Origin of the sequence: Nocardia sp. 852002-20019_SCH5090214 (assembly GCF_001665865.1) — a bacterium.
Classification (GTDB): domain Bacteria; phylum Actinomycetota; class Actinomycetes; order Mycobacteriales; family Mycobacteriaceae; genus Nocardia; species Nocardia nova.
Genome location: NZ_LZMK01000186.1, coordinates 1 through 56590, shown reverse-complemented (window position 1 = coordinate 56590; position 56590 = coordinate 1). Strand labels below are relative to the sequence as shown.

At 69.2% G+C, this 56590-nt stretch carries 57 protein-coding genes (1 of these 57 cut by a window edge); 39 read left to right on the top strand and 18 right to left on the bottom strand.

Annotated elements, in window-relative coordinates:
- From A5780_RS14990 to A5780_RS14980, 3 genes are all read left to right on the top strand, one after another.
- On the top strand, positions 1 to 441 hold the final stretch of the coding sequence (locus tag A5780_RS14990) for an aldehyde dehydrogenase family protein (protein WP_064908733.1). The gene continues 1071 nt to the left of window position 1, outside the view; only the last 441 of its 1512 coding nucleotides appear in the window; the start codon falls outside the window, past its left edge; the stop codon is at positions 439 to 441.
- Between the two features lie 21 nt (positions 442 to 462).
- Entirely contained in the window at positions 463 to 1578 is a 1116-nt protein-coding gene (locus tag A5780_RS14985; protein ID WP_064908732.1) for an NDMA-dependent alcohol dehydrogenase, read from the top strand.
- A gap of 109 nt (positions 1579 to 1687) precedes the next feature.
- The gene (locus tag A5780_RS14980) at positions 1688 to 3373 is read left to right on the top strand and encodes a sigma-54-dependent Fis family transcriptional regulator (protein WP_064908731.1); all 1686 of its coding nucleotides are present in this window, start codon (positions 1688 to 1690) and stop codon (positions 3371 to 3373) included.
- Between the two features lie 76 nt (positions 3374 to 3449).
- Here A5780_RS14980 and A5780_RS14975 read toward each other — a convergent pair whose 3' ends face one another.
- Positions 3450 to 4253 carry an SAM-dependent methyltransferase gene (locus tag A5780_RS14975; RefSeq protein ID WP_231982959.1) on the bottom strand — a complete coding sequence of 268 codons (804 nt, stop codon included), beginning with the start codon at positions 4251 to 4253 and terminating at the stop codon, positions 3450 to 3452.
- Between the two features lie 349 nt (positions 4254 to 4602).
- Between A5780_RS14975 and A5780_RS14970 the strand changes: the two genes are divergently transcribed.
- From A5780_RS14970 to A5780_RS14935, 8 genes are all read left to right on the top strand, one after another.
- A complete protein-coding gene (locus A5780_RS14970) occupies positions 4603 to 5733 on the top strand; it encodes a 4Fe-4S dicluster domain-containing protein (RefSeq protein WP_064908754.1) in 1131 nt (376 codons plus the stop codon).
- Positions 5720 to 6229: a Crp/Fnr family transcriptional regulator gene (locus A5780_RS14965; protein WP_064908729.1), complete on the top strand. Its 510-nt coding sequence runs from the start codon at positions 5720 to 5722 to the stop codon at positions 6227 to 6229. Before A5780_RS14970 ends, A5780_RS14965 begins: the two co-directional genes overlap by 14 nt.
- 41 nt (positions 6230 to 6270) lie before the next feature.
- Positions 6271 to 7080 carry an FAD/NAD(P)-binding protein gene (locus A5780_RS14960; RefSeq protein ID WP_064908753.1) on the top strand — a complete coding sequence of 270 codons (810 nt, stop codon included), beginning with the start codon at positions 6271 to 6273 and terminating at the stop codon, positions 7078 to 7080.
- Positions 7080 to 7853, top strand: coding sequence for an oxidoreductase (locus tag A5780_RS14955; protein ID WP_063017225.1), 774 nt, complete (start codon positions 7080 to 7082; stop codon positions 7851 to 7853). Before A5780_RS14960 ends, A5780_RS14955 begins: the two co-directional genes overlap by 1 nt.
- A complete protein-coding gene (locus A5780_RS14950) occupies positions 7837 to 9129 on the top strand; it encodes a Ni/Fe hydrogenase subunit alpha (protein WP_064908728.1) in 1293 nt (430 codons plus the stop codon). Before A5780_RS14955 ends, A5780_RS14950 begins: the two co-directional genes overlap by 17 nt.
- Positions 9126 to 9617, top strand: coding sequence for a hydrogenase maturation protease (locus tag A5780_RS14945; protein ID WP_064908727.1), 492 nt, complete (start codon positions 9126 to 9128; stop codon positions 9615 to 9617). Before A5780_RS14950 ends, A5780_RS14945 begins: the two co-directional genes overlap by 4 nt.
- 90 nt (positions 9618 to 9707) lie before the next feature.
- A complete protein-coding gene (locus A5780_RS14940; protein ID WP_063014171.1) occupies positions 9708 to 10520 on the top strand; it encodes an alpha/beta fold hydrolase in 813 nt (270 codons plus the stop codon).
- 74 nt (positions 10521 to 10594) lie between these two features.
- Positions 10595 to 11761 carry a SpoIIE family protein phosphatase gene (locus tag A5780_RS14935; RefSeq protein WP_064908752.1) on the top strand — a complete coding sequence of 389 codons (1167 nt, stop codon included), beginning with the start codon at positions 10595 to 10597 and terminating at the stop codon, positions 11759 to 11761.
- Here A5780_RS14935 and A5780_RS14930 read toward each other — a convergent pair.
- Positions 11748 to 12605, bottom strand: coding sequence for an aldo/keto reductase (locus A5780_RS14930; RefSeq protein WP_063014170.1), 858 nt, complete (start codon positions 12603 to 12605; stop codon positions 11748 to 11750). The genes A5780_RS14935 and A5780_RS14930 overlap by 14 nt on opposite strands.
- A 262-nt stretch (positions 12606 to 12867) precedes the next feature.
- Here A5780_RS14930 and A5780_RS14925 point away from each other — a divergent pair, with 262 nt between their 5' ends.
- Positions 12868 to 13377 (top strand): DUF2231 domain-containing protein, encoded by a 510-nt coding sequence (locus A5780_RS14925; RefSeq protein ID WP_063014167.1) that lies wholly within the window; start codon positions 12868 to 12870, stop codon positions 13375 to 13377.
- A gap of 87 nt (positions 13378 to 13464) precedes the next feature.
- Positions 13465 to 15666, top strand: coding sequence for an acyl-CoA dehydrogenase (locus A5780_RS14920; protein ID WP_064908726.1), 2202 nt, complete (start codon positions 13465 to 13467; stop codon positions 15664 to 15666).
- Between the two features lie 9 nt (positions 15667 to 15675).
- On the opposite strand, the gene A5780_RS14915 is transcribed toward A5780_RS14920, so the two are convergent.
- Positions 15676 to 17049, bottom strand: a complete 1374-nt coding sequence (locus tag A5780_RS14915; protein ID WP_369829526.1) for a cytochrome P450 — start codon at positions 17047 to 17049, stop codon at positions 15676 to 15678.
- Between the two features lie 69 nt (positions 17050 to 17118).
- Between A5780_RS14915 and A5780_RS14910 the strand changes: the two genes are divergently transcribed.
- On the top strand, positions 17119 to 17730 hold the full coding sequence (locus tag A5780_RS14910; RefSeq protein WP_064908725.1) for a TetR/AcrR family transcriptional regulator: 612 nt from the start codon (positions 17119 to 17121) through the stop codon (positions 17728 to 17730).
- Here A5780_RS14910 and A5780_RS14905 read toward each other — a convergent pair.
- Positions 17721 to 18305 (bottom strand): TetR/AcrR family transcriptional regulator, encoded by a 585-nt coding sequence (locus tag A5780_RS14905; protein ID WP_063014159.1) that lies wholly within the window; start codon positions 18303 to 18305, stop codon positions 17721 to 17723. The genes A5780_RS14910 and A5780_RS14905 overlap by 10 nt on opposite strands.
- 99 nt (positions 18306 to 18404) lie before the next feature.
- Between A5780_RS14905 and A5780_RS14900 the strand changes: the two genes are divergently transcribed.
- Positions 18405 to 19544, top strand: coding sequence for an acyl-CoA dehydrogenase family protein (locus A5780_RS14900; RefSeq protein ID WP_064906862.1), 1140 nt, complete (start codon positions 18405 to 18407; stop codon positions 19542 to 19544).
- Between the two features lie 23 nt (positions 19545 to 19567).
- Here the strand turns inward: A5780_RS14900 and A5780_RS14895 are convergent, their stop codons facing one another.
- The gene (locus A5780_RS14895) at positions 19568 to 20515 is read right to left on the bottom strand and encodes a PHB depolymerase family esterase (protein WP_064906861.1); all 948 of its coding nucleotides are present in this window, start codon (positions 20513 to 20515) and stop codon (positions 19568 to 19570) included.
- A gap of 485 nt (positions 20516 to 21000) precedes the next feature.
- Positions 21001 to 21744: a patatin-like phospholipase family protein gene (locus tag A5780_RS14890; RefSeq protein ID WP_082976479.1), complete on the bottom strand. Its 744-nt coding sequence runs from the start codon at positions 21742 to 21744 to the stop codon at positions 21001 to 21003.
- A gap of 284 nt (positions 21745 to 22028) precedes the next feature.
- Between A5780_RS14890 and A5780_RS14885 the strand changes: the two genes are divergently transcribed.
- From A5780_RS14885 to A5780_RS14810, 16 genes are all read left to right on the top strand, one after another.
- Positions 22029 to 22406: a hydrogenase maturation nickel metallochaperone HypA gene (locus A5780_RS14885; protein WP_063014148.1), complete on the top strand. Its 378-nt coding sequence runs from the start codon at positions 22029 to 22031 to the stop codon at positions 22404 to 22406.
- Complete coding sequence (gene hypB / locus A5780_RS14880) at positions 22361 to 23299, top strand: hydrogenase nickel incorporation protein HypB (protein ID WP_064908724.1); 939 nt, start codon at positions 22361 to 22363, stop codon at positions 23297 to 23299. Before A5780_RS14885 ends, hypB begins: the two co-directional genes overlap by 46 nt.
- Before the next feature lie 82 nt (positions 23300 to 23381).
- Positions 23382 to 24437, top strand: coding sequence for a hydrogenase expression protein HypE (locus A5780_RS14875; protein ID WP_063014144.1), 1056 nt, complete (start codon positions 23382 to 23384; stop codon positions 24435 to 24437).
- Positions 24438 to 24449: 12 nt separating this feature from the next.
- Positions 24450 to 26246, top strand: coding sequence for a nickel-dependent hydrogenase large subunit (locus A5780_RS14870; protein WP_063014142.1), 1797 nt, complete (start codon positions 24450 to 24452; stop codon positions 26244 to 26246).
- A 33-nt stretch (positions 26247 to 26279) separates the two neighbouring features.
- A complete protein-coding gene (locus tag A5780_RS14865; RefSeq protein WP_082857000.1) occupies positions 26280 to 27179 on the top strand; it encodes a NifU family protein in 900 nt (299 codons plus the stop codon).
- The gene (locus tag A5780_RS14860; protein ID WP_063014138.1) at positions 27176 to 27817 is read left to right on the top strand and encodes a DUF5947 family protein; all 642 of its coding nucleotides are present in this window, start codon (positions 27176 to 27178) and stop codon (positions 27815 to 27817) included. The genes A5780_RS14865 and A5780_RS14860 overlap by 4 nt, the downstream gene beginning before the upstream one ends.
- A complete protein-coding gene (locus A5780_RS14855; protein WP_063014136.1) occupies positions 27814 to 28461 on the top strand; it encodes a DUF6084 family protein in 648 nt (215 codons plus the stop codon). Before A5780_RS14860 ends, A5780_RS14855 begins: the two co-directional genes overlap by 4 nt.
- The gene (locus tag A5780_RS14850; RefSeq protein ID WP_064908723.1) at positions 28458 to 29747 is read left to right on the top strand and encodes a hypothetical protein; all 1290 of its coding nucleotides are present in this window, start codon (positions 28458 to 28460) and stop codon (positions 29745 to 29747) included. Before A5780_RS14855 ends, A5780_RS14850 begins: the two co-directional genes overlap by 4 nt.
- Before the next feature lie 142 nt (positions 29748 to 29889).
- The gene (locus A5780_RS14845) at positions 29890 to 30366 is read left to right on the top strand and encodes a hydrogenase maturation protease (protein WP_064908722.1); all 477 of its coding nucleotides are present in this window, start codon (positions 29890 to 29892) and stop codon (positions 30364 to 30366) included.
- A 2-nt stretch (positions 30367 to 30368) separates the two neighbouring features.
- Positions 30369 to 30608 carry a HypC/HybG/HupF family hydrogenase formation chaperone gene (locus A5780_RS14840; protein WP_064908750.1) on the top strand — a complete coding sequence of 80 codons (240 nt, stop codon included), beginning with the start codon at positions 30369 to 30371 and terminating at the stop codon, positions 30606 to 30608.
- Positions 30605 to 32902 carry a carbamoyltransferase HypF gene (hypF, locus tag A5780_RS14835; RefSeq protein WP_064908721.1) on the top strand — a complete coding sequence of 766 codons (2298 nt, stop codon included), beginning with the start codon at positions 30605 to 30607 and terminating at the stop codon, positions 32900 to 32902. Before A5780_RS14840 ends, hypF begins: the two co-directional genes overlap by 4 nt.
- 20 nt (positions 32903 to 32922) lie before the next feature.
- Positions 32923 to 33258, top strand: coding sequence for a HypC/HybG/HupF family hydrogenase formation chaperone (locus A5780_RS14830; RefSeq protein ID WP_063014128.1), 336 nt, complete (start codon positions 32923 to 32925; stop codon positions 33256 to 33258).
- Positions 33255 to 34367: a hydrogenase formation protein HypD gene (hypD, locus tag A5780_RS14825; RefSeq protein ID WP_063014126.1), complete on the top strand. Its 1113-nt coding sequence runs from the start codon at positions 33255 to 33257 to the stop codon at positions 34365 to 34367. Before A5780_RS14830 ends, hypD begins: the two co-directional genes overlap by 4 nt.
- Positions 34360 to 35445, top strand: a complete 1086-nt coding sequence (gene hypE, locus A5780_RS14820) for a hydrogenase expression/formation protein HypE (protein WP_064908720.1) — start codon at positions 34360 to 34362, stop codon at positions 35443 to 35445. Before hypD ends, hypE begins: the two co-directional genes overlap by 8 nt.
- A gap of 31 nt (positions 35446 to 35476) precedes the next feature.
- Positions 35477 to 36568: a HoxN/HupN/NixA family nickel/cobalt transporter gene (locus tag A5780_RS14815; protein WP_197516747.1), complete on the top strand. Its 1092-nt coding sequence runs from the start codon at positions 35477 to 35479 to the stop codon at positions 36566 to 36568.
- Positions 36565 to 37323 carry a DUF6390 family protein gene (locus tag A5780_RS14810; protein WP_064908719.1) on the top strand — a complete coding sequence of 253 codons (759 nt, stop codon included), beginning with the start codon at positions 36565 to 36567 and terminating at the stop codon, positions 37321 to 37323. The genes A5780_RS14815 and A5780_RS14810 overlap by 4 nt, the downstream gene beginning before the upstream one ends.
- Positions 37324 to 37335: 12 nt before the next feature.
- Here A5780_RS14810 and A5780_RS14805 read toward each other — a convergent pair whose 3' ends face one another.
- Entirely contained in the window at positions 37336 to 38226 is an 891-nt protein-coding gene (locus A5780_RS14805; protein WP_063027621.1) for a YihY/virulence factor BrkB family protein, read from the bottom strand.
- A gap of 268 nt (positions 38227 to 38494) precedes the next feature.
- Here A5780_RS14805 and A5780_RS40970 point away from each other — a divergent pair, with 268 nt between their 5' ends.
- A complete protein-coding gene (locus tag A5780_RS40970; protein WP_064908718.1) occupies positions 38495 to 38767 on the top strand; it encodes a hypothetical protein in 273 nt (90 codons plus the stop codon).
- A 12-nt stretch (positions 38768 to 38779) separates the two neighbouring features.
- Here A5780_RS40970 and A5780_RS41870 read toward each other — a convergent pair whose 3' ends face one another.
- Positions 38780 to 39208 (bottom strand): hypothetical protein, encoded by a 429-nt coding sequence (locus tag A5780_RS41870; protein ID WP_231982958.1) that lies wholly within the window; start codon positions 39206 to 39208, stop codon positions 38780 to 38782.
- A gap of 11 nt (positions 39209 to 39219) precedes the next feature.
- Positions 39220 to 40713 (bottom strand): serine/threonine-protein kinase, encoded by a 1494-nt coding sequence (locus tag A5780_RS14790; RefSeq protein WP_064908716.1) that lies wholly within the window; start codon positions 40711 to 40713, stop codon positions 39220 to 39222.
- A 274-nt stretch (positions 40714 to 40987) separates the two neighbouring features.
- Between A5780_RS14790 and A5780_RS14785 the strand changes: the two genes are divergently transcribed.
- Together A5780_RS14785 and A5780_RS14780 are read left to right on the top strand one after the other, a co-directional pair.
- Positions 40988 to 41929 carry a pentapeptide repeat-containing protein gene (locus tag A5780_RS14785; RefSeq protein WP_082856999.1) on the top strand — a complete coding sequence of 314 codons (942 nt, stop codon included), beginning with the start codon at positions 40988 to 40990 and terminating at the stop codon, positions 41927 to 41929.
- A gap of 118 nt (positions 41930 to 42047) precedes the next feature.
- Positions 42048 to 46661, top strand: coding sequence for a cation-translocating P-type ATPase (locus A5780_RS14780; protein ID WP_064908714.1), 4614 nt, complete (start codon positions 42048 to 42050; stop codon positions 46659 to 46661).
- Positions 46662 to 46667: 6 nt separating this feature from the next.
- Here the strand turns inward: A5780_RS14780 and dmpG are convergent, their stop codons facing one another.
- The 3 genes from dmpG to A5780_RS14765 are packed head-to-tail and all read right to left on the bottom strand — an operon-like array spanning position 46668 to position 49488.
- Positions 46668 to 47693, bottom strand: a complete 1026-nt coding sequence (gene dmpG, locus A5780_RS14775; protein ID WP_064908713.1) for a 4-hydroxy-2-oxovalerate aldolase — start codon at positions 47691 to 47693, stop codon at positions 46668 to 46670.
- Entirely contained in the window at positions 47690 to 48670 is a 981-nt protein-coding gene (locus A5780_RS14770) for an acetaldehyde dehydrogenase (acetylating) (protein ID WP_063014112.1), read from the bottom strand. Before A5780_RS14770 ends, dmpG begins: the two co-directional genes overlap by 4 nt.
- Before the next feature lie 5 nt (positions 48671 to 48675).
- Positions 48676 to 49488 carry a 2-keto-4-pentenoate hydratase gene (locus tag A5780_RS14765; RefSeq protein ID WP_063014111.1) on the bottom strand — a complete coding sequence of 271 codons (813 nt, stop codon included), beginning with the start codon at positions 49486 to 49488 and terminating at the stop codon, positions 48676 to 48678.
- A gap of 179 nt (positions 49489 to 49667) precedes the next feature.
- Between A5780_RS14765 and A5780_RS14760 the strand changes: the two genes are divergently transcribed.
- On the top strand, positions 49668 to 50399 hold the full coding sequence (locus tag A5780_RS14760; protein WP_063014191.1) for an IclR family transcriptional regulator: 732 nt from the start codon (positions 49668 to 49670) through the stop codon (positions 50397 to 50399).
- A 35-nt stretch (positions 50400 to 50434) separates the two neighbouring features.
- Here the strand turns inward: A5780_RS14760 and A5780_RS14755 are convergent, their stop codons facing one another.
- The 3 genes from A5780_RS14755 to A5780_RS14745 all read right to left on the bottom strand — a co-directional run bounded on the left by A5780_RS14755 (position 50435) and on the right by A5780_RS14745 (position 51882).
- Complete coding sequence (locus A5780_RS14755) at positions 50435 to 50926, bottom strand: DUF2231 domain-containing protein (protein WP_063014108.1); 492 nt, start codon at positions 50924 to 50926, stop codon at positions 50435 to 50437.
- A 107-nt stretch (positions 50927 to 51033) separates the two neighbouring features.
- The gene (locus A5780_RS14750) at positions 51034 to 51252 is read right to left on the bottom strand and encodes a hypothetical protein (RefSeq protein ID WP_146098738.1); all 219 of its coding nucleotides are present in this window, start codon (positions 51250 to 51252) and stop codon (positions 51034 to 51036) included.
- A gap of 192 nt (positions 51253 to 51444) precedes the next feature.
- A complete protein-coding gene (locus A5780_RS14745) occupies positions 51445 to 51882 on the bottom strand; it encodes an Hsp20/alpha crystallin family protein (protein ID WP_281260901.1) in 438 nt (145 codons plus the stop codon).
- 133 nt (positions 51883 to 52015) lie between these two features.
- On the opposite strand from A5780_RS14745, the gene A5780_RS14740 reads away from it, so the two are divergent.
- Positions 52016 to 52369, top strand: a complete 354-nt coding sequence (locus tag A5780_RS14740; protein ID WP_063014103.1) for a MerR family transcriptional regulator — start codon at positions 52016 to 52018, stop codon at positions 52367 to 52369.
- 23 nt (positions 52370 to 52392) lie between these two features.
- On the opposite strand, the gene A5780_RS14735 is transcribed toward A5780_RS14740, so the two are convergent.
- The 3 genes from A5780_RS14735 to A5780_RS14725 all read right to left on the bottom strand — a co-directional run bounded on the left by A5780_RS14735 (position 52393) and on the right by A5780_RS14725 (position 54292).
- On the bottom strand, positions 52393 to 53013 hold the full coding sequence (locus A5780_RS14735; protein ID WP_063014101.1) for a hypothetical protein: 621 nt from the start codon (positions 53011 to 53013) through the stop codon (positions 52393 to 52395).
- 207 nt (positions 53014 to 53220) lie between these two features.
- On the bottom strand, positions 53221 to 53904 hold the full coding sequence (locus A5780_RS14730; RefSeq protein ID WP_156769506.1) for a hypothetical protein: 684 nt from the start codon (positions 53902 to 53904) through the stop codon (positions 53221 to 53223).
- 172 nt (positions 53905 to 54076) lie between these two features.
- Complete coding sequence (locus A5780_RS14725; RefSeq protein WP_064908711.1) at positions 54077 to 54292, bottom strand: hypothetical protein; 216 nt, start codon at positions 54290 to 54292, stop codon at positions 54077 to 54079.
- Positions 54293 to 54378: 86 nt separating this feature from the next.
- On the opposite strand from A5780_RS14725, the gene A5780_RS14720 reads away from it, so the two are divergent.
- From A5780_RS14720 to A5780_RS14710, 3 genes are all read left to right on the top strand, one after another.
- A complete protein-coding gene (locus A5780_RS14720) occupies positions 54379 to 55395 on the top strand; it encodes an RNA polymerase subunit sigma-70 (RefSeq protein ID WP_064908710.1) in 1017 nt (338 codons plus the stop codon).
- Positions 55395 to 55652, top strand: a complete 258-nt coding sequence (locus A5780_RS14715; protein WP_064908709.1) for a hypothetical protein — start codon at positions 55395 to 55397, stop codon at positions 55650 to 55652. Before A5780_RS14720 ends, A5780_RS14715 begins: the two co-directional genes overlap by 1 nt.
- A gap of 62 nt (positions 55653 to 55714) precedes the next feature.
- Positions 55715 to 56452: an SDR family NAD(P)-dependent oxidoreductase gene (locus A5780_RS14710; protein WP_063014086.1), complete on the top strand. Its 738-nt coding sequence runs from the start codon at positions 55715 to 55717 to the stop codon at positions 56450 to 56452.
- Positions 56453 to 56590 lie beyond the last annotated feature (138 nt).

Here is a 56590-nt window from a genome sequence, read left to right as displayed (position 1 = left end):
GTCACCGCCTATCTGCAGGCCGGCCTCGCCGACGGGGCGAAGGCGCTCACCGGCGGGGGCCGCCACGGCGACACCGGATACTTCGTGCAACCGACCGTATTCATCGACGTGCGGCCCGAATTCAGCATCGTGCGCGAGGAGATCTTCGGCCCGGTCGTGGCGGCGCTTCCGTTCGACGCCGACGAAGGGATCGCGGCCGCCGCGCACCAGGCCAACGATTCGATCTACGGCCTGGCCGCGGGCATCTGGACCCGTGACATCTCCAAGGCCCACCGGGTGGCCCGCGAGCTGAAAGCCGGCTCGGTGTGGATCAACCAGTACAACGGCTTCGACACCGCGATGCCCTTCGGCGGTTACAAGCAGTCCGGCTGGGGCCGTGAACTCGGCCCGGACGGCCTGGACCTGTATTTGCAGACCAAGTCGGTCAACGTCGCCCTCTGATTCCAGCGCAGGAGAACTTTCGTGAAGACAACAGCAGCAGTACTCGTCGAGCCCGGCAAACCGTTCGAACTGATGGAACTCGACCTGGACGGGCCCGGCCCCGGCGAGGTCCTGATCCGCTACACCGCAGCCGGACTGTGTCATTCCGACCTGCATCTCACCGACGGCGATCTGCCGCCGCGCTATCCGATCGTCGGCGGGCACGAGGGCTCGGGAATCATCGAGGAGGTCGGTCCCGGCGTCACCAAGGTCGCTCCCGGCGACCACGTGGTGTGCAGTTTCATTCCCAACTGCGGCACCTGCCGGTACTGTTCGACCGGCCGGCAGAACCTGTGCGATATGGGTGCGACCATCCTGGACGGCTGCATGCCCGACGGGACGTTCCGATTCCATTCCGGCGGAATGGATTTCGGTGCGATGTGCATGCTGGGCACCTTCTCCGAGCGGGCGACGATCTCCCAGCATTCGGTGGTGAAGGTCGACGACTGGCTGCCCCTCGAGACCGCGGTCGTCGTGGGTTGCGGGGTGCCGACGGGGTGGGGCAGCGCGGTCTACTCGGGCAATGTGCGCGCCGGAGACATCACCGTCGTCTACGGCATCGGCGGGCTGGGCATCAATTCGGTGCAGGGCGCCGTCCATGCCGGGGCCAAGTACGTCGTGGTGGTCGACCCGGTCGGCTTCAAACGCGAGACGGCGCTGAAAATGGGTGCCACCCATGCCTTCTCGACGTTCGAGGAGGCGGCCGAGAAGGTCGCCGAACTGTCCTGGGGGCAGGGCGCCGACCAGGCGATCATCACCGTCGGCACGGTGACCGAGGAGGTCGTGTCGGCCGCCTTCGCCGTCATCGGCAAGGGTGGGACGGTCGTCGTCACGGGCCTGGCCGATCCGGCCAAGCTCACCGTTCACGTCTCCGGCGCCGAGCTGACCCTGAACGAGAAGACCATCAAGGGCACGCTGTTCGGATCCGCCAACCCGCAGTACGACATCGTGCGGCTGCTGCGTCTCTACGACAGCGGCCAGTTGAAGCTCGACGAGCTGATCACCACGCGATATTCGCTCGAAGACATCAATCAGGGCTATCAAGACCTGCGCGACGGCAAGAATATCCGTGGTGTGGTGATCCACGCCGGATCGTAGGTCCGCCCCGCGGCCGCCGCCACGGTGGCGGCCGCGGTCCCCGCCCGGGAGCGTGGCAGGCGAACCGCGGCCGACGTGGGTATGCCCGGCAGACAGGAGGTAGCACCGGATGGCGACATCGCAGTGCGGCGAGGCGACGGCGTCGGCGCCGCGCCGGGAGATCGAGCTGTCGTGGCGGCGCTCGAAGCTGTCCGGCGTACCACCCGAATTCGACGGATTCCCCGATCTGCCCACGGTGGAGGTCGATCCGCGCAGCCGGCTGCTCGAGGCCGCGCGGCCGGTTCTCGATCAGATGGCGGTCGCCCTCGCCGACACCGCCTACAGCCTGCTGCTCGCGGATCGCGAGTGCCGGCTGGTCTACCGGTGGTTCGGCGATCCGCGCTTCGAGCAGGCGCTGGACACACTGGGCATCCGGAGCGGAACCAGCCTCGCTGAGGACACCTTCGGCACCAATGCGCTGGGTACCGCGCTCGAAACCCGCCGCGGCATCGCCGTCAACGGCTCCGAGCACTACATCGAGCGCTTCAAGGGATTCACCTGCTACGGTCACCCGATCCTGCATCCGGTCACCCGCCGCCTGGTCGGCGCCTTGGACATCACCAGCACCAACACCCACGCCGATCCGCTGCTCGGCCCGTTTCTGCAGCGGGCGGCACAGGATATCGAACAACGGCTGCTGGATCAGGCCAAGGCGTCCGAACGTGCGCTGCTGGCCGCGTTCCAGACCGTTTCCCGGCAGCGGCGCGCCATCGCCGCGGTCGGTGACGACATCGTGCTGACCAACAAGAGCGCGGTGGATCTGCTCGGCCCGTCCGACTACGCGCTGTTGCGCCTGCTGGCGGAGCGGACCGCCGCACATCCGCGCGTCACCGAGGTTCGGCTCGCGTCCGGTGCGGCGGTGCGCATTCATCTGTCCCAGGCGCCCGGCGCCGGCACCGGCATGCTGTTCCACTTCGAACCCCTCGAAGAGGCCGCGACCGTGACCAGGGTGCCGGCGGGCACCACCGGGCACCGGGCGCTGGAAGGGGCGACGGGACCGGTTCTGATCGTCGGCGAACGAGGCTCCGGCCGCAGCAGCGAGGCTCGGCGGCTGGCGCGCGGCGCAGACGTGGAATTCCATCAATGCGCGGACGTCGCGGCGGACGGCGCCCAGCACTGGATCGACAGGCTGCGGGAGAACTTGTCCGGCCCCGGTGGCGCCGTCTGCGTCGACGGGGTCGATGCCCTGCCGGAGCCGGTGGTCGACCAACTGATCGATGCGATCGACGCCGCGCGCGGGCGCAGAGTGTTGCTCACCTCGCTGCCGCTGCGCACTACCCACGGCGCGCATGCCGCGCTGGCGGCCAGGTGTGTGCAGCGGGTGGACGTGGCGCCGCTGCACGAACGCGTCGCCGAACTGCCCGCGATCACGAAAACCCTGCTGCACGAGCTCGATCCGTCCGCCGATGTGCGGTTGCTGCCGAGCGTGATCGAATTGCTCGCCACCCACCCGTGGCCCGGCAACCTGCACGAACTCAAGGCCGTCCTGGCGCATGTGCTGCGGCATCGCCATCGCGGGGACGTGACGGTAGCCGACCTGCCGGACCGTTACCGCGTGTCCTCGCGGGCCCGCCGCCTTTCCGGTCGCGAGCGCGCCGAGCGCGATGCCATCGTCGAGGCGCTACGCCGCAATCAGGGCAACAAGCTCAAGACGGCCCACGAACTCGGCATCAGCCGCACCACGCTGTATGCCCGGCTCAAGGCGCTGCGCATCACCGACGGCCGATCGTCGCTCGGCCGTCCCGCGTGCCGATAGCGCGGGACGGCGTTCGGGAGCAGCTGCCGCCGAAACGGTTGCGGCACAGCCTGTTCCGGACGATGCGGGGACCGGGCTACTTGCGTGCGACGGCCGCGTAGGCGGACACCTGCACGTCCATCTTCTTCGCGGGTGCGACACCGTCGGGGCGCCAGCGGTGCGGCACCTCGACACCCAGTTCGATCAGCTCCATGCCGTCGAAGAAGCGCGCGAACTCGTCGCGGCTGCGGACCTGGCACGGCAGACCGCTGCGGCGGTAGATCTCGACCACCGTCGCTATCGCCGTCGGATCGAAGTCCGGGGTGACATGCGTCATCACCAGGTACGAGCCGGGCACGAACCGCTTCATCAGCGTCTCGATGATCCCGTAGGCGCCGTGCTCGTCGGGCACGAAATGCATCAGCGCGTTGAGGCTGACCGCGACCGGCTGGGTCAGGTCCAGCGTCTCGTGCAATCCCGGGGCGTCGAGAATCGCTTCGGGGGTGGTGACGTCGGCGGAGATGTAGTTGGTGCGTCCCTCCGGGGAGCTGATCATCAACGCCCGGGCGTGGACGAGCACGATCGGATCGTTGTCGACGTAGACGACCCGCGAGTCGGGGGCGACCTGCTGGGCCACCTGATGCAGATTCGGCTCGGTGGGGATACCCGTTCCGATATCGAGGAATTGACGAATCCCCGCGTTCGCCAGGAACCGTGTCACACGGTGGATGAACGCCCGGTTCTGCTGCGCGGCCACCCGCACTCCGGGCCAGGTCGCCACGACCTTCTCGGCCGCTTCCGCATCCGCGCTGTAGTGGTCCTGGCCGCCGAGGTAGTAGTCGTACATGCGGGCAGTGTGGGGCTGGTTCTGTCGCAGGTCGACAGGGGAGCCGGATTCCACGTCGCAATCCTTTCCGAGACGAAGCGGCAACGGCGATATGCGGAGTGCCGTGTCGAACGTGTTGCGGGCAACGGGAATCGGCGACCGAGGCCGATTCCCGCACGCGGCGAAAGTCTACCCGGCACCCTCGGCGCGAATCCGGTTCTCGGCGATCTCGTGGCCCGGCCGGTCGACGATCCGGCGCCGTGGACCACCGAGGACAACGGCGCCGGTTGCCGTGGATGGATCCGATTCGGGCCTTCCGGCCCCCCGGCCGGGACCTTCGGCGCTCCCGGTCGGGCACCCCCGCGACGAGGCTGGAATGCGAACCGGCGACGAATACCGACTCTGCGGCGAACAGAGGCTCCACATGACCATCGGCGACAACGTGACGATCGACCGGGCGGGCCTGGATCGGCTCGTCACCGTCCTCGTCGAGCACGAATACCGGGTCATCGGCCCGCAGGTCCGCGATGGGGCGATAGTCCTCGACGAGCTCGATTCGGGCGCCCGGCTGCCCGGGGGCTGGGGTGTGCACACCGAGCCGGGGCGATATCGGCTGTTCCGGCGCGACGACGAAGCCGTCTTCTCGCATTCGGCCGGCCCGGGATCGTGGAAACAATTCCTCCAGCCGCCTCATCGCCGGATCGCCCGGTTCGACGCGGATCTGAATTCCGAACCGGTGCAGGATATTCCGACGCCGACCGCATTTCTCGGAGTGCGCGGCTGCGATATGGCCGCGATCGGCGTGCTCGGGCAGGTGCTCGGCGGCGGCGCCCATCCCGACTCGGCGTTCGCGGCGCGGCGCCGGGAGCTGTTCATCATCGGCGTGAACTGCACCGAGCCGGGCGGCGTGTGCTTCTGCGCATCGATGCACACCGGTCCGGACGTGTCCTCCGGCTACGACCTCGCCCTCACCGAACGCATCGACGACACCGGGCACCGGTTCCTCGTCGACGTGGGTACCGAGGCGGGTGCGCGCATCGCCGCCGAACTGGTCGGCGAACCGAGTTCGGAGGCGGAGATATCGGCGGCGCGAGCCGAGGTCGCGGCGGCGGCGGACCGGATGGGACGCAGCATGCCGGATGTCGATGTCCGCGACGTGCTTCGCCGCTCCCGCGAATCGCCACACTGGCAGGACGTCGCGAGCCGCTGCCTCACCTGCGCCAACTGCACCATGGTGTGTCCCACCTGTTTCTGCACCACCACCGAGGACGTCACCGATCTCACCGGCACACATGCCGAGCGCTGGGAGCGGTGGGCCTCGTGCTTCGAACTCGACTTCTCCCATCTGCACGGCGGCAGTGTGCGGCAGTCGGGAGAGAGCCGGTACCGGCAGTGGCTGACCCACAAATTGAGTACCTGGTACGACCAATTCGGCAGTTCCGGTTGCGTGGGGTGCGGACGCTGCATCGCGTGGTGCCCCGCGGGTATCGACCTGACCGTCGAGGTCGCCCGCCTGGCGGAAACGGCCGAAGGAGGCGAGGATGACCACCGCTGAGGAACTGTCAGCCTTCGCGCCGCTCGCCACGCTGGACCGCGGCAAACTCGGCACGCTCGCGCGAGCCGGGCGAAACGTCCGCTATCCCGCCGGGCAGCGGCTGATCACGGAGGGCCGCCGAGCCGACCGATGCTGGCTTCTCCGATCGGGATGTGTAGCCGTGGACGCGACGCTTCCCGGCCGCGAGCCCTTCGTGGTGCAGACCCTCGGACCCGGTGATCTGCTCGGATGGTCATGGCTCGTGCCTCCCTACCGCTGGCATTTCGGCGCCGTCACCACCGAGCCCGTGCAGGCGATCGAATTCGATGCGGCCCGCCTGGCCGACATCGCCGATGCCGACCCGAAATTCGGCTACACGCTTACCTTGCTGCTCTTCGAGGCGCTGGTGGAGCGGCTGCAGGCCACCCGGGCGAGGTTGCTGAACCTCTACCGCAATCCGGGCGAGGCGGCCACGACCGCCCCGCTGCGCCGGGGGGAGAGCGGAGGTGGGCGGTGAGCAGCGCGCCGGCCGCCGCCGTGGTCGCCGACCCGGACACCATGCTCCGTTATCGGGTGGTCGAGCGCATCGCGCAGACCGCCGATACCGCGACCTTGATCCTCGCCCCGATAGCTGATGCGGCACAACGGTTCCGGGCCGGCCAGTTCATGATGCTCTACCGATTCGGGGTGGGCGAGATCGCCATCTCGGTCAGCGGAAATCCCTGTGCCGCAGACAATTTCCTCGAGCACACCATCCGCTCGGTCGGTGCGGTGAGCTCCGCGCTGTACGACTCACCGCCCGGTGCCGTGATCGGGGTGCGCGGGCCGTTCGGCACCGGATGGGATCTCGATTCCGCCGTCGGCCGCGATCTGGTCGTCGTCGGCGGTGGAGTCGGGATGGCGCCGCTGCGTCCGATCGTGCTGGAGGCGCTGGCGCGGCGAGCCGAATACGGCCGGATCGTGCTGATCACCGGCGCGCGAACCCCCGGTGAGACCCTCTTCCGGGACGATCAGCGCGCATGGCAGGCCGACAGCCGGCTCGAGCTGTACCGGACCGTCGATCACCCGGCTCCCGGCTGGACCGGAAGGGTCGGCTTCGTCACCGAACCCCTCCGCGCGCTCGTCGTCGATCCCGCGCGCACCACCGCATTCCTGTGCGGGCCGGAACCGATGATGCGGTTCTGCGCGCAGACGCTGATTCGGCACGGCGTGGCCCGCGGCGACATCCGGCTGTCGATGGAGCGCAATATGCAGTGCGGCGTGGGCCGATGCGGCCACTGCCAGCTCGGGCCGCTACTGATCTGCCGGGACGGTCCCGTCGTCGACTACGCGGTGGCCGGACCGCTGATGACGGTACGGGAGTTGTGATGACCGTCCCGACACTCGCGGTATGGAAGTTCACCTCCTGCGACGGCTGCCAGCTCACCCTGCTGGACTGCGAGGACGAGCTGCTGACGCTCGCGGGCCGGATCCGGATCGCGCATTTCACCGAGGCGTCCAGTGCGGTCGAACCCGGGCCCTACGACGTGTCGCTGGTCGAGGGATCGGTCTCCACGCCCGAAGAGGTCGATCGGATCGCCGAAATCCGTTCGCAGTCACGCATTCTCGTCACGATCGGCGCCTGCGCGAGCCACGGCGGCATCCAGGCACTGCGCAACTTCGCCGATATCGGCGACTTCACCTCGATCGTGTACGCGAGCCCGGAGTACATCTCGACGCTGGACACCGTGACCCCGATCGCCGCGCATGTGCGAGTGGACTACGAACTGCGCGGCTGCCCGATCGACCGCCGCCAGCTCCTCGACACCCTCTGCGCCCTGCTGGCCGGTCGCGCACCCGATCTGCCCGACACCAGTGTGTGCACCGAATGCAAGCGCCGCGGCAATACCTGCGTCATGGTCGCCGACGGCATACCGTGCCTGGGCCCGGTCACCCAGGCCGGCTGCGGCGCCCTGTGCCCGTCGTATCACCGCGGCTGTTTCGGATGCTTCGGGCCGATGGCCCGCCCCAATATCGGTGCGCTGCTTCCGATCCTGCGCGTCAACGGCATGTCCTACGACGATGTCGATCGGGTGTTCGCCACATTCGCCGCGGCCGCACCGCCGTTTGCGGAAAGGGGGCGAGATGAGCCACCGCAGTAGGCGATTGACGGTGAATTCGCTGGCTCGGGTGGAGGGCGAAGGAGCCCTGCGGGTCGTCGTCGAGGGCGACAAGGTCACCCGCGCGGAATTGAACATCTACGAGCCGCCACGGTTCTTCGAGGCGTTCCTGCGGGGCAGGGCCTACACCGAGCCGCCCGATCTCACCGCCCGCATCTGCGGAATCTGCCCGGTGGCCTATCAGACCAGCGCGTGTAACGCACTCGAACAACTCTGCGATATCCGCCTCGACGCGCCGCTGGCGGCGTTGCGGCGGCTGTTGTACTGCGGTGAGTGGATCTCCAGCCACGCCCTGCACATCTACCTGCTGCACCTGCCCGATTTCCTCGGCTATCCCGATGCCGTCGCGCTGGCCGCCGACCACCGGGAACTGGTGGAACACGGTCTGGCGGTGAAGAAGGCGGGCAACAGCCTGCTCGAACTCGTCGGGGGTCGCTCGATCCATCCGATCAACGTCCGGATCGGCGGCTTCTACGCGGTACCGGATCGGGCCCGGTTCGATCCGATCGCCGAACAGCTGCGTCGCGCGCGGGACTACGCCGTCGAGACCGCCGCATTCGCCGCGGGATTCGACTTTCCCGACCTCGAACTCGACCACGACCTGCTCGCCCTCACCGCGCCGGACGGGTACGCCATCGAAGACGGCACCCTGCGCAGCGATACCGGAACCTCGTTCACCGCAGCCGATTTCGGTGCGCACGTCGTCGAAGGGCAGGTGCCGCATTCCACCGCGTTGCACGCCCGGTTGGACGGCCGGCGCTACCTCGCCGGGCCGCTCGCCCGCTACAGCCTCAACTCCGCGCAGCTGTCACCGCTGGCCCGCGAGGTCGCGGCGGCCGCGGGCCTGCGCGCGCGGTGCCGTAACCCCTTCCGCAGCATCCTCGTTCGCGCCGTCGAACTCGTCTACGCCCTCGACGAAGCGCTCCGGCTGATCGACGACTACGAGCGACCCGCGCGACCGGCGGTCCCGGCGCGGCCGCGTGCCGGTGTCGGCCACGGCGTCAGCGAAGCTCCCCGCGGAGTGCTCTACCACCGATACGAAACCGACGACGCCGGAGTCGTCGGCGCGGCCACCATCATTCCGCCCACCTCGCAGAATCAGGCCGCGATCGAGGACGACCTGCGCCGGGTGGTCGAGGCCAACCTCGGACTGGACGATGCGGCACTCACCCACCTGTGTGAACGCACGATCCGCAACTACGACCCGTGCATCTCCTGCTCGGCGCACTTCCTCGAGCTCGACCTGGTCCGCCGATGACCGGACCGCGGGCCGTGGTGATCGGCGTCGGGAACGACTACCGCCACGACGACGGCATCGGCCCCGCCGTGGCCCGTCGCCTCGAATCGCTGCGCATCCCCGCCGTCAGAGTGGCGCAGTGTGACGGCGAACCCACCGGCCTTCTCGACCTGTGGGCCGGTCTCGAGCTCGCGGTGGTCGTGGACGCGGTTCGCTGCGATCCCCCGGCTCCCGGGCGGGTGTGGCGCACCACGGTCGAGGACCTGCGCGGGTGCCCTCGCGCCGCCGGTTCGCACGCGCTCGGCGTTGCGGACGCGCTGCCGCTCGCGCGAGTCCTGGGCCAGGCCCCGGCCGAACTCGTCGTCGTCGCGGTCGAGGCACAGTGCCTCGATCCGGGTGTCGGCCTGTCCGGCCCGGTAGCGGCGGCCGTCCCGGACGCCGTCGCGGCCGTGCTGAGCGAACTCGCCCGCCTCGGGCTGCGCCCGGCCGGAGCAGGGCCGCCGGACTGAACGTGCACCGCGTCCGGTGCCGGTGAGGGCTTCGGCACGCGCGGCCCCGAGGAGAAGGTCGGCCCGGCGTCGGCGTGGTAAGCATGTCGGGTGGCAGTGCGTGACAGGAACAACGTGGTCGTCCTCGGCCCGGCGGAGGGGCCGACGCTGCTGCTGGCGCACGGATTCGGCTGTGATCAGAACATGTGGCGCCTGGTCACCCCGATCCTGGCGCGGCGTTTCCGGGTGGTGCTGTTCGATCATGTCGGTTCGGGCCGCTCGGATGTCCGGGCGTGGTCGGCCGACCGGTACGGCGACCTGCACGCCTATGCCGACGACATCATCGATATCTGTGCCGAGCTGGATCTGCGTGATGTGGTGCTGGTCGGCCATTCCGTGTCGGCGATGATCGCGGTGCTGGCGGCGAATCGGGCGCCGGAACGGTTCGCGAAGCTGGTGCTGGTGACGCCCTCCCCGCGGTATATCGACGACGGTGACTACCGCGGTGGATTCAGCCGCGCCGATATCGAGGAATTGCTCGACGCCCTCGAGGCCAACTATCTGGGCTGGTCGGCGTCCATGGCCCCGGTGATCATGGGCAATCCGGACCGGCCGGAACTGGGCGCCGAGTTGACGGAGAGTTTCTGCCGGATGGATCCGGCGATCGCGCGGGTTTTCGCGCGGGCCACCTTCCTGTCCGACAATCGTGCCGACCTGCGGCAGGTGAGCGTGCCGACGCTGATCCTGGAAACCGCGCAGGATCCGATCGCCCCGCGCGAGGTGGGCCGATTCGTTCACGACCGGATCCGGGGCAGCGAACTGGTCACCCTCGACGCCACCGGGCACTGCCCGCAACTGAGCGCCCCCGAACTCACCGCCGCCGCCATCGAAGCGTTCGCGAGCCGGACCGCGGCAAGCCGATGATGATGTGCGGGCAGGGCGAGTCCGGCCGTCGCGACAGCGAGCGGTCACCCGATGCCGACCCCGCCTTCTCGGCGATGCTGGAGGACAGCGCGGAGGACCTCTACGACAACGCGCCGTGCGGATACCTGTCCACCCTGATGGACGGCACGATCGCCAAGATCAACAGCACCCTGGTGGGCTGGCTGGGCTACGAGCGGTCCGAGCTGATCGGCCGCCGCGCATTCACCGATATCCTCGCGGTGGGCGCGCGCATCTACTACGAGACCCATATGGCGCCGATGCTGGCCATGCACGGTCACGTCAACGGCCTGGCTCTCGACCTGCGCTGCGCCGACGGGACGAGGTTGCCGGTGCTGGTGACGTCGGTGGTGAAACGCGGCTCCGACGGCACCGCGCAACTGATCCGCACCACGGTCTTCGATGCCCGCGAGCGCCGCGCCTACGAGCAGGAGCTCCTGCGCGCTCGCCAGGCCGCCGAGCATGAACGAGAGCGGGCGTTCACCCTGGCCGCCACCCTGCAGCGCAGTCTGCTGCCGTCCGAACTGCCGGCGGTGCCGGGTATGCAGGTCGCCGCCTACTACCATCCCGCGTCCGCCGACGAGGTCGGCGGCGACTTCTACGACCTGTTCCCGCTGACCCCCGACACCTGGGGATTCTTCCTGGGCGACGTCTGCGGCAAAGGCGCCGACGCCGCGGTGGTGACGTCCTCGGCGCGATACACGATGCGCGCCGCGGCGGTCTACGACCCGGACCCCCTGGCCGTGCTGGCACACCTCAACACGGTGTTGTGCCGCGAATTCGACACCGGCACAACGGGTTTCTGCACCGTGGTCTACGGCTCCGTGCGCCCCACTCCCACCGGCGCGACGCTCACCCTGGCCGCCGGCGGGCATCCGCCACCGGTGCTGATCCGGGCCGAGGGCGCCACCGAATTGCTCGAGACTCCGGGCGGCATGCTGGTCGGCGCACTTCCGGATGCGGTATTCGCCGGGCGCGCAGTACATCTCGCACCCGGCGATACCCTGCTGCTCTACAGCGACGGCCTCACCGAGGCCCGCGTCCGCGGTCGCGAACGCCTCGGTGAGGAACGTCTTCGCGAATTCATCGATGCCCTCGGCCCGGTCTCGGCGCCCGCGCTGATCGCCGCGTTGACCGAGCTGCTCGCGGGATTCGACGGCGTCGACGACGACACCGCCCTGCTCGCACTCGGCATCCCGCCCACCGCGGCTACCGACCGCTGAAAACCGGGAACCTGCCGGACTCGCCGTAATCCTGGAACTGCTCCATGTTCCGCAGCGCCCGCATGTCGTCGTCGGCGATCACGAAATCGACCTGGGCGTTGCTTCGCATGTGATCCGGGTTCGCCGTTTTCGGCAGCGGGAGCGTGCCGAGTTGCAGGGTGTAGCGGATGCACAGCTGCGGCACGGTCACTCCGTAGCGGTCCGCCATCGCGGCGAGGTCCTGATTCTCGAGTATTTCCCCGTGCGCGATGGGGGAGTAGGCCTCCACGAGGATGTTCTCGTCCTCGCAGTAGGCGATGAGGTCGGCCGGAGTGTTTCCGACGTGCACGAGCAATTGATTCACTTGTGGCGCGACGGTGCAGGCCGAGAGGATGTTGTCGAGGTCGTGCTGTTCGAAGTTGGACACGCCGATGGACCGCAGCTTGCCCGCTCGATACGCGTCCTCGAGGGCGCGCCAGGCCTCCCGATTGCCCTCCGCGTAGTCCCCGCCCCGGAAATCGGCCCAGGGCTGCGGACTGTGGATCAGCATGAGGTCGATGTGGTCGAGTCCCATCGTTTCGAGCGAACGATCGATGGCGGCGGCCGCGTCGGGGTAGTTCTTGATTTCCGCCGCCAGTTTGCTGGAGACGAACAGATCCTCACGCGCGACGCCGCTGGTACGGATCCCTTCCCCGACGCCGCGTTCGTTTCCGTACGCCTGCGCGGTGTCGATATTGCGGTATCCGATGTCGACGGCGTCGGCCACCGCCCGGGCCGCTTCGTGGTCGTCGATGAACCAGGTGCCCAACCCCAGCTTGGGCACCCGCACACCGTTGGACAGCGTGTACGTCTCGTTCAGAACCATCGATTTCCACTCCTTCGGTCGTCGAATAGATTGCGGGAGAGAGTTTTTCGATCGGTCGCGCGCAGATACGGCCCGGCAGCAGGACAGCAAACATTCGCCTATGGCCGTCGACTACCCACTGCGGCCCGGCTGTACCGCCGCCGACATCGGCGGGGGCCGACGGCAGTGTCACCTTCATCACGACGGCGTCGCGGCTCAGCGATTTCACAGCAGGGTCGTGGAACGCTGGCGCGCGTTCGTCCGTCCGAAAGAAAGACCTTCGATGTCGACTCTCAATGGGCTGCCCGCTCATATCCTTCTGGTCCATTTCGTGGTGGTGCTGGTGCCGCTGACCGCCGTGCTCACCATCGCGTGTGCGCTGTGGCCGGCGGCGCGCCGGCGGTTCGTGTGGCTGAACCTGGCGCTGGCGGTGGTGGTCCTCGTCCTGACTCCGATCACCACCGAGGCCGGTGAATGGCTCGAGCGCCGGGTCGGCGCCAATCCCGATCTGAGCACCCACACCCATCTCGGCGACACCTTCCTCTACTTCGCCGTCGCGTTGCTCGTCGCGGCGGGCCTGATCGTGGTGGTTCATATGCGTGCGACCCGTGAGCGCGGGCTCTCCCGGCTGGTGGTGGGCGCGGTGGCTGTCGTCGCGATCGCCGCGAGCGTGGCCGCGACCGTGCAGATCTACCGCATCGGCGAATCCGGGGCGGGGTCGGCCTGGCACGGGGTGGCGACCCGGCCCGCGCACGCGCGCGCCGCGACGCAGGGCGTCACGTCCTCGCGGTGAACCGCCCCGCACATCGCTGCGAACCTGTTCTAATCGGGGTGCGCGGCCGGGAGCCCGGACCGTATCGACGCCGAGCGGAGTGAGATCGTGCCCCTAGCCCTGACCGCGGATCAGGCGGCGCTGGCGCAGGCCGTCAGCGGATTCGCCGACCGCCACCACACCCGTGAATACACCCGCAAGCACACCGATCGCCTCGCCGCCGGCGAACGGCCCACCTTCTGGGCCGACCTGGTCGCACTGGGTCTGCCCGGTGTGCATCTGCCGGACGAGGTGGGCGGACAGGGCGGAACTCCGGACGAGATCGCGGTGGTGCTCGCCGAAGCCGGGCGGGCGCTGCTGCCCGGCCCGCTCCTGCCCTCGGTGATCACCAGCGCCATCGTCGCCTCGGCGGAATCCGTTGCGGCGGTGAGCGATACGTTGCGACGTTTCGCCGAGGGCGGGACCGGTGCGACCGTGGATGCCGGACACGGGGTGCGGTTCGCCGACGGCGGGGCGAGCGGTACCACCGCCCCGGTCCTGGGCGCCGCCGCGGCCGACGTACTCCTGGTGGCCGCGGCCGACGGCGACCGGACCCGCTGGTTGCTGGTGGAACGTGGCGCCGCGGGCGTGCGGATCGAGGCGTGTGCCGGATCGGACCTCGGCCGCGACCTCGCCGTCGTCCGCCTGCACGATGTCGCCGGAATCGAGCTCACCGGCATCGACTCGGGCTACGCCGAGGCGGTCGCCACCGCCTTCATGGCCGCCGAAGCGGCTGGGGTGATCCGCTGGTGTTCGGACACGGCCATCGAATATGTCAAGGCCCGCAAGCAATTCGGCCGCCCCATCGGTTCCTTCCAGGCCGTGCAGCACCGTGCCGCGCAACTGCTGATCACCAGTGAACTGGCCACCTCGGCGGCCTGGGACGCGGTGCGCGGCCTCGCCGACGAACCGGCTCAGCGCACGCACGCCGCGGCCGGCGCCGCGCTCACCACCCTCGGCAACGCCGTGCACGCGGCCGTGGAATGTCTGTGCTTGCACGGCGCGATCGGGTTCACCTGGGAGCACGATCTGCACCTGTACTGGCGGCGGGCGATGTCGCTGGCCGGGCTCGGCGGGTGCGCGGAGAGCTGGGAACGCCGCCTCGGTGAGGTCGCGCTCGGCGGCCCGCGCACATTCGCGGTGCCGCTGCCGGAAACCGATTCCTCGTTCCGCGAATGGGTTTCGGAGATTCTGGACCGGGCCGCCGCCCTGGACAATCCGAATCCGGGCAAGATCGGTGACCACGACGCCACCAATACCGGCCCCCGGCGGACCCTGCTCGCCGACTCCGGGCTGGTCTCGCCGCCGATGCCGAAACCGTGGGGGATCGAGGCCGGTCCGCTGGAACAGTTGATCCTGCAGGACGAATACGACAAGCACGGAATCGCCCAGCCCTCCATGGGAATCGGCCAGTGGGTGGTGCCGATCGTGCTGCAGCGCAGCACCCCCGAACAGCTCGCCCGGCTGGCCGCGCCCGCCCTGCGCGGCGAGGAGATCTGGTGCCAGCTGATGAGCGAACCGGAGGCGGGTTCGGATGTGGCGTCGCTGAGCCTGCGCGCCACCGAGGACGGCGACGGCTGGCGGCTGAACGGGCAGAAGATCTGGACCACACTGGCGCATCGCTGCGACTGGGGACTGCTGCTGGCCCGCACCGATCCCGAGGCCGAACGCCACCGGGGCCTGACCATGTTCCTGGTCGATATGCACGGTGCGGGGGTGACGGTCCGGCCGATCACCCAGTCCAGCGGTAACGCCGAATTCAACGAGGTGTTCTTCGACGACGCCTTCGTACCCGGCGACATGGTCCTCGGCGAGGTCGGACAGGGCTGGGCGCTGACGCTGGAAACCCTTGCCCAGGAACGGCTTTTCATCGGTGGCGTCCGCGACCCCGGGCACAACTCCCGCATCGTCGGCATCATCGAGCGCGGGGAGTACGCGGGCAGTCGCGACAACGCCCTGCGTGTGCTGGGACGGATCAGTGCCCGCGGAGCCGCCATCTCGGCGATGAACCTGCGCGAGACCATCCGCCGCCTCGACGGTCACGCAATCGGCCCGGCCACCAGCATTTCCAAGGCCGCGGCCTCCATGCTGCACACCGACGCCGCGGCCGCCGCGCTCGAACTCGTCGGGCCGGCCGCGGCGCTGAACGAGAAGGACTGCGAAGTCGTCCTCCACGAACTCGACATCCCCAGCTGGGTGATCGGCGGCGGGACCCTGGAGATCCAGCTCAACACCATCGCCACCCTGGTGATGGGCTTGCCGCGGAGATAGCGGGCGCGCTCAGTTGCGGACGAAGGTGATGGGCAGGCCGTCCTTGGGGTAGGGCAGGGAGTGGTAGTCCAGGGGCGCGACGTAGGCGGGATCCACCCGCCAGTGGTAGTCGCGCAGCAGGCGATGCATGATCGACTTCACTTCCAGCCCACCGAAATGCATGCCGATGCATTTGTGCGCGCCGCCGCCGAAGGGCTCCCACGCGAAGCGATGGGATTTGTCCTCGCGGCGTTCGGGGCCGAAGCGGTCGGGATCGAAGGTGTGCGGGTCGGTCCAGTACTGCGGCATCAGATGGGTGAACTGGATTCCGACGACCACATCGGTGTCGGCCGGGATTCGAACCCCTTGGATCACCGTGTCTTTCACCGCGTAGCGGACCAGGACCGGAACCGGGGCGCGCAGTCGCAGCGCCTCGCGCATCACCAGATCGATGGACTCCAGGCGCTCGAGTTCGGCCATCGACGGCGCGGGGCCCAGCGCCGATGCCTCACTGCGGCAACGCTGCTGCCATTCCGGGTGTTGTCCGAGGTACTGCAGGATCGTCGAGGTGGTGATGGTGGAGGTGTCGTGGGCGGCCATCATCAAGAAGATCATGTGGTTGACCACGTCGTCGTCGCTGAACCGGGCACCGTTCTCGTCTTCGATATGGCACAGCACCGAGAAGATGTCGTCGGTCTGCTCGGCGCGTTTCGCGGGCAGATAGTGCCGTAGAAAGTCTTCGAGCACTCGCCGGCCGCGATAGGCCCTGCCCCAGCGGGTGAACGGCACGTTGCCGCGCACGATTCCGGCCGCGGCCTGCACGCACGCGATGAACGCCTTGTTGATCCGCTCCATCTGGGCCGGTGAGGTGTCCGCGGCGCCACCCATGAACAGATCGGCGGCGATATCGAGGGTGAGTTGCTTGAGTTTCCAGTAGGCGGGGAAGGATTCGCTCTCACCCCACTGCGCGACACCCTGTTCGATCGCCGGATGCAGGCGCTCGGTATAGGCCTGCAGGCGGGGGCGGGTGAACGCCTGCTGCATGATTCGCCGATGCCGCTTGTGCTCGTCGAAATCGATGAGCATGAGCCCGCCGTGGAAGAACGGGCCGACCAGCCGCGACCACGCCGGACCGTTGGCCAGCGCCCCGTCCTTGTTCAGCAGTGCCTCGCCGCACGCGTCGGGGCCGAGCAGCAGGGCCGCGGTCCGGCCGAGTGAGTACATCGGGGCGACCGGCCCGTAGTGATCCCATTCGCGCTGGAACAGAGCCAGCGGGTCCTGGGCGAATTGCAAAACTTGCCCGAGTACGGGGTAGCCGCGGTCCTCCCGCCGCTGCGTCGGGATGGGCCTGGTCTGCAGGGCGTCGGCCGTCATCGCACACCTCGTCTCTGTGATGTCGCTCACGTCACAGCCTGATTCAGGAAGGACATCCTGTCAATCTTCGTGTGGAACTCGCTGTGGCATGCTGGGGCCATGGCCGTGCAATCAGGGGTCTATCGCGGAGCGACCGCCGCCGAACGGGCCACCGAACGCCGGTCGCGGCTGCTGGACGCGGGGCTCACGGTGTGGGCCGAGGCGGGGACACGGACGACGATGACCGCGGTGTGTGCGGTGGCCGGACTCAGCGAGCGCTACTTCTACGAGAGTTTCACCGGACTCGACGCCCTGCTCGAAGCCGTGCTCGACGGGATCGCCGTCGACATCGAGAACACCAGCCGCAGCGCCGCCGACGCGGCGGGAAATGATCCGGAAGCCCGCATGCGGGCATCGATCGGCGCGTTCGTGCGGCTGCTGGTCGAGGATCCGCGCAAGGGTCGCGTCGCGATCGTCGAGTCGGTGGCGTTTCCGCACTTGCGAAGGCAGCGAACGGAATTGCTGCGGCACCTGGCGCACGAGTCGGCCCTCGAAGTGCGAACGTGGCTCGGCGATGCCGGCCGCAGCCGGGCCGCCGACGAAACCTCCGGTCTGCTGTTCATCGGCGGTATGGCCGAACTGGTCACCGCCTGGCTCGACGGTGCGATCGAGGTGACCGCCGACGAGATCGTCGAAGCCGCGTGCCGGGCGCTGCGCGGTCTCTACCGCTGAATGCCGGTGGTGAGGATGGCCGCGAGTTCGCGGTAGGCGTCGGCGTCGTCGAGGCCGGTTTCGGTGCGGACACCGCCCTGCTGAATGCGGACCATCATGGTCGCGGCGAGGTCGGCGGCGAAAGCGGCGTGTACTTCCCGGAATTCGCCGGCCGCGACTCCGTCGTCGACCAATTCGCGGACTCTTCTCGTCGCGAGGCGGGTGTTCTGTTCGTAGACCTCCCGGGCGGGTGCGAAGGCGTCCAGGTCGGTCATGAACTGCTGCGATGCGGCGCCGAGGACGGCTCCGACGGCGGACAGATAGGCGATGATGCGTTCGCGGGCACCGGTGGTGGTCGCGATGCGTTGCTCGACATCGTCGGTGGCGCGCCGGAAGAAGTGCACGGTGGCGGCGCGGACCAGCTGTTCCTTGCTGCCGGCGAGGGTGTAGAGCGTGCTCTTGGAACAGCGCAGCCGCGCGGCGATCTCGTCGAGGGTGAGATGGGCGAAGCCCTCGGTCAGGAAGAGGTCGACGAGTGCGTCGAACAGTTCGGTCCGCCGCCGGGTGCCGAAACCGCTGCGAGTCGTCTGCGTCATGCCTGAATAGTACTCAAGTGAGTGTTGCAGTACTGTTCGCCGAACAGTACTGTGGCCGATAACAGAGTACTGCCAGGCGTAGCCGAGAGGGAGGATGTCGTGGCTGTCGATCGATTGCTGCCCACCGACGAGGCGCACGAGCTGATCCAGCTCACCCGTGACATCGCGGACAAGGCGCTCGCGCCGATCGTCGACGAGCACGAGCGGTCGGAGTCGTATCCGAGCGGTGTCTTCGCCACGCTCGGCGAGGCGGGGTTGCTGAGTCTCCCGTATCCGCAGGAGTGGGGCGGTGGCGGCCAGCCCTACGAGGTGTATTTGCAGGTGCTCGAGGAGATCGCGGCGCGGTGGGCGGCCGTCGCGGTGGCGGTGAGCGTGCACAGCCTCGCCTGCCATCCGCTGATGGCGTTCGGGACCGAGGAACAGCAGCGCCGCTGGCTACCGGAAATGCTCGGCGGCACCACGATCGGCGCCTACAGCCTGTCCGAACCGCAAGCGGGATCGGATGCCGCGGCGGTGGCGTGCAAGGCCGTGCCGGTAGACGGTGGTTATCGGCTCAACGGCACCAAGGCGTGGATCACTCACGGGGGGATCGCCGACTTCTACAACGTGTTCGCCCGGACCGGTGAAGGCTCGCGCGGGATCTCGTGCTTCCTGGTGCCGAAGGACCTCGAGGGTCTGAGTTTCGGCAAGCCCGAGGAAAAGATGGGCCTGCACGCGGTGCCGACCACGACCGCGCATTACGACGACGCGTACCTGACCGCGGAGCGGCGGATCGGCGCCGAGGGGCAAGGTCTGCAAATCGCTTTGAGCGCCTTGGATTCCGGGCGTCTCGGGATCGCCGCGGTGGCGACGGGATTGGCGCAGGCGGCGCTCGACGAGGCCGTCGGCTATGCGAAGGAGCGCAGCACCTTCGGCCGCAAGATCATCGATCATCAGGGCCTGGGGTTCCTGCTCGCCGATATGGCCGCCGCCGTCGACTCTGCTCGGGCCACCTACCTCGACGCCGCGCGCCGTCGCGATGCCGGACTGCCCTACTCGCGGCAGGCCTCGGTCGCCAAGCTCGTAGCCACCGACGCCGCGATGAAGGTGACCACCGACGCGGTGCAGGTCTTCGGAGGCTACGGCTACACCCGCGACTTCCGTGTCGAGCGGTATATGCGGGAAGCCAAGATCACGCAGATCTTCGAGGGCACCAACCAGATTCAGCGTCTGGTCATCAGCCGCTCACTCGCGAAGTAGCCGCCTGCCACGGACTCGGGGCGTTATCGGCCGCTGAAGAACTGCCAGATGACGGTGGCGGCGTCGAATTGCCGGCTGACCTTGCCGACGAGGGCGGCGGGCAGATATTGCGGGCCGCCGGGCCAGGTGTGGCCGCCGTTGTCGATCGAATACGCCGCTACCCGAGTGTTGTCGGCACACGCGGCGGTCGCGGTGTGGACGGTGGTTCCGTCGTCGACGACAGTCGGCAGTTCGGCGGTCGTGACGGGGCCGCACCGGTTTTTCGAGCGCCACAGTTGCTGGGTGGCGTCGACGGACAGGACAGGGCTGGTGCCAGGGCCGAGGCGGCCGGAGGTCATCCGCACGACTCCGCCGTCGTAGGGGACGACCGGGTCCGCGGTGCCGTGGATTTCGAGCACCGGCAGCGGATGCGTGGGCGCGCAGTCGGCGGCATCGGCGGCGGGAAGCGGTCCGGCGACCGGCGCGATCGCGGCGATCTCGGCCGAGAGCCGGCAGCCGAGGTACTCGGTGAACATCGCGCCGTTGGACAGGCCGGTGGCATAGACGCGGGTCGGATCGACGTCGTTGTCGGCGACGAGGCGGTCGATGATCGCGGAGACGAAGGCGATATCGTCGATCCGCTTCGCGCCCGCGGTGGTGTCCGCGCCCCGGCCGTCGTTCCAGCTCTTGTCGGAGCCGACGGGGTAGACGGCGACGAAACCCTCGGTGTCGGCCAGGGCATCGAAACCGGTTGTGGCGGCCATGTTTTCGGCTGTTCCGCCGCCGCCGTGGAAGATGAGGACGGCCGGTCGTCTCCCCGGCCCGGGTGATGACGGTTCGTGGATCAGGTACTGCCGTGGCAGACCGCTCGACTCCACCGTGACCGCCCGGTCCCCGGTCGGGGCGGCGTGCAGGGGAGCACATCCGCCCACTGCGGCGAGCAGACCGGCTGCCGCGACGACGGCCGGAATCGGTGCGAACGGCTTACCCATCGCACCACCGTAAACCGGATCCGTCGCTGCGTCGGCCGCGTGAAGCTGAGGATCTTCTGAAAGCCGCAGGGGCGGCAGGACGTAACGCGACGCGGTGCCCGACGGTACGTCCGACAATCGGGCGCCGACTGCGACGATGATCGGTTCATGATCAGGCCGAGAGTGATCGTCAGCGGGGTGATGGAGGCAGGGCTCGTGGTCGTGGGGCTGGCCGTGTTGTGGGTCGGCGCTCCGAACGCCTGGCTCCTGATCTGGGACGTGCTGACAGCCGTCTACGTCGGGATCTGGGCGGTGCGGCTGTGGCGGCACCGGCGCGAGGAGGACCCCGAGGAATGGCTCGTCGAAGTGCAGGGCACATCGCGACATCCGCGCACAAGTGCTTGTGCATTCGGTGCTCGGATTCTTCTACAACGCCGCGGTCATCGGTGTCGCGGTCGGCGTGGTGACCGGCGGGCGGTGACCAGCCCGACCGCACATGCGTCGGGCTATGGCGCGGGCCAGATCTCACGTAGGCGTGCGGCGGCAACCGCGCTCTGGCGCAGGCCCGCCTCGTAGGCGGGCCGGAGTGCGGCCGGATCGAAGACGTCCGCCCCGGTGGCGGCTGTGGCTTGGGCGTCGGGGGACAGGGAAACCGTTGTGGCCGAGGCGAGTTCGTGGTCGGTCTCGGCTCGGGGGTAGAGGTGGGCGCCCGGTTCGAGGATCACGATCGTCTCGGCGCCGGCCGCGAGGTCGGCGTTGATCGGGGAGCGCACGCCGCCGTCGGCGTAGCGGCCGCCGTCGATCGGGATCGGCGGGAACACTCCCGGCACCGCCGTGCTCGCCGCGACCGCCTCCGCCACGGACGCCGCATCGGTTCGGGTCCACGCCCGCAGCTCTCCGGACTCGGCATCGACCGAGGTGATGATCAGATCGCGGTTCGGCCAGTGCGGCATCGCCAGCAGGGCGTCCATTCGCGCCACGTGTTCGGCGGCGTCGGCAGGGACGGCCGGGGCGGGTTCCTTCCCCGGCTCGGGCGGGGTGAGCAAGCGGGCGACGTCGCCGCCCTCGGCGAGTACCGCGGCGACGACCGCGCCGGCCGAGGTGCCGACGATGCGGTCCGCTCGCGCGAGGTCGATCCCGGCTTCCCGCAGGCCGACCAGCAGCCCGACCGTCCACACGGTGCCGACCGATCCACCTCCGCCCAGCACGAGCGCGGACCGAAAACCGTTGGGCTGCAGAGCGGAAGTCACGCGTCGAGCCTACCGGCGACCCGCGGGGTGGTGCTCCCACAGCCGGGGCCCGGTGTCGGCACACGGGCCACGGTGTGACGTCCGCAGCAGGTGAGCGCGGAAGGGCCGGACCGCAGCGGGTAGACGTATCCCTGGGACCGCCGAAGGGGGCGGCGCCGAGTGATCGCCGGGGGCAGCCGGGACGAGCGGATCTCCTGGTAAGCGGGTTGTGCGGGAAAGTTGCCGGAGTACGCTGAGTGGGTCGGCCTGCGATGAATCGGCGCATCGATGAATCGAGAGAACTCATGCACGAGCTGGCAATCGCGCAGGGGATCGTGAGCGGCGCGTGTGAACACGCTGCCGGGCGGCGGGTGCACCGCGTGACCGTCGCGATCGGGATGCTCTGCGCGGTGGTTCCGGATTCCCTGCACTTCTGTTTCGGCCTCGCGGCCGAAGGGACCCTCGCCGAGGGCGCCGAACTCGTGATCGAGGAAGTTCCGGGCCGGGCGCGCTGCCGCACCTGCGGCGCCGAATTCGCTCTGCCCGATTTGATCCCGCTGTGCGCGTGCGGCAGCGCCGACGTCGACATCCGCGCCGGGCGGGAGCTGCGAATCCGCTCCATGGAGGTGAGTGACACATGTGCGCAACCTGCGGATGCGGCGGCGACGACACCCAGGCGGTGATCACCGGCCCGCACGAGCACGAACATCCGCACAACGGCGATCACGGCCACGACCACTCCCACGATGCCGGTCACGGCCACGACCACTCGCACGACGGCGGTCACGGCCACGATCACCCGCACGACGGCAGCCACCCGCATGAGCACGGTCCCCGCCGAGGCGACGGGCACGATCGCGATTCCCGGCACGAGGACGGCGGTCCGCCGACCGCGACGGTGACTCTGGAACAGAAGGTGCTGGCCAAGAACGACCAACTGGCACAAGAGAATCGGCGCTGGCTGGCCGAGCGGGACATCCTCGCGCTGAACCTCACCAGCTCACCGGGCGCGGGCAAGACGACGCTGCTCGAACACACCATTCGGGAATGCCCGGGCATGCCGATCGCCGTCGTCGAGGGCGATCAGGAGACGCTGCTGGACGCGCGTCGGATCGAGTCCACCGGCTGCCCCGTGGTGCAGATCAACACCGGCGCCGGCTGTCATCTCGACGCGCAGATGACCCGCGGCGCGCTCGACTCGCTGGCCCCGGCGCGCGGCAGCGTGGTCTTGATCGAGAACGTCGGCAATCTGGTGTGCCCGGCGCTGTTCGACCTCGGCGAGCGCGCGAAGGTCGTGATCGTCTCGGTGACCGAGGGGACCGACAAGCCGCTGAAATATCCGCATATGTTCGCCGCGGCCGGGATCGTGCTGATCAACAAGATCGACCTGCTGCCCTATGTCGACTTCGATCTCGCCGCCTGTACGCGCTACATCCACACGATCAACTCCGGGGTGCCGGTCCTCGCGATATCGGCGACCAGCGGAGAGGGCCTCGACGACTGGTACGGCTGGCTGGCCGGGCAACGCCCGTCCGCGGTCGGCGCACCCATTGAGGTTCATATGTCACGCGACTAACATCTGTGTGGTCTGTATCACAGATTGAGACGGCTTCGAGCCGGATCGGCCAGCCCCCGCCCGGCTCGGGAAGGCGGCATTCATGCCAACCCAGGAAGCAGTTCGGGCCGAAGAGACGCTGATACACGTCCTGTGGATCAACGCGGGCCTCAGTTGTGACGGTGATTCGGTGGCGTTGACTGCCGCCACCCAGCCCAGTGTCGAGGAAATCGCTCTCGGAGCGCTTCCCGGCCTGCCCAAGATCGCCGTACATTGGCCGCTGATCGATTTCGAATGCGGTCCGAACGGGGGAGCCGACGACTTCCTCGAATGGTTCTTCAAGGCCGACCGCGGCGAACTCGAACCCTTCGTTCTGGTGGTCGAAGGCTCGATACCGAACGAACAATTGCACGGCGACGGCTATTGGTGCGGTTTCGGCAACAACCCGGAGACCAACCAGCCGATGACAACCAGTGAATGGCTCGACCGGCTGGCGCCCAAGGCCACCGCGGTGGTGGCGGTCGGCACCTGCGCCACCTACGGCGGCATTCACGCGATGGCCGGTAATCCCACCGGAGCGATGGGAGTTCCGGACTATCTCGGCTGGCAGTGGAAGTCCAAAGCCGATATCCCGATCGTCTGCGTGCCGGGTTGCCCGATCCAGCCGGACAACCTGTCCGAAACACTGACCTATCTGCTGTACATGGCCACCGGCCAGGCGCCGATGATTCCGCTCGACGAGGCGCTGCGCCCGAAGTGGTTGTTCGGGGCGACCGTGCACGAGGGCTGCGATCGCGCGGGATATTACGAGCAGGGTGATTTCGCCGAGGAGTACGGCTCGCCGAAGTGCATCGTGAAATTGGGGTGCTGGGGCCCGGTCGTGAAATGCAATGTGCCCAAACGCGGCTGGCTCAACGGCGTCGGCGGATGCCCGAACGTCGGCGGCATCTGCATCGGCTGCACCATGCCGGGATTCCCGGACAAATTCATGCCGTTCATGGACGAACCACCCGGCGGGAAACTCTCGTCCTCCGCATCGGGGCTGTACGGATCGGTGATCCGCAGTCTGCGTCACATCACCGGCCGCACGGTCGACAAGGAGCCGCACTGGCGGCACAAGGGGGAGAAACTCGATACGGGCGCGACTCGCACCTGGTAGGAGGATCTCGCGATGACACAGATCATCCCGGAGGCGTCGCACAAGAAGATCGAGCCGGAGTCGCTCGTCGAAATGGCGTGGGACCCGATCACCCGTATCGTCGGCAGCCTCGGTATCTACACGAAGATCGATTTCGAGAATCGCGAAGTGGTCGAATGTCACAGCACGTCGTCCATCTTCCGCGGCTATTCGATATTCATGCGCGGCAAGGATCCGCGCGATGCGCACTTCATCACCAGTCGCATCTGCGGAATCTGCGGTGACAATCACGCCACCTGTTCGTGCTATTGCCAGAACATGGCCTACGGCGTGAAGCCGCCGCATCTGGGCGAGTGGATCGTCAATCTCGGCGAGGCCGCGGAATACATGTTCGACCACAACATCTTCCAGGAGAATCTGGTCGGGGTGGACTTCTGCGAAAAGATGGTCGCCGAAACCAATCCCAGCGTTCTCGACGCCGCTCGAAAGGCCGAGGCGCCGCACGCCGCGATGCACGGCTATCGCACCATCGGCGACATCATGGAAGCGCTCAATCCCTTCACCGGTGAGTTCTACCGCGAGGCGCTGCAGGTGAGCCGGTATACGCGAGAGATGTTCTGCCTCATGGAAGGCCGGCACGTGCATCCCTCGACGCTGTATCCCGGCGGCGTCGGCACGGTCGCGACCGTCCAGTTGATGACCGACTACATGTCGCGGCTGATGCGCTACGTCGAATTCATGAAGAAGGTCGTGCCGATGCACGACGACCTGTTCGACTTCTTCTACACGGCGGTGCCCGGATACGAGCGGGTCGGGCTGCGGCGCACCCTGCTGGGATGCTGGGGCTCGTTCCAGGATCCGGAGGTCTGCAACTTCGAGTACAAGGATATGGAGGACTGGGGCCGGCGGATGTTCGTGACGCCGGGGGTGGTGGTGGACGGCAAACTCGTCACCACCTCGCTGGTCGACATCAACCTCGGACTCCGAATCCTTTTGGGCAGTTCGTATTACGACGACTGGACCGATCAGGATATGTTCGTGAAGACCGATCCGCTGGGCAATCCGGTGGACCGGCGCCATCCGTGGAATCAGCACACCAACCCGAAGCCGCAGAAACGCGACCTCGAGGACAAGTACAGCTGGGTGATGTCACCGCGCTGGTTCGACGGCAAGGACCATCTGGCCCTCGACACCGGCGGCGGCCCGCTGGCCCGATTGTGGTCGACGGCGCTGGCCGGGCTGGTCGACATCGGCTACGTGCGCTCGACCGGGCACAGCGTGCAGATCAACCTGCCCAAGACCGCCTTGAAGGGGCCGGTGGAACTCGAATGGAAGATTCCGGAGTACGGGAGCAACACCATCGAGCGCGATCGCGCCCGCACCTACTTCCAGGCCTACGCGGCGGCATGCGCACTGCATTTCGCCGAGCAGGCGCTCGCGGAGATCCGGGCCGGGCGGACCAAGACGTGGGAGCACTTCGACGTGCCCGCCGAGGGGATCGGCTGCGGTTTCACCGAGGCCGTGCGCGGGGTGCTGTCGCATCACATGGTGATCCGCGACGGCAAGATCGCGAACTACCACCCCTATCCGCCGACGCCGTGGAATGCCAGCCCGCGCGACAGCTTCGGCACGCCGGGGCCCTACGAGGACGCGGTGCAGGGACAGCCGATCTTCGAGGAGAACGACCGCGAGCACTTCAAGGGCATCGACATCATGCGCACCGTGCGCAGCTTCGATCCCTGCCTGCCCTGCGGCGTGCACATGTATCTCGGGAAGGGCACGACCCTGGACCTGGTGCATTCACCGGCACAGATATCGACCGTCGGATAGCGGGAGATCCGGTCCCGGCGGCAGGAGGAGGCGATATCCACGCGTCCTGACGGTGAGTCCGCTGCGACGGTCGGCGACGACCGGTGGCGCAGCGCGGGCGATCGCATCGAGACCCTGCTCGATGCCAGTTCCGCGGGCGGTGCGGCGGCTCGGGAACGGGCCGAGGCGCTGGTCGGCGAGGTGGTCGACCTGTATGGCGCCGGTCTGCGGCGCATCCTCGCCGTCCTGGACGAGGGCACGGTGCAGCGTCTGCTCGACGACGACCTGATCGCCAGTCTGCTGCTGGTGCACGGCCTGCATCCGCACGACGTGGCGACCCGGGTCGCCGGCGCGCTGGACAGTGTGCGGCCGTATCTGGGATCGCACGGCGGCGACGTGCGATTGCTCGAGGTCACCGCGGAGGCGGTGGTGCGGCTGGAGCTGACCGGAAGCTGCCGCAGTTGCCCGTCGTCCTCGGTGACACTGGAACTGGCGGTGGAGGACGCCGTGCGCGCGGCCGCCCCGGAGATCACCGCGATCGAGGTGGTCACCGCCGAGGCGGGCGCCGACGCCGCGGTGATCGCCCCGGAGACGCTGTTCGCGCACGTGCGATCCGGCGGAAACTGGATCGGCGCACCGGAATTGGCCGAGCTGGCCGCCGGTGAGGTCGGCGGATTCGCGCTGGCCGGGCTGAGCGTGCTCGCCTGCCGAGTCGGCGACGAGATCTACGTCTACCGCGATCACTGCCCGAACTGCGATCGGACGCTGGCCGGTGCGGTGCTGCACCGCGGGGTCCGCGGCGATCCGGTGCTGCGCTGCCCCGGTTGCCGCGCCCACTTCGACGTCGTGCACGGCGGCGCCCGGCTCGACGGGGCCGGACATCTCGAGCCGCTGCCGGTGCTGGTGCGTGACGGCGAACTGTCGGTGGCGATTCCGGTGGGGGTGGGCGGATGAATCCGACCGTGCGCGCCCTGCGCCGCCTCGCGGCCGAACGCCCGCCGGCGCCGGTCGCGGGGGAGCGGTGCGAGATGTGCGCGGAACCCGTCGGCGCGGACCATCCGCACGTCGTCGACACCGAAAGCCGGCGCATGTTGTGCGTGTGCCGGGGCTGCTCTCTGCTGTTCACCGATCAAGGTGCGGCCCTGCGCTACCGGGCGGTCCCGCGGCGATACGTCTCGTTCCCGGATTTCCGGATGACCCTGCCGGAGTGGGACGGCCTCGAGATCCCTGTGGGCCTTGCCTTCTTCTTCCACAGTTCGTCGGCCGGGCGCACCGTCGCGTTCTATCCGGGACCGGCCGGTGCCACCGAATCCGAACTGCCCCTGGACAATTGGACCGCCTTCATGGAGCGGCATCCGGAATTCGGCGATCTCGCCGACGATGTCGAGGCGCTGCTGATCCAGGTCCCCGACGGTGACGCGCCCGCACGCTGCCTGCTGCTGCCGATCGACGCCTGCTACGAGTTCGTCGGCCGGATCCGCCTGCTGTGGCGCGGTTTCGACGGCGGTGCGGACGTGCGCGACTACGTGGCGCGATTCTTCGCCGAGACGACGGCGCGGGCCCGGGCCTTCGATCCGGGGGAGGCGCCGTGAGCCCCGCCTACGCCACCACCTTCGCGGTGCTCGGGCTGAAGCCCGAACCGTACGCGGTCACTCCGATCCTGTCCGCGCGGATCGGAATCGCCTCCGTCGGTGCCGAACCCGTCCACGCCATCGCGCTGCGCGCCCAGGTGCGCATCGAGCCGAACCGCCGGAACTACACCGATGCCGAGAGCGCCGGACTGCTGGATCTGTTCGGTCCGCGCGACCGCTGGGACCACACCCAGCGCTCGTTCCTGTGGATGCACTGCGCGACCACGGTTCCCGGCTTCACCGGCGGCGCCGAGGTGGATCTGCCGATGCCGTGCACCTACGACCTCGAGGTCGCCGGATCGAAGTATCTGCACGCGCTGCGTGACGGCGAGGTGCCGCTGCTGTTCCTGTTCAGCGGGACCGTATTCATCCGTGGCAGCAACGGTTTCGCCGTGCAGCAGATCCCGTGGGACCGCGACGACCGCTACCGGATGCCGGTCTCGGTGTGGCGGGAACTGATGGCGGCGCACTTCCCGGCCACCGGTTGGCTGCGGCTGCACGAGGACACCCTGGCCGCGCTCGCGGCCTACAAGGGCGAGCACGGGCTGCTCGGTTTCGACGAGACGGTCGCGCGGTTGCTCGCGAGCGCGCAGGAGTCGGCGTGAGTACCGCGGGATCGAGCCGAGCACGAGCCCGCGCGGTCGCCGACGCGGTGCTCTACGAGGGCTATCTGCTCTACCCGTACCGGGCCGACGCGCGAAAGAACCGCTGCCGCTGGCAATTCGGCGTCCTCGGTCCGGTCGGGGCGCACGCGTCCGGATTGGGCGAGGAGTCCGAACTCGCCGGGCAGATGCCGATAGCCCCGGACGGCGACTCGGTCCTGCGGTTCACACTGCGGTTCCTGCAGCTGCAACATCGCGCCGCCGCGGGCACCAGCCGGCCGGACTGGGACGAGGCCGTCGAACGGGAGATCTCCGTCGGACCGTGCGCCCCGGTCGCCGTGACGGTGCCGTTCGAGGTTCCGGGAGGTCGCGACACCGAACCCCTCGTCGATCCGGCCACCGGGCGCGCGGACGTCGTGCGCACTCGCCGGCCGCTGCGCGGCGAATTCGAGCTGGCCGTCGCCTCCGAGGGCGGATATCCGATCCTCACCGTGACCGTGCGCAATACCGGGGAGCCGGCCACCGACCGTCGCGACGCCCTGGCTCGCTCCATGCTCGGCGCGCACGTGATCGCCGAGGCCGGCGGCGCGGAATTCGTCTCGCTGCTGGAACCGCCGCCGGAGGCCGAGGCCGCCGTGGCGCGGTGCGTCCAGCATCGCTGCTTCCCGGTACTGGCCGGACCGCCCGGCGACCGCAGCCTGATGCTGATTTCGCCCATCATCCTCTACGACCATCCCGAAATCGCCGAGCAGAGCCAGGAATCGCTCTACGACGCCACCGAGATCGACGAGATCCTCACCCTGCGCGTGATGGCCATGACCGACGAGGAGAAGGCGGCCGCGCGGGCCACCGATCCGCGCGCGGCCCGCATCGTCGACAGCTGTGACGCGATGACCGCCGAGCAGATGGCGCGACTGCACGGCGTGCTGCGCGACCCGGGCGCCGGGCAGAACCGGCTGGTGCCGGAAATTCCGCCCGGGACGGACTGGTGGGATCCGGTGGCCGACGGTGCTGTGCGGCCCGACTCGGACGCCGTGCCCATCGCCGGGACGCTGGTGCGCAAGGGGAGCATGGTCCGGCTGCATCCGGCCCGGCGCGCCGACATCCACGACATGTTCTTCGACGGCAGGGACGCACGGGTCACCTCGGTGCACGCCGACGTCGACGGGCGCACCCACGTCGGTGTGGTCATCGCCGACGATCCCGGAGCCGATCTGCACGAATGGTACGGGCGCTACCTGTATTTCGATCCCGACGAACTGGAACCGCTGGACGGACCGGGCGAGTAGCGCGGCCGGAGGAAAGGACGGATGTCATGGAGACGGTGGGAATGGTGGCGACGGGAATCGTCGCGGCGGCGGTCGTCGTCCTGGCGCTGATCGGAATCCGCTCGATTCCGGATATGCGCCGCTATCTGCGAATGCGGCGCATGTGAACAGCCGGGTGCTGGTCGCCGGAATCGGCAACATCTTTCTCGGCGACGACGGATTCGGCCCCGAGGTGGTGCGGCGGATACCGCCGGACCGCGAGGACGGCGTGCGGGTGGTCGACTACGGCATCCGCGGTATGCATCTGGCCTACGACCTGCTCGATCCCTGGGATGCGCTGGTCCTGGTCGACGCGGTCCCGAATCGGGGCGCGGCGGGCCGCATCGAGGTGATGCGCGCCGAACCGGACCAGGAGGCGCCGGCCGGTCTGGACGCCCACGGGATGGATCCGGCGGCGGTGTTCGCGGGGGTGCGGGCGCTGGGCGGGGTCGTGCCACCCACCGTGGTCGTGGGCTGTCAGGTGCTGTCGACCGATGAGGGGATCGGCCTGTCCGAACCGGTGGCGGCCGCGGTGGACGAGGGCGCCGAGACCGTGGCGCGGGTGGTCGCGCAACTGCGGATGTCGCGAACGGAGGTGTGATCGTGTGCCTCGGAATTCCGGGCCGGGTCGTGGAGATCGTCGACGGCTACGCGGGTCAGCTGGCTCTCGTCGATGTCTCCGGCGCCGAGCGCAAGGTGAATATCGGCCTGCTGGAAGACGATCCGGTGGGACCGGGTGACTGGGTGATCATCCACATGGGCCTCGCGGTCGAGCGCACCGACGAGGCGGGGGCCCACGAGGCGCTCGCCGGACTGCGACTGCTGAGCCGGGGCGAACCGTGAGTACCGAGGCGGCGCGAGGAGCCGACACCGGGCGCGCTCGGTGCCGGCTGATCGTGCGCGGTGTGGTGCAGGGCGTGGGATTCCGGCCCTTCGTCTACAGCACCGCCGCCGAACTCGCGCTGACCGGCAGTGTCGCCAACGACAGCGACGGGGTGATCGTCGACATCGAGGGAACACCCTGGGCACTGGCCGAATTCACCGATCGGGTGCGCCATCGGCCGCCCCCGCTGGCCGTAGTCGACTCCGTGGAGCGCACCGATCTGCCGGTGCGCGGCGGAACCGGATTCCACATCGCCGGCACGACCCGTGGCAGCGGCCGCACCCTGGCCTCGCCCGATGTGGCGATCTGCGCCGATTGTGCGCGGGAGCTGGCCGATCCCGCCGATCGCCGCTACCGGCATCCGTTCATCACCTGTACCAACTGCGGGCCGAGATTCACCATCATCGCGAGTCTGCCCTACGACCGCGAGCGGACGTCGATGGCCGATTTCGCCATGTGCGAGCGCTGCGCGCGCGAGTATCACGATCCCGCCGATCGCCGCTTCCACGCCCAGCCGATCGCCTGCCCGGACTGCGGGCCCACCCTGCGCTACTCCGGTCCGGGAACCGGTGATCCCGTGGCCGCCGCGCGAAAGACGTTGCGCGAGGGCGGAATCGTGGCGGTCAAGGGGATCGGCGGCTATCACCTCGCCTGCGCCGCCGACGACGAGGATGCGGTGGCGCGGCTGCGCGTGCGTAAACGCCGCGGCGCCAAACCTTTCGCCGTCATGGTCGCCGATCCGGCCGCGGCCCGCACCGTCGCACACGTCGACGCGGCTGCCGCGACGGTGCTGAGCGGACCCCAGCGCCCGATCGTGCTGCTGCCGCGGCGCGGGCACGTGCTGACGGACGCGGTGGCGCCGGGCCTTCGCGATCTCGGGGTGATGCTGGCCTACACCCCGCTGCACCTGCTGCTGTTCGGACTGCCCGGCGACTCGCCCGGACCACTCGCGCTGGTGATGACCTCGGCCAATCTCGGCGGCGAACCCCTCTGCTACACCGACGAGGACGCCGCGCGGCGGCTGCCGGAACTGGCCGACGCCGTGCTGGACCACGACCGCCGCATCCTCGTGCCCTGCGACGATTCGGTGGTCCGGCTGGTCGACGGCGTCGAACTGCCGATCCGCCGCTCCCGGGGGTACGCGCCGCTGCCGCTGGCGCTGCCGCAGGAGTCGGCGCCCGTCCTCGCGGTCGGCGCGGATGTGAAGAACACCTGCGCGGTCGCCGAGGGCCGGTACGCGTGGTTGAGCCAGCACATCGGCGATATGGACGATCTCGCCACGCTGCGCGCATTCGGCGCCGCCGAACACCATCTGGAGGAACTGACCGGAGTGCACCCGGCGCGGCTGGCGGTCGACGCCCATCCCGGCTACCGCTCCAGCGCCTGGGCGCGACGGGCCGCGGCCGGACGGCCGGTACACACCGTGCAACATCACCACGCCCACATCGCGGCGGTGATGGGGGAGCACGGCCTGCCCGGCTCGTCGACCGTCCTCGGAATGGCCTTCGACGGAACGGGTTTCGGCCCGGACGGGGCGATCTGGGGTGGGGAGGTGCTGGCCGCCGGCTACAAGGGGTTCCGGCGCCTGGCGCATCTGGCCTACGTCGCGCTACCGGGTGGTGACGCCAGCGTGCACCGGACCTACCGGATGGCGCTGGCTCATCTGCACGCCGCCGGCATCCCGTGGGAGGAATCCCTCGCCGCGGTCGCCGCGTGCCCGCCCGCCGAGCGCCGGGTCCTCGCCCATCAACTCCGCACCGGGCTGGGCTGCGTTCCCACCTCGAGTATGGGACGGCTGTTCGACGCGGTGGCGTCGCTGGCGGGCGTACGCCACGTGGTCGACTACGAGGCCCAGGCCGCCATCGAATTGGAGGCCCGCGCCCGCGACACGGATCCCGGCCACGGCTACCGATTCGCGCTCGGCGCGGCGGATCCCGACGGCGCCGTGCGAATCGATCCGGCTCCGGTGCTGGCGGCGGTGGTCGCCGACCTCGCGGCGGGAGCCGGTGCGGACCTCGTCGGCGCGCGCTTCCACGTCGCGGTCGCCGAACTCGTGGCCGCCCTGGCGCGCCGGTTCGGCGAACCGGGTGTGCCGGTGGCCCTCTCCGGCGGCGTGTTCCAGAACGCGTTGCTGCTCTCGCTCTCGCGAAAACGGCTGCGGGACGAGGGTTTTCACGTCATCACTCATCACAGAGTGCCACCCAACGACGGCGGCCTGGCATTCGGGCAGCTGCTCGCCGCCGGGGCTCGATGAGCGAAAGGAAGGAACCGATCATGTGCCTGGCAGTCCCGGGGAAGGTGCTCGACCTGTACGAGCGCGACGGCACGCTGATGTCGGTTGTCGACTTCGGCGGTGTCCACAAAGACGTGTGCCTGCAATACATTCCGGATGCCGCGGTCGGCGACTACGTCGTCGTGCACGTCGGATTCGCCATTCAGCGCCTCGACGAGGAGTCGGCGCTGGCCACCCTGGCCGAATTCGAACACCTCGGTGTGCTGAACGAGGAATTCGGCGACGGATTCGCCATCGCCGCCCGGCAGTCCGGCCTTCCCGATCCCACCTCCGGCGCACCGTCGGAGTCCGCCCGCGACGACGAGGTGAACCGATGAAATACCTGGACGAATTCAGCAATCCCGAACTGGCTCAGCGCCTGCTCGAACGCATCCGCGCCGCGACCTCGCGCCGCTGGTCGATCATGGAAGTCTGTGGCGGGCAGACGCATTCGATCATCCGGCACGGCATCGACCAGCTGCTGCCGGACACCATCGAGATGATTCACGGCCCCGGCTGCCCGGTCTGCGTCACACCGCTGGAGGTGATCGACAAGGCGCTCGAGATCGCCGCCCGCCCGGAGGTCATCTTCTGCTCCTTCGGCGACATGCTGCGGGTGCCGGGCAGTTCCAAGGATCTGTTCCGGATCAAGAGCGAGGGCGGCGACGTGCGAGTGGTGTATTCGCCGCTCGACGCGCTCACCCTCGCCAAACAGAATCCCGACCGTCAGGTGGTGTTCTTCGGGATCGGATTCGAGACCACCGCCCCGGCCAACGCCATGACGGTGTATCAGGCCCGGCGGCTGGGCATCGAGAACTTCTCGCTGCTGGTCTCGCACGTGCTGGTCCCGCCGGCGATCGCCGCGATCATGGAATCCCCGGACTGCCGGGTCCAGGCGTTCCTGGCCGCCGGTCACGTGTGCTCGGTGATGGGTATCGGCGAATACCCGCCGCTGGCGCGGAAGTACCGAGTTCCCATGGTGGTCACGGGATTCGAGCCGCTGGATATTCTCGAGGGTATCCGCCGCACGGTGATCCAGCTCGAACAGGGACGCTGCGAGGTCGAGAACGCCTATCCGCGTGCGGTACCCGCCGAGGGCAATCCGGCCGCGAAGGCGATGCTGCAGGACGTCTTCGAGGTCACCGATCGCGGCTGGCGCGGCATCGGCGTCATTCCGCGCAGCGGGTGGCGGCTCTCGCCGCGCTATCGCGACTTCGACGCCGAATACCGATTCAGCGTGGGCGATATCCACACCGCCGAATCGTCGGTCTGCCGCTCGGGAGAGGTGCTGCAGGGGCTGATCAAGCCGACCGATTGCGCGGCGTTCGGCACCCGCTGCACACCGCGTAACCCGCTGGGCGCCACGATGGTGTCCTCCGAGGGCGCCTGCGCCGCCTACTACCTGTATCGCCGCCTGGATCTGCCGGCGGAGGTGGCTCATGCTTGACCACGCCGGAACCTCCACCCCGGCACCGGTATTCGACGCCGACAGCTGGGTGTGCCCGCTGCCGCTGCGGGATTCGCCGACCATCGTGATGGCGCACGGCGGCGGAGGTGCGATGTCGGGCGAGCTGATCGAGCATCTGTTCCTGCCCGCGTTCGGCGCCGCCGCCGACGCCGCGCTCGGGGATGCGGCGGTGGTCGAGGTCGGGGCCGCCAGGCTGGCCTTCTCCACCGATTCGTTCGTGGTGAAACCGCTCGTCTTTCCCGGCGGCACGATCGGCGAGCTGGCGGTCAACGGCACCGTGAACGATCTGGCCATGGCCGGTGCGCAGCCCCTGGTGCTGTCGACGGCGTTCATCCTGGAAGAGGGCACCGACCTGGCCGATATCGCGCGGGTCGCCGAAGCCATGGGCGCCGCCGCCGTCACCGCCGGGGTGAAGCTGGTGACCGGCGATACGAAAGTGGTCGACTCCGGTCACGGAGACGGCATCTTCGTCAACACCGCGGGCATCGGGCTGGTGCCCGCGGGGGTCGACATCCGCCCCGAGCGCGCCCGGCCCGGCGACGTCGTGCTGGTCAGCGGCGATATCGGCGTGCACGGGGTGGCGGTGATGAGTTGCCGCGAGGGCCTGGAATTCGGCACCACCGTGCGCAGTGACACCGCCGCGCTGAACGGTCTGGTGGCCGCGATTCTCGAGACCGGCGCCGATGTGCACATGCTGCGCGACCCCACCCGCGGCGGGGTCGCGGCGACGCTGAACGAGATCGCGAAAACGGCGCATGTCGGTGTGCGGCTGGACGAACGCGCACTGCCGATTCCGGACGCGGTCCGCGATGCCTGCGGATTGCTCGGACTGGATCCGCTGTACGTGGCCAACGAGGGGAAGGCGATCGCCTTCGTCGCCGCCGAGGACGCGGACCGCGCGCTGGCGGCCATGCGGGCCCATCCGCTGGGCGCGCGGGCCTGCGCGATCGGCGTCTGCGTCGACGAACATCCCGGGATGGTGGTCGCGCGCACCGCCCTCGGCGGTACCCGGGTGGTGGATCTGCCCGCCGGCGAACAGCTTCCGCGGATCTGCTGAGCGTCCGGTGGGGGCGCAGGCGGGAGATACGATGCGGCCGTCGGTGACGATATCGCCCGCCCGGAGGTGGGCACGAGACCGGCGCGGCCGGCGCCGCGACGTGATCGGCATGGCCGTGACCGTGGCCGCGCTGCACGTCGCGGGGTGGGGGCTGCTGGCCGCTCTGGTCGTCCCGGGCCACTATGCGGTCGGCAACGTGGTGTTCGGCGCCGGATTGGGCGTGACCGCCTACACGCTGGGGATGCGGCACGCTTTCGACGTCGACCATATCGCCGCCATCGACAACACCACCCGCAAGCTGGTGGGCGAGCGCAGACAACCGCTGTCGGTCGGATTCTGGTTCTCGCTGGGACATTCCACCGTCGTCTTCGTCATGGTCGGTGCGCTGGCACTGGGCGCTCGGGCACTGGCATCCGGTGTCGAGGACGACGGTTCCGGCCTGCGGCGCTGGACCGGTACCTTCGGCAGCGGCGTCTCGGGAACCTTCCTGTTGCTCATCGGCCTGCTGAACCTGGTGTCGCTCATCGGAATCGGACGAGCACTGCGCCGGGGCGAGGGCGACGAGCGAGACCTCGACTCCCGGCTGCACGCCCGTGGGGCCCTGAACCGGGTGCTGGATCCGCTGGTCCGCGCGGTTCGCAGGCCGGGGCAGATGTATCCGATCGGAGTGCTGTTCGGGCTGGGATTCGACACGGTCACCGAGGTGAGTCTGCTGGTACTCGCCGGTGGCGCGGCGGCCGACACCGACCTGCCCTGGTACGCGATCGTCGTTCTGCCGCTGCTGTTCTCGGCCGGGATGACGCTGTTCGACTCGCTGGACGGGGCGTGTATGAACGCCGCCTACGGCTGGGCCTGCGTCGCGCCGGCACGCAAGATCTACTACAACCTGCTGGTGACCGGGCTGTCGGTCGCGGTGGCCCTGCTGATCGGCGCCCAGGAGATCGTCTCCGTGGTCACCGGCGCACTGGGCATCACCTCCGGCCCGCTGGCCTGGATCGGCGGTCTCGATCTGGGAGCGATGGGTTTCGTCGTGGTGGCGCTGTTCCTCGCGACTTGGCTGCTGGCGCTGATCCTGTGGCGGCGCGGGCGATCCCCGCGGACGGCCCACGAGGGCCCGACATGAGCGGGCCGCAGATGTTCGCGCGGTACGCCTACGCGCCGAACGCGCTGGGCTACTGCGGCCCGGCCGACGCCCCCGCGCTGGCCGGCGGGACCGATGCCGAGATCCGGGCCGTGGCACGGCGCTTCTCCGGAGCCTGGCCGTATCTGCGGGTGCTGTCGTCGATGACCGGGATCGGCGATCCGCTCGACCCGCGACTGGTCGAATCCTATTGGCTCGGTGGGGGAGTCGGCGCCGGCATCGACCGGGCGGAATTCCTGTCGGAGCTGTTGTCGGTGATCGGACCGATCGCCGGTGGGTACTGGCGTCATCTGGGCCCGGAGCTGGCTCCGGAAAGCGCGCCCAACCACAACTTCCACGTGTTCGGCATCTATCCGTGGACCCGTCTGCTCGACCGGGGTCCCGCGGACCTGCCGCTGCGCGTGCTCGACAACTGCCGGATCAGCTGGGCGCGGGTGTGCGCGCGAGACGCCACCACCGCGACGGTTTCCGTGCGCCGGCTGCGCTGGAGCGATTCGCACCTGTCGCTCTCGGCAGCGTCGCCGCGCCGCATCGAGCTTGCCGGCGCGGGCATCGATGCCGCCGATGTCGAGGTGGGCGATCATCTCGCGCTGCACTGGGACCACATCTGCGGCCGGCTCGACCCCACCCGGGTCGAGCGGCTCGAGGCCGCGACGGCCTGGCAACTGGCGGCCACCAACCGCCGGCTCGACCCGCACTCCGCGCCACCGGCCGCCGGGCGGTCGCGAGCCTCGTGACCGCGATGCCGATCACGGCCCGGGGTGCTCGCGCAACATTCGCTGGCGGGTGATCTGGGCGTCGACGACCGCGCCGAGCAGAATCGCGAAGTTGGTGAGCCACAACCACATCAGCAGGACGATCGCCGCGGTCAGTGACCCGTACACGCGATTGAGCGAGTCGAAATGCGCGGCGTACAGGGCCAGTCCGGCCGACCCCGCGATCCAGATGCCCACGGCGATCACGCTTCCGGAGGTGAGCCAGCGCAACCGCTGGCCCTCGGTATTCGGCGCGACCCAATACAGCAGCGCCAGTGCCACACTCACCAGCAGGGCCAGCAGCGGCCACTTCACGATCGACCAGACGAGCAGGCCCGCCGAACCCATTCCGATCCGGTTGCCGGCGTGTTCGGCGAGGCCCGGAGTGATGGCGAAGCCGAGCACGGTGACGACCACGGCGACCACCAGTACCAGACCCAGCGCGAAGCGCAGCGGCAGTGTGCGCCACAGGGATCGGCTCTCCCGCACTCCGTAGAGGGCGTTGGCCGCCCGGATGAACGCCCCCAGGTAGGTCGATACGGTCCAGAACGCCGACAACAGGCCCACGACCGCCATCGGACCGGACAGCGATTTGACCGACTGCAGATGATGAATCGACTCGGCGATCAGTGAGGTGCCGCCGCCGGGCCCCAGCCGCCCGGCCGCGCCCGCGAGCGAGTCGGCGGGGGCGGGTCCGGCGATGCTCAGCACCACGATGGCGATCAGCAGCGCCGGAAACAGCGACAACATGCTGTAGTACGTCAATGCCGCCGCCCAATCGGACAATTCGTCCGACCACGCCGCCCGCACGGTACGCAGGAGCACCCTGACCTCGGCCCGGCGAAACACCCGGTACCGAAGCGCGGGCTCCGATCCGACCGCCACAGTCGCTACCTCCCAGCAGTTTTCGATCCGCGCACAGTCGGATCGCCGGCGCCTGGTTTCGGAATACCACTACCGCATCCCGCCACGCACCGCTGCCCGCGATTGCGGGTTCACGCGGCGTCGGCGCGCGATGTCGCTGGGGGGCGCGTGGGTCCCGGTGGCCGGGATCGAGGGTGGGTGTGTCGCGGGTCACGAACGATGCTGAGGCGCCGGCCCGCCCGCGGCCTCCGGCGGAGAGGATCTGCCCGGCAGCGTCGGCGGGCTCGGGATGACCTGGGACGTGACCTGTGCCGATCTCGGCGCAGCCTGGCCGGGGCGGCCCGCCGACGCCGACGCCGTGGCACTGACCCGCCTCGCCGGCGCGCGAGTCGCGTGGTCCGGGAAGCGAATCAAACGCACCCTGCTGCTCCGGGTGCGTCCCGAAACCGCGCCGGCCGTGGTGAGTCGTTTCGAAGCCGACCTGGCCGCGATGCCCGGCGCGATCGTCGATCCGGCCATCGCCCACCTGTACCGCTGGGCCGACGGACCGCTGCTGTCCTGACGCGGCGCTCGCCTATTCCGCGTCGGTGGTGGATGCGGCCGCGACGCGTTCGAGTGCCCGCAGGTCCTTCTCGATGACCTCGTAGCACACGTAGGCGAGGATGAAGCCGATGATGCCGCCGACGCACAGGATGCGGATCGCCCAGATGATGGATTCGATATCCGGCGCCGGCAGGAACGTGATGCCCGTGACGCCCACCAGCGGTACGGCGGCGGCCGCGGTGAGGTAGATGCCGGTACGGCGGGCGAGCCGGCGCAGGTGTTCGACGTCGGCGGCGGCGGACCGTCCGTGGGCCAGGAAGAGCGGGTACAGGAACCGCACCACGTACCAGGTGATCGCGAAGTACGGGTAGGCCAGGGCGACCGCACCGCAGACGACCAGGGACAGCAGGAAATGCGTGTAGGTGCCGCGCGGCACGCCGCCGGCGACGAGATTCAGCATCACCGGAAATATCACGCCACCGGCGAACCAGAACACGAAAGCGATGGCGGCCACTCGTTGCCGAGCCGCAGCGCATCGATGCGAGCGCTCGTGAGAACGGCCTCGGGATAGTCACGCCCGTTGTGCAGTCCGATGGACACCTCGATGAGATGGCGCGCGATGTAGAGGATCAGGAGTGTGGCCGCCACGATGGCCAGCGGATACAGCACCTGGGCCACATCGTGGAAGGACCGCTGGATCTCGGGCGTGAGTTTGCTGACGATCAGCGTCCTATTGTAGTAGTAGTTGTACCACGCGGCGGCAAGATTGGGCACGGCGATCGCGATCGCCAGAATCGGTATCGGCCACAGCGGCCCGCGCGGCCGATGGCTGTCCGACGGCGCGTCGACGAGCTCCCGGGCCCGCGGGTCGAGGCAGAGCTCGAATTGCTGGGCCAGCTCCGCGCCGTTGGCCCAGCGATCGGTGCGCCGCGGCGCCAGGCAGGTCAGCAGCACGCGGCGCAGTGAGGCCGGGCAGTCGGCGGGGAGATCGTCGAGGAATTGCGGCGCGATCGGGCGGCGCCGCATGTCGAGGAGCTGTTCGACCGAGTCCTGTGAATCCTTCGCCGCGGTCGGCGGAAACGGGCGGCGCCCGGTCAGCAACTCCCACAGCATGACGCCCAGAGCGTAGATATCGCTGCGCGTGTCGAGGTCGTCCACCGTGCCGGACAGTTGCGGGTGGCTCGCCTCGAGATGTTCGGGAGACATGTAGGCCAGCGATCCGCCGAAGTACGCCACCGGACTACTGCCCGCGACGTGGTCGCTGAAGCTGATGTTGAAGTCGGCCAGTTTGGGTGCGGCGTCGGCGGAGAGCAGGACGTTGGCCGGTTTGATATCGCGGTGCAGCACACCGCGTCTTTCGGCGTAGTCGAGGGCTTCGGCGAGCCGGCGGCCGAGCCAGGCGACGGTTTCCGGCCAGGACAGGGCCGCGATCTCGTCCCGCGCGCGGCTGCTCGAGGTGGGGATCTCGCCTTTGTCCGCCAATGCCTCGTCGACCGCGTCCAGCAGCAGCCGCCCGCTGCGTCGCTCCGGCGCGGTCGCGCGGACCCGCGTCAGCACCGCGGCCAGCGTGCCACCCGGAACGTATTGCATGTACAGCAGCTTCAGCCCCCGGTCCGGCAGCACCCGCTGGTCGTACACCCGGACGATGGATTCGTGATCCAGCTGAGCCAGGGTCTGGGGTTCGGTGCCGTGGTCCGCGGAGATCTTCACCGCCACCAGTCGCTGCAGCGACCGCTGCCGGGCCAGGAAGACCTGGGCGAACGCGCCGCGGCCGAGCTCGAGCAGCAGATCGAAATCGTCGATCCGGTCGCCGGGCTCGAGATCGGCGGCGGGGGACGGGTGCGGCCGCGGCCTGGTCGCGCCGGGGGACTGCTCGTCCGCGGTGGGTTGCGGCGCAGTATCCACCGCCCGATCGGCCGACGGGTCGAAGGCGGCGGTGGCATCGCCTTCCGGTCGAGCGCCCATGTGCTGGTCACTCCGGGATGAGACATCGAGACATGGCGAATTTTATCGCGCTCCGGGCTGCGAATCGGCCGGTCTCGAATGAGGTGGCAAGACGGTTATCCGACAGCGATTTCCGTCCGCCACGAGCGTCCCGATCCCGCGCAGGTCGACCGGCGCGCCGTAGCCGGTCGATTACTTTTCGGTGACGATTGTCATGGCGGATGTTCAGCGGTTATACCGTCGTTACAGCGAGTGAAGAGCTTTTCTGGGCGTTGCAGGCGTTTAGGAGGTTCGAATGGTAGTGCTCGTACAACGCCGGCCGGCACCGGTGGCCGCGGCGGCGAATCTATTGCTCGACAGCGACGCGACTTCGGTGAATTCTTTTCGGCGCAAGCGTTTTCGGTGGCCGTGGCAACTGGCCGACATGTTCGTGTCGGCGGCGGCACAACTCTATGTCGGTGAGGGCAAAGCGCAGATCTCCGCCGTGCGCACGCTGGCCGAGATCGCGGACGCGTCCGCGGCCACACCGCGCCAGCAATGCGTGGACGTGCTCTGCGGTTATCTCCGACTGCCCCGTGCGGCCGGCCGGCTCGGCGGATACGACCGGACGGTGCGGCGGACCATCACGTCCGTCATCGCCGACCACCTCCGCCGCGGCGCGCGGCGCAGCTGGTCGCGCGCCACCTTCGATTTCCGCAATGCGCGAATCGAGGATGCCGATTTCACCGGTGCGGTTTTCGGCGGCTCCGCGAATTTCGAACGCGCGAACCTGACGGGCATCACTCGATTCGACGGCGCGACATTCTCCGCCGACACCCATTTCCAGGCGGCGACCTTCGATACCGTGTGGTTCCGGGAGGCGGTGTTCACCGATCGCGCCAAATTTTTCGGCGCCCGATTCGAGCGGGCCCGATTCGACGGAACCACCTTCCGCGGCAGCGCCCAATTTCCACTGGCGATCTTCTCCGGCGACGCCCGATTCCACCGGGCGGCCTTCCACGGCGGGGCGTATTTCGACAGCGCGCAGTTCCGTGGCCATGCCGACTTCGGTGCGGCCGGCTTCACCGGGCCGGCCCGGTTCGACGGTGCCGCGTTCACCATCGACAGCTCTTTCGAACGCGCCCGATTCCTCGACCCGATGCCCGCGGAGCAGCCATCGGCCGAAGCGGACCCGTCGTTCACCGCACCGGCGCCGCACGGCCCCGCCCACCGGATACCGGTCGCCGCATGCCTGTAGCCGCACCGCGTCGGCGGTGGAAACAATCAGCCCCGCTCAGGCTGCCGATATCGCGGTTGGCTTCCCCGATCCTGGGTAGTAGCTCGGACGACGGTACTCGTACGGGCTGGGAGGTCCGGTGTTTCAGGCGTTGATCGGTGTGGTGTCAGGAGCCGGCCGGACCGGGACGGCTCTCATCGGCGGCCCGGCGCGGCTGCCCGTGCGTGCGGTGGCGGCGGCGCAGACCGCGCTGCGGCTGACCGAGGTGGCCGACGATATCGCGACGCAGCTGCAGCGCGACGTGCGGTCGCTGCTGAACCCGGCGCTGCGCCGGGACGGCAGACGGATCGCCGCCGTCGAGGATCGCGTGCTCGTGGAGGTGCGCGGCCTGCGTTCGGAGCGCAGCGAGCGAGTCGCGGAGGCCGTGCACCGGAGGGTTGGCTCGCTGCCGGGTGTGCGCTGGACGCGGGTGAACGCGGTGACCGGGGATGTGGTCGCCGCGGTTCGCGACGATGATGTGGTGCCCGGCCTGCTGGAGGCGATCGCCGCGGCCGAGGAGGACGCCGACGTCGCCGATACCGTCTGGGATCCGAGCGCGGAACATCCCGCCGATCTGGAACCCGTTGTGTCGGCGGCGATTTCACTGGCCGGTGATCTGATCTCGGCCGGTGTCACCTTCGTCGGAGCGGCCATTCCCGGGCGCAACGGCGTGGAGACGGTGCAGTCGCTGGTCGCGCTGGCGGACTCGCAGCCGCGCATCCGGCGGCTGTTGGAACAACGTCTCGGCCGGGCCCGCACCGATCTGCTGCTGACCACCGCCAACGCGCTGGCGCAGGCCGCCGGTGACACCCCCGCGAACGTCCTGGTCGATGCGGTGCACCGAGCGCTGGCCGTCACCGAACACGGTGTGCGCCATGCCCGTTGGCGCTTGTGGGAGGTCGAGCACGGCCACCGACGGGCCCGCGATATCTTGCACTCCCCGCCACACCGGGAGCGTCCGGTGGTACTGCCGCCCGGCCCGGTCGAGCGGTGCGCGGACGAGGCGTCGGCCGCCGCGGCCGCCGGAGCCGCCGCCGTCGCCGCCGGGCAGGGCCTGTCCTCGGTCGGCCGCGCCCTGTCGATCGCCGCGCCGAAGGCCGCGCGGGCGAGCCGGGAGAGTTTCGCGGCGGCGGTGTCGTCACTGCTGGCCGCTTCCGGCGTGCTGACGATGGATCCGTCGGTGTGGCGGCGGCTGGATCGGCTGAGCGCCTTGGTGATCGACGGCGCCGTGCTGTACGGAGGCGGCCGCCTGGTACTCGATGTCGAAACCGCTGCCGGCACCGGCGAAACCGCACCGGAAGATGCCGAGAAGTCCGACTGGACCACGGCCCGGGTATGGAACGCCGCTCAGCGACTGTTGTGGTCGAGCCCCGGCGCGGCCGGAGCTGCGCCGCCGGATACCGGCGGCCTTCGGCTGCGACCGGATCCGGACCGCAACCGCACCGACTCGATTCCCGGCTGGTACGACGTCTGCGACGGAACGGACGTGGTGGGCCGGGTCTTGATCGGCCGCGAACTCGACCCCCGCGCGCGGACGCTGATGCTCACCGCCCGGGCCTCGGGCCTGAAGGTGGTGGTTCGCGGACAACGCGACGCGGTCGAATTACGGCCCCTGGCAGACGAATTCGTCGAGCGGGTGGGGCAGGCGGCGGAGTTGGTGCGGCGCTTGCAGTCCGACGGACATGTGGTGGCGCTGGTCGCCACCGACGCCGCCGAGGATCTGAACTGCGCGGATGTGGCCATCGGCGTGAGCCGGATCAGCGCCGGCGAGGTCGAGGCGATGCCGTGGGCGGCGGATGTGGTCTGCGGCGATCTCGATCAGGTGATGCGCGTGCTGTTGACGGTGGCTCCCGCCCGGCAGGTCAGCGAGCGCGGTCGCGTCCTCGCGCTCTCGGCCTGTTCGCTCGCGGGTCTGCTGCTGGCCGCGGGCCGCTCCCGCGACGCGTGGCCGGTGACCGCGGCGCAGGCCAGCGGGCTGATGCAGGGTATGTGGGTGGGCGTGCAGGCCGCGCGCGGCCGGCTCCCGGAATCGGGCGCACCGCTGGTTCCCTGGCACAGTCTCGAACCCGACGAAGTGTTGACGCGGCTGCCGGAACCCGAACGCGACGAGCTACCTCCCGCGCGGTCGTGGACCGCACCGCTCACCCGCATTCCCGCGCACCTGTCTCCGGCGACGCGTTTTCTCGCCACCGTGCGCCGCGAGCTGGCCGATCCGCTCACCCCCATTCTCGGTGTCGGCGCCGCGGCCTCGGCCGTACTGGGCTCACCCGGCGACGCCGCACTGGTGGCCGGCGTGGTGGCGGTCAACGCGGTGGTGTCGGCCTTGCAGCGGCAACGCGCCGAGAACGCGCTGCGCGACCTGATCGCGCACGAGCGCATCACCGGGCGCCGCGTCGATCGCGCCGCGCTCGACCACGATCCCGAGCCGCCGAGCGAATCGGTGCCCGGGACGGCGCTGGCGGTCGGCGACGTGATCGCACTGCGCACCGGCGATGTCGTTCCGGCGGATGCACGGCTGCTGCGAGCCGAGGACCTGGAGGTCGACGAATCGGCGCTGACCGGGGAATCGGTCACGGTGCCCAAGGACAGCCCCGCCACTCCCGGAGCGGACCTCAACCAGCGGCGCTGCATGGTGTACGAGGCCAGCACGATCGTCAACGGCGCCGCGGTGGCGGTGGTCGTCGCGGTCGGGTGCGATACCGAAACCAACCGCGCCGCCGCCGTCGCCGTGCCGCCTCGCCTGGGCGGAGTGCAGGCGCAGCTGCGTGCGCTCAGCGATCAGGCGCTGCCGCTGACACTCGGCGGCGGTTCCCTGGTCACGGCGCTGGGATGGTTGCGGGGACAGCGTATTCGCGCGGCCATCGCCGACGGGGTCGCGGTCGCGACGGCCGCCGTGCCGGAAGGACTTCCGCTCGTCGCCACGGTGGCGCAGCTGGCCGTCGCCCGGCGACTGTCGCGTCACGGCCTGCTGGTTCGGGCCAGCCGGACGGTGGAGGCCCTGGGCCGGGTGAACACCATCTGCTTCGACAAGACCGGAACGCTCACCTTCGGCCGCCTGCGGCTGACCACCCTGGCCGACCTCGATCATCAGTGGTCGCCGGAGGACGACGACCCGCGTGCCCGCCTGTTGCTGCGGGCCGCGGCCCACGCCTGCCCCGATCCTGCCGAGGGCCCGATCGTGCACGCCACCGATCAGGCGGTGCTCGACGCCGCCGAGCAGCTCGACTCGGACGAACGCTGGGACACGATCGAGGAACTGCCCTTCGAATCGAATCGCGGATACGCCGCGACGCTGGGGCAGACGCGGCGGCGGCGCTGGCGGCTGATCGTGAAGGGGGCCCCGGAAATCGTGCTCGCCCGCTGCACCGCGATCCGGACCCGGCACGAGGGTGACGATCGCGACGAACCGATGTCCGCCGCCCATCGCCGCGCCGCCGACCGCATGATCAATCGCATGGCCGAGCGCGGGCTGCGGGTGCTGGTCGTCGCCCGGCGGGATCTGTCCGCGGCACCGGGTGATGTGGTGAGCGCGGTCGAGAAACTCACCCTGCTCGGCTTCATCGGGCTCGCCGACACCGCGCGTCCGCAGGCGCGTCCGCTCGTCGGCGCGTTGCAGCGCAACGACATTCGCGTGCGGATGATCACCGGCGACCATCCCGTCACCGCCTCCGCCATCGCCGCCGATCTCGGCATCGACGCCGAGCCGGTGGTGACGGGGAGCGATCTGGCCGATCTCGACGATGCCGCCCAGTCGGAGCTCATCGCGCGCAGCAGTGTCTTCGCCCGCGTCAGCCCGCAGCAGAAGGTTCGCATCGTCACCACCCTGCAGCGACGCGGCGAGGTGGTCGCCATGGCCGGGGACGGCGGCAACGACGCGGCCGCGATCCGCACCGCCGACGTCGGCATCGGACTCACCGCGCAGGGGTCGACCGCCGCCCGCAATGCCGCCGATCTGGTGCTGACCGATCCCGACCCGCTGGTACTGCTGCATGCGCTGATCGAGGGCCGCGGCATGTGGCGGCGCGTCAGCGATGCGGTCGGCATCCTGGTCGGCGGCAACGCCGGTGAGGTCGCGTTCACGGTCCTCGGCACCGCGCTCGCGGGCCGGGCACCGTTGGGCACCAGGCAATTCCTGCTGGTCAACATGCTCACCGACATGTTCCCGGCGATGGCCGTCGCACTGTCGACCGAGCGGTCCGGCGACGAGGAGCCGACCGGCCACCAGGAGCGCGCCGATCTGCTCGCCGAACAGCTCGCCTCCCGGCCGCGCACCGATATCGCGGCGGATCTGCGTCGCACGATCGTGATCCGCGGCTCCACCACCGCGGCCGCCTCCACCGTGGCGTGGTCGATCGCCCGCTGGACCGGTACCGAGCGCCGGGCGGCGACCGTCGCCCTGGTCGCGCTGGTGGGCACACAGCTCGGGCAGACCGTTCTGGCCGCGCGTCACAGCCCGCAGGTGTGGCTCACCGCGGCCGGTAGTGCGGCCTTCCTGGGCACGGTCGTCATGACACCCGGACTGTCGACGTATTTCGGTTGCCGTCCCCTCGGGCCGGTGGGCTGGGCCACCGCGCTCACCTCGGCGGCGACCGCGACCGCCGCCGGCGCCCTGTTGCCCTCCCGCCGGCCGGCCGAGCCGGACCAGCCCACTGTCATGCCGGAACCGCAGGAATTTGTCCTCGAGGCCGAAAGTGTTGTGGTGCCGGCGAATTGATACCTTTCAGGCGGTCGCGGCGCTGGTTTCGCCCACGAGATCCAGTGCGATGTCGACGATGAGATCTTCCTGACCGCCGACCAGTCCGCGCCGGCCGACCTCGAGCAGGATGGTGCGCGCGTCCAATCCGTAGCGCTGCGCCGCGGCCTCGGCGTGGCGCAGGAACGATGAATACACACCGGCATATCCCAGGGTGAGCGTTTCGCGGTCCACCCGCACCGGGCGATCCTGCAACGGCCGCACCAGATCGTCGGCGGCGTCCTGGAGGGCGAACAGATCGCAGTTGTGCTTCCAGCCGTACAGGTCGGCGACGGCGACGAACGGTTCGATCGGGCAGTTGCCCGCGCCCGCGCCGTGCCCGGCGAGCGAGGCGTCCACGCGGGTGACGCCTTCCTCCACGGCGACAACGGAATTGGCGACCGACAGCGAGAGATTCTCGTGCGCGTGGATGCCGATCTCGGTAGCCGGATCGAGGACGCGGCGATAGGCGCGCACACGGTCGCGCACGCCGTTCAGGGTCAACCGGCCGCCGGAGTCGGTCACGTAAACGCACTGTGCGCCATAGGTTTCCATCAGCTTGGCCTGTTCGGCGAGCTGCTCGGGTTCGGCCATATGCGACATCATCAGGAACCCGGAGACGTCCATGCCGAGTTCGCGGGCCTTGCCGATGTGCTGGGCGGAGACGTCGGCCTCGGTGCAGTGGGTGGCGACGCGGACCGAGCGGACGCCGAGCCGGTAGGCCTGCTCGAGGTGGTCGATGGTGCCGATGCCGGGCAGCAGCAGGGTCGTCAGCCGGGCGTGGGTGAGCTTGGCGGCCGCGGCCTCGATCCACTCCCAGTCGGTATTGCTGCCCGGGCCGTAGTTCAGGCTGCCGCCGGCGAGCCCGTCCCCGTGGGCGACCTCGACGGCGTCGACTCCCGCCGCGTCCAGCGCCGCCACGATGGCGCCGACGTCGTCGGGAGTGATGCGGTGGCGTACGGCGTGCATACCGTCGCGGAGCGTGACGTCTTGGATGAACAGTTGCGTGGTCATCGCGAGGCTCCCTGTTCTGCCGGGGCGGCGATCGTGTCGGCGACCGATTCGGCATAGCGCATCGCCGCGGAGGTCATGATGTCGAGATTTCCCGCGTAGGCGGGCAGATAGTGCGCCGCACCCTCCACTTCCAGGAAGACGCTCACCTGGTGCGTCGGCGCCGGACCGCCGTCGGCGTGCTGCAGGGTGTGCACCGGCTGGTCCGCCGGTATCGGGGTGATCTGGATCTGCTGTTTGAGCCGGTAGCCCGGCACATAGGTGGCGACCCGCGCGATCATCTGCTCGATCGATGCGCGAATCGCCTCCTGCGTAGCGGCGTCCGGCGCCGTGGTCAGACAGAGCACGGTGTCACGCATGATCATCGGCGGTTCGGCCGGATTGAGGATGATGATCGCCTTGCCCCGGCGGGCCCCGCCCACGGTCTCCACCGCGTGCGCGGTGGTCTCGGTGAACTCGTCGATATTGGCCCGCGTCCCCGGGCCGGCGGACTTCGAGGCGATCGACGCGACGATCTCGGCGTAGGCGACCGGTGCGACGCGCGAGACGGCGGCGACGATCGGGATGGTGGCCTGCCCGCCGCAGGTGACCATGTTGACGTCGGTCGCGTGCCGGTGTTCGTCCAGATTCACCGCCGGGACGACGAAGGGCCCCAGCGCGGCCGGAGTGAGATCGACGAGGCGTTTACCGAGCGGCTCGAGGACCGCCGCGTGGGCCGCGTGCGCCTTGGCCGAGGTCGCGTCGAAGATCACCTCGATCTCGTCGAAGTTCGGCAATCGCAACAGCCCCTGCACACCTTCGGAGGTGGTGGGCACGCCCAGCCGCCGGGCCCGGGCGAGACCGTCGGATTCCGGATCGATGCCGACCATCGCGCCCATTTCCAGCACGGTCGAATGCCGGATGACCTTGATCATCAGATCGGTGCCGATATTGCCCGATCCGATGACGGCCACCTTGACGGCGCCACGTTCGTCGCTCATGGTTGTCACTCCTCGATGAAGACGGCGGTCACCGAGCCGAGCCCGGAGATCTCGGCCGTGACGGTTGCGGGGGCGGTGATCGGGACCATCGGGCCGAGCGCGCCGGACAGGATCACCTGGCCCGCACGCAGCGGTTCGCCGAATTCGCGGGCGGTGCGCGCCAGCCATGCCAGCGCGTGCAGCGGGTCGCCGAGGCAGGCCGCTCCGGTCCCGGTGGACACCTCGACGCCGTCGATGGACATGGTCATCCGTGCCGATACGGGTTCGAACTCGTCGAGGGTGCGGCGCTGCGATCCGAGGACGAACAGTCCGCTGGAACCGTTGTCGGCGACGGTATCGCCGAAGGTGATATCCCAGTCGGCAATTCGGCTGTCGACGATTTCCAGCGCGGCCGCGGCGTAGTCGACCGCGGCGCGCACCTGGTCGTCGTCGAGTGGACCGTCGGCGAGGTCGTGAGCGAGCACGAACGCGACCTCGGCTTCGGCCTTCGGTTGCAGCAGACGGCTCGCGGGAATGGGCGTGTCCTGCCGGAAGCGCATGTCGTCGAACAGGACACCGAAATCGGGTTGGTCGACACCGAGTTGCTGCTGCACCGCCGGTGAGGTCAGCCCGATCTTGCGGCCGACGATCGTGGCCCCCGCCGCGACCCGTTCGGCGGTCGACTGCGCCTGCACCGCGTAGGCGGCGGTCACGTCGTCGGTCCCGATCAGGTCGCGCACGGGGCGGCAGGGGATGGCGGTTCGCGCCGCGGTGCTGAGCCGTTGTGCCGCGGCGGTCGTCGCCGCGGTGGTTCGGTCGTCGAGTCGTGAGGTCGGCATCCAAGGTCCTGGCGTAGTAGGTGAACGGGGAGCCTTCACTGTCGCGGCGGAGCGCAGTGCCGCACCAGCATTTCGTTCCACTGAGCGGAACCCCGGGTAAGCTCGGCCGGGTGAGTACGGCGGAGTCGGCGAGGATCGGCGCACGGCCGGTCGACGGGTCGACCGTGCTGGGCAAGGTGATGGCCGTGCTCGAATCGTTCTCGATCGACGACGGCGTCCTGAGTCTGGCCGAGATCGGCCGGCGCACCGGGATGCCGAAGGGGACCCTGCACCGGGTCCTCGCGGATATGGTCACCGTCCGGCTGCTGGAACGGACCGAGAGCGGCTATCGCCTCGGCGGCCACCTGTTCGAACTCGGAATGCGCGCCTCCGTGGAGCGGAGTTTGCTCGAGGTCGCGATCCCGTTCCTCGAGGAACTGAACGCCCGCATCCACGAGACCGTGCATCTGGGCGTCCTCGACGGTACGGACGTGGTGTATCTGACCAAGATCGGCGGGCGGCGCCAGGCGAGTGCGCCGTCGCGGATCGGAGGCCGAATGCCGGTGCACTGCACGGCGATCGGGAAAACGCTGCTCGCTCATGCGGATCGGTCACTGCGCGACCGCGTGCTGAGCGGCCCGCTGCCCGCCCACACTCCACGCACGATCGTGCTGCCCGGCACGTTGCGCACGCAACTCGACCGGATCGCCGCCGAGGGCGTGGCCTACGAATTCGAGGAATCGGCACCGGGTTTGGTGTGTGTGGCGGCGCCGGTGCGTGAGGCCGACACCGTGGTCGCGGCCATCAGCATCGCCGGCGCGTCACACCGATTCCACCCGGAAAGTCACGTCGCATCGGTGCGGGCGGCCGCGGACGGCATCGGCGCGACCCTCACCCGCCGCGCACGAATGCTGGCGTCCCCGGGTAGCTGATCGCTCCGGCGGCAGCTGTGCCGAAGCGGTGTCGGTCAGTCGCCGCGGTTCTTCTGCAGACGTGCGATCTCGTCGCCCCAGACCGATTGCGATCCGGCATCGCCGACCCGGTAGGTCTGCACGATCGAGGCGACGGCGACGACCACGGCGAAGACGGCGACGGTCACCGTGATCAGGGTGCGGAGATCGGCGCCGCGGCGTTCGGCGAGGTGAAGCCCGGCCAATGCCACCGCGACGACCAGCAGGGCGATGGCGAAGTAGAGCATCGTCTCACCGCGTTCGGCGTGTTCGCGCAGGATCTCCTCGGGATTGCGGCGCAGGTTGTACAGCCATTGGCCGGCGTGAATGGTGATCGGCGTCAGGACCATGACGATCACCGCGAGTGTCAGCGTCAGCCACACCAGATGGCCGCGGCGCGCGGCCGGCCACAGCGCGCACACGATTTCCAGGATCGCGGTCAACGGCACCAGGATCACGATGAAATGAACGAACAGCACGTGCGCGGGCAGGTTGTGGATGACGGTCACCGGGGCTCCTCGGTCACTCGCGGTTGTCGCGGCGCCGGCGACCGCCCCGAACCCGCCGATGCCACAGTCGAACCGAGCATAGCCATCGGAGCAGCGGATCCGACGGATTACGCGCCACCCGATCGGTGCGCTGCGGCGGGCAGACCCGATCGGGTGCGCGAACGTCCGCGCCGGTTGTCACCGTCGATGTCGGCCGCCGGGCCGGCGCCGGAGTCGGGCCGGGAGGTGCGCATCTCCCACCAGTAGGTCGCCGCGACGGTGGCGTACGCGATGGCCACGGCTGCGGCGATGCCGGCGCCACCGGTCAGCGCGAGCATTATCGGCACGAGAACTCCCTCCTCTCCGTGGGGTCGAAGGCGCGGCGGGCGGGACGCATGACGGTGTCCCACCACGACTGCAGTGGGCTGGGGTCGGGCCAGTGCACGACCGCATCCGGCTCGAGGTCGCGAGTGTGGTCGGCAGGCGAGGCAGTCGTAGTCGTCATCGGCGTGCGGAGTCCAGGACTGATCGATGCGGGCTCAGACCGTGATCGCCTGCCGGTCGCCGGCGACCCGGTCGACGTTGATCTTGCGTGGTTTGGCCTTGTCCGCCACCGGGATTCGCATTCGGAGCACGCCGTCGCGGTAGTCGGCGCGAATGTGATCGGTGTCGAGGCTGTCACCCAGCATCACCTGGCGCCGGAACACCCCGCGGACGCGTTCGGCCGCGATCGTCGACCTGCCCGCGTCCAGTTCCGGGCGCGACGCCCGCACCGTGACCACATTGCGTTCGATATCCACATCCAGCGAATCGGGGTCGACGCCGGGGAGATCGAACTCCACCACGAACTCGTCGCCCTCGCGCCAGGCGTCCATCGGCATCGCTACCGGTCGAGCCTGCGTGCCGAACACCTGCTGCGTCCGACGGTCGGAATCACGAAACGGATCGGTGCGCATCAGCATGGTCGCCACCTCCAGTTCACTCCTTATATCACTCGAAGGAACCTCAGATAACCTCTGTTACCTGACACAGATTTATTTAGCACTCTGGCAAGGAGAGTGCAAGGAATGGTGAGAGATAAACTGGTTGCCGCACGGAGAAGGGAGCAGGATGGGTGCGGATCGGCGCGAGGGACATCTGCCGGGTTCAGGCCAGGCGGTGTATCCGATCTCGGTGGCTGCCGAGCTCACCGGTATCGAAATCCACACCCTGCGCCTCTACGAGCAGCACGGCCTGATCACCCCTGCGCGCAGCGCGGGCGGAACCCGGCGCTACAGCGGCGACGACCTGGCCCGGCTGCAGCGCATCACCGCTCTCACCCGCCAGGGCATCCATCTGTCGGCCATCGCGCGGATTCTCGACCTCGAGGACGACAACAGCGCCCTGCGTGCGCACAACACCGCACTGACCGTCGAACGCGACCATCTGCGCGACACGATCACCCGGCAGCAGCCGCCGCCCTGACCCACCGCGCGAATCGCGCTGCGTCAGAACATGTTCGGATAGGTGGTGGAGTCCTTGCCGGGCGGCGGCAGCGGTGCCGTCCAGGAGACCCGGCCACCGGGGAACACTCGGCAGCAGCCGCCGACGTCGTGAGCCCGCGCGTGCACGGTCGCCACCGTGGCCGCCGGAAGTATGTCGGCCGTCGTGGTACCGGTGGTGTCCAAGGTGTCGATGGTGACGGTGAGCGCGTCGGCCACGGTGACGGTGACGACGACTGCCGCGACGTCCGCGTGCGCGACGACAGCGGCGACGGTATCGGCGATTACGGCTTCGACATGGTCGGCCACCGCGTCCGGCACCCGCTCCGCCGATCCGGTCAGAGCGACGATGCTGCGCGACTGGGTGTGACCGATGCAACGCTGCACCGCCCGCTCGACGCGCTGGAGCAGGGCGGCACCACGGGGGAGCGCGGCGAGGCCGCTACCGCGACCGCCGTGCACGCGGTGTGGCGTGCTGGATATCGCGCCGGCGCTCGGGTATTCCGGGTCCGCGCATTCGGACCGGAGCATCGCGTCGACCAATTCGAAGGCCTGCGACAACGCATTCCGCACCGCGACGTGGGCGGTTGGATCGTTGTCGTTGCGGCCAGTGGGGGTGGGAGCCATGGATGGCGTGACCTCTTCATACCGACACACAGCGAGCCGACCCTGCGTATAGAGCCGAGAACGTCGTGTGCAGAATGACCGGTATCGGCCACGGCTAAACCGGAAGTCGCCCCTCGCGCGCTGAGGCGTCGCACACAATGCGCTGTCGCTCACATCTCGCTGATCACACGTCCCGCACCTGGTCATGCGTCCGAGTGGTGTCCCGGCTCAACCGATTTCGTACTCGCCCGGGTCCGGTGCGCTGGTCCATCTCCAGTAGTCGACGAGGCGGAACGGATTGAGCCCGGTGACCTCGCCCGCGTCGTTGCGGTAGTAGTTGTGTGTGATATGCGGCGATGCCCAGACCTTGCGCGACATCTCCTCTCGGGCCTCGGCGGTGTAGGCGTCGAAGGCCTCGGCGCGGACCTCGATGCGGCGACCATCGCTCGTGGTGAGCAAGCGCAGACAGCACATGATCAGGCGCACCGCGCATTCGGCGGCGAAGATGATGCTGCCACCGCTGGCGAGATTGGTGCCGGGACCGTAGAGCAGGAAGAAGTTCGGAAACCCGGGGACGGTGACGCCGAGGTGGGCGCGGGGGCGTTTGCCCCAGAACCGGTGCAGGTCGCGCCCGGTGACCCGCAGCGGTGTGAGAAAGTCGTTGGGCCGGAAGCCGGTTGCCCAGACGATCACATCCGCGCGATGGAATGTGCCTGTGCTGTCGACGATTCCGTCCTCGGTGAGGCGCTGCGCGCCGGCGCGCACCAGATGCACATGGTCGCGGCGCAGCGTGCGCAGCCAGCTGCCGTTGTCCTGCAAGGCGCGTTTGCCGGTGGGCGGGTAATCGGGAACCACGGCGGCCAGCAGGTCCGGGTCGTCGCCGACCTGGTCGGTGATCCACTGCGTGAACATAGTGCGCACGACATCGTTGACGGCGCTGACGGATCGGTGCTGGGGTTCCCATGCCGGGCCCACCTCGGCGGCGGCGAGTCCGGTATCGCATCCGCCCCAGAAGACGAGGAAGCGAAACCATCTGCCCGCACATCGGGAACGAACGGCCGATTGAGTTGTCCCACGGCGCTGATCACGATCGCGGCGTCGAGTCCGACATGAAGCCCTGGAATTCGTTGAGCATCGACCCGGCGGGCCGCAGCGGTCCGTCCAGAATCGCGCGACGCCGGTCCTGAGGGGCCGTGTGGATGCACGACAGCAGCAATGCCGGCACGGACAGATCGGTGAGTGCGGCGGCGATGTCGGCGGGCGACTCCGCGAAGGGATTGCCGCTGTGTCTGTTTCGCATGCACGGCAGTAAACACTTTTGAAAAACTGTCTACTATTGTTTTCGGCAGACCGATGACCGATGGGGCCCGGATGCGTCATACAGGTATGGATCGGAAGGTGGAGGCAGCGCGCGAGGGCGACCAGGCCGCGTTCGCGCATCTGGTCGAGCCTTTGCGGCACGAGCTGCAGGTGCATTGTTACCGCATGCTCGGCTCGGTCGAAGATGCCGAGGACGCCGTGCAGGAGACCCTGTTGCGGGCATGGTCGCGGCTGGACTCCTACGCGGGCCGCGCTCCGCTGCGGGCCTGGGTGTACGGGATCGCGACCCATACCTGCCTGGACGCGCTGAGAAGGCGCAAGGCACGGGCGTGGCCGGTGGATCTGGCCGGCCCGGCGGACCCGCATCGCTACGAGCTGGCCTCGGTGGACGTGCCGTGGCTGCAGCCCTATCCCGATCGGCTGCTGAACGTAGGCGGCGCCCCGGGGGAGGAACCGGAAGCGGTCGTCACCGCGCGGGAGACGATCGAGCTGGCGTTCCTGGCCGCGATCCAGCGGCTGCCCGCGCGCCAGCGCGCCGTTCTGATCCTGCGGGACACGCTGGACTGGTCGGTTGCCGACACCGCCGCCGCACTGGGAGTCAGCCGCGCGGCGGTCAACAGCGCGCTGCAACGGGCCCATGCCACCCTGTCGGAACATCTTCCCGCACAACGGGATCGGTGGCCTCCCGCCTCGACCGCATCCGAACGCCGGGCGCTGGCGAAGCTGATCACCGCGTGGGAGAGCGCCGATCCGGCCGCACTCGTCGCCCTGCTGCGCGAGGACGCCGCGCTGATCATGCCGCCGGGCACGGTCTGGTTCGCCGGTCGCCGCGACATCGGCGCATTTCTCACCGACCACGTGTTCGGCGAGATGGGCAGCGGCTGGCGGCTCCTGCCCACGGGCGCCAACCGGCAACCGGCGTTCGGACTGTACTGGCGCGAACCGGGCGCGAACGCATTCGATGCCTTCGCCATCGGGGTGCTGACCGTCGACGGCGATTCGCTGGCCGAGATCGCGCTGTTCCACCAGCCGGAGCTGTTCGCCGCGTTCGCGTTGCCGTCCGCCCTGCCGTCCCAGAGCTGATGGACTCTCGGCGCGTGCGGCGCTGGAGCGTGGTCCTGCGGCCGGGGGAGGCACTCGATTACCTCGCCGCCGACTGGGCCGACGCCCTCGTCGTGGTGACCAGCGGCGAACTCGAGCTGGAATGCCGCAGTGGCCGGCGGGCCCGATTCGACGCCGGAGCGGTCCTCGCGCCCGCCGCCGTGCCGGTGCGACGGCTGCTCAATCCCGGCTCCGAACCGCTCATGCTGTCCGCGGTGACGCGCCGACGTCACCGATGACGGAACGGGCCGGCGTGCGTCACACAGGTGGACACATCGCAGACACCGAACAGGAGCAAACCATGTCCGTCCCAACCACTCTGGCCGGCAAGGCGGTACTCGTCACCGGCGCCGGGCGCGGTCTCGGGCGCGCACTCGTCGACGAGGCACTGCACCGCGGTGCGGACCGGGTGTACGCCGCCGCCCGCCGTCCGGTCGAGCATCCGGACCCGCGGATCACTCCGGTGCGGCTCGACATCACCGATCCCGAGCAGATCCGCGCCGCCGCCGACCTGGTCGGCTCGCTCGACGTCCTGGTGAACAACGCAGGTGTCTCCACGCCGGACGACCTGACCGACGCGGCCGCCATCGAGGCTCATCTGGCGGTCAATCTGTTCGGCACGTATCGGGTCACCGACGCCTTCCTCCCGCGATTGCGCGAAGCCGGCGGGGCCGTCGTGAACGTGCTCTCGCTGGCCGCGCTGGCGACCGTGCCGGTCACCCCTGCGTACGCCATCTCCAAGGCCGCCGCCTTCTCGATGACGCAGTCGCTGCGGTTCCTTTCGGCCGCGCACGGCGTCGGCGTGCACGCCGTACTGCCCGGACCGGTGGATACCGACATGATCCGCGGATGGGACATTCCCAAAGCCGAGCCCGCGGCGGTGGCCCGCGCCATCCTGTCCGGTCTCGCGGACGGCCGGGAAGAGATCTTCCCCGACCCGATGTCCGGGGCGATCGCGCCCGGGTGGGACGAGGGAGTCGTCAAGAGCCTGGAGCGAGCGAACGCCGCTTCCGTGCAGGCAGTGGCGGTGGCGTCATGAACGCGTCCCGCCGCACGATGGTCGTCGGTGGCAGCCGCGGCCTGGGCCGGGGCATCGCGGTGGCGTTCGCGCGCGCCGGTGCGGCGGTCGTGGCCGTGGCGCGCACGGAGTCCGCGCTGCGAGAACTGGCCGCCGAGA

Excerpts from the sequence above, each read along its gene's own strand:
- A5780_RS14980 (WP_064908731.1), top strand. The coding sequence starts at position 1,688 with ATGGCGACATCGCAGTGCGGCGAGGCGACGGCGTCGGCGCCGCGCCGG.
- A5780_RS14970 (WP_064908754.1), top strand. The coding sequence starts at position 4,603 with ATGACCATCGGCGACAACGTGACGATCGACCGGGCGGGCCTGGATCGG.
- A5780_RS14965 (WP_064908729.1), top strand. The coding sequence starts at position 5,720 with ATGACCACCGCTGAGGAACTGTCAGCCTTCGCGCCGCTCGCCACGCTG.
- A5780_RS14960 (WP_064908753.1), top strand. The coding sequence starts at position 6,271 with ATGCTCCGTTATCGGGTGGTCGAGCGCATCGCGCAGACCGCCGATACC.
- A5780_RS14955 (WP_063017225.1), top strand. The coding sequence starts at position 7,080 with ATGACCGTCCCGACACTCGCGGTATGGAAGTTCACCTCCTGCGACGGC.
- A5780_RS14950 (WP_064908728.1), top strand. The coding sequence starts at position 7,837 with ATGAGCCACCGCAGTAGGCGATTGACGGTGAATTCGCTGGCTCGGGTG.
- A5780_RS14945 (WP_064908727.1), top strand. The coding sequence starts at position 9,126 with ATGACCGGACCGCGGGCCGTGGTGATCGGCGTCGGGAACGACTACCGC.
- A5780_RS14935 (WP_064908752.1), top strand. The coding sequence starts at position 10,595 with ATGCTGGAGGACAGCGCGGAGGACCTCTACGACAACGCGCCGTGCGGA.
- A5780_RS14930 (WP_063014170.1), bottom strand. The coding sequence starts at position 12,605 with ATGGTTCTGAACGAGACGTACACGCTGTCCAACGGTGTGCGGGTGCCC.
- A5780_RS14925 (WP_063014167.1), top strand. The coding sequence starts at position 12,868 with ATGTCGACTCTCAATGGGCTGCCCGCTCATATCCTTCTGGTCCATTTC.
- A5780_RS14910 (WP_064908725.1), top strand. The coding sequence starts at position 17,119 with ATGGCCGTGCAATCAGGGGTCTATCGCGGAGCGACCGCCGCCGAACGG.
- A5780_RS14905 (WP_063014159.1), bottom strand. The coding sequence starts at position 18,305 with ATGACGCAGACGACTCGCAGCGGTTTCGGCACCCGGCGGCGGACCGAA.
- A5780_RS14895 (WP_064906861.1), bottom strand. The coding sequence starts at position 20,515 with ATGGGTAAGCCGTTCGCACCGATTCCGGCCGTCGTCGCGGCAGCCGGT.
- A5780_RS14885 (WP_063014148.1), top strand. The coding sequence starts at position 22,029 with ATGCACGAGCTGGCAATCGCGCAGGGGATCGTGAGCGGCGCGTGTGAA.
- hypB (WP_064908724.1), top strand. The coding sequence starts at position 22,361 with ATGTGCGCAACCTGCGGATGCGGCGGCGACGACACCCAGGCGGTGATC.
- A5780_RS14875 (WP_063014144.1), top strand. The coding sequence starts at position 23,382 with ATGCCAACCCAGGAAGCAGTTCGGGCCGAAGAGACGCTGATACACGTC.
- A5780_RS14870 (WP_063014142.1), top strand. The coding sequence starts at position 24,450 with ATGACACAGATCATCCCGGAGGCGTCGCACAAGAAGATCGAGCCGGAG.
- A5780_RS14860 (WP_063014138.1), top strand. The coding sequence starts at position 27,176 with ATGAATCCGACCGTGCGCGCCCTGCGCCGCCTCGCGGCCGAACGCCCG.
- A5780_RS14830 (WP_063014128.1), top strand. The coding sequence starts at position 32,923 with ATGTGCCTGGCAGTCCCGGGGAAGGTGCTCGACCTGTACGAGCGCGAC.
- hypD (WP_063014126.1), top strand. The coding sequence starts at position 33,255 with ATGAAATACCTGGACGAATTCAGCAATCCCGAACTGGCTCAGCGCCTG.
- hypE (WP_064908720.1), top strand. The coding sequence starts at position 34,360 with ATGCTTGACCACGCCGGAACCTCCACCCCGGCACCGGTATTCGACGCC.
- A5780_RS14815 (WP_197516747.1), top strand. The coding sequence starts at position 35,477 with ATGCGGCCGTCGGTGACGATATCGCCCGCCCGGAGGTGGGCACGAGAC.
- A5780_RS14810 (WP_064908719.1), top strand. The coding sequence starts at position 36,565 with ATGAGCGGGCCGCAGATGTTCGCGCGGTACGCCTACGCGCCGAACGCG.
- A5780_RS40970 (WP_064908718.1), top strand. The coding sequence starts at position 38,495 with ATGACCTGGGACGTGACCTGTGCCGATCTCGGCGCAGCCTGGCCGGGG.
- A5780_RS41870 (WP_231982958.1), bottom strand. The coding sequence starts at position 39,208 with ATGCTGAATCTCGTCGCCGGCGGCGTGCCGCGCGGCACCTACACGCAT.
- A5780_RS14790 (WP_064908716.1), bottom strand. The coding sequence starts at position 40,713 with ATGGGCGCTCGACCGGAAGGCGATGCCACCGCCGCCTTCGACCCGTCG.
- A5780_RS14785 (WP_082856999.1), top strand. The coding sequence starts at position 40,988 with ATGGTAGTGCTCGTACAACGCCGGCCGGCACCGGTGGCCGCGGCGGCG.
- dmpG (WP_064908713.1), bottom strand. The coding sequence starts at position 47,693 with ATGACCACGCAACTGTTCATCCAAGACGTCACGCTCCGCGACGGTATG.
- A5780_RS14770 (WP_063014112.1), bottom strand. The coding sequence starts at position 48,670 with ATGAGCGACGAACGTGGCGCCGTCAAGGTGGCCGTCATCGGATCGGGC.
- A5780_RS14765 (WP_063014111.1), bottom strand. The coding sequence starts at position 49,488 with ATGCCGACCTCACGACTCGACGACCGAACCACCGCGGCGACGACCGCC.
- A5780_RS14760 (WP_063014191.1), top strand. The coding sequence starts at position 49,668 with ATGGCCGTGCTCGAATCGTTCTCGATCGACGACGGCGTCCTGAGTCTG.
- A5780_RS14740 (WP_063014103.1), top strand. The coding sequence starts at position 52,016 with ATGGGTGCGGATCGGCGCGAGGGACATCTGCCGGGTTCAGGCCAGGCG.
- A5780_RS14735 (WP_063014101.1), bottom strand. The coding sequence starts at position 53,013 with ATGGCTCCCACCCCCACTGGCCGCAACGACAACGATCCAACCGCCCAC.
- A5780_RS14730 (WP_156769506.1), bottom strand. The coding sequence starts at position 53,904 with ATGTTCACGCAGTGGATCACCGACCAGGTCGGCGACGACCCGGACCTG.
- A5780_RS14725 (WP_064908711.1), bottom strand. The coding sequence starts at position 54,292 with ATGCGAAACAGACACAGCGGCAATCCCTTCGCGGAGTCGCCCGCCGAC.
- A5780_RS14720 (WP_064908710.1), top strand. The coding sequence starts at position 54,379 with ATGGATCGGAAGGTGGAGGCAGCGCGCGAGGGCGACCAGGCCGCGTTC.
- A5780_RS14715 (WP_064908709.1), top strand. The coding sequence starts at position 55,395 with ATGGACTCTCGGCGCGTGCGGCGCTGGAGCGTGGTCCTGCGGCCGGGG.
- A5780_RS14710 (WP_063014086.1), top strand. The coding sequence starts at position 55,715 with ATGTCCGTCCCAACCACTCTGGCCGGCAAGGCGGTACTCGTCACCGGC.